48 protein-coding genes and 1 riboswitch (1 of these 49 cut by a window edge) are annotated in these 56,679 nt (G+C 73.1%); of the genes, 27 read left to right on the forward strand and 21 right to left on the reverse strand.

The annotated features are described in order from the left end of the window. Nucleotides 1-74: 74 nt before the first annotated feature. Together ACH4LD_RS20680 and ACH4LD_RS20685 are read left to right on the forward strand one after the other, a co-directional pair. The gene (locus ACH4LD_RS20680; protein ID WP_398054766.1) at nucleotides 75-1,598 is read left to right on the forward strand and encodes a DEAD/DEAH box helicase; all 1,524 of its coding nucleotides are present in this window, start codon (nucleotides 75-77) and stop codon (nucleotides 1,596-1,598) included. An 88-nt stretch (nucleotides 1,599-1,686) separates the two neighbouring features. Next, nucleotides 1,687-1,983, forward strand: a complete 297-nt coding sequence (locus ACH4LD_RS20685; protein ID WP_103817515.1) for an SCO5918 family protein — start codon at nucleotides 1,687-1,689, stop codon at nucleotides 1,981-1,983. Between the two features lie 287 nt (nucleotides 1,984-2,270). Here ACH4LD_RS20685 and ACH4LD_RS20690 read toward each other — a convergent pair whose 3' ends face one another. Beyond that, nucleotides 2,271-3,464, reverse strand: coding sequence for an NAD(P)/FAD-dependent oxidoreductase (locus tag ACH4LD_RS20690; protein ID WP_398054767.1), 1,194 nt, complete (start codon nucleotides 3,462-3,464; stop codon nucleotides 2,271-2,273). Between the two features lie 114 nt (nucleotides 3,465-3,578). Further along, nucleotides 3,579-4,523 (reverse strand): RNA polymerase sigma-70 factor, encoded by a 945-nt coding sequence (locus ACH4LD_RS20695; RefSeq protein WP_398054768.1) that lies wholly within the window; start codon nucleotides 4,521-4,523, stop codon nucleotides 3,579-3,581. 100 nt (nucleotides 4,524-4,623) lie between these two features. Between ACH4LD_RS20695 and ACH4LD_RS20700 the strand changes: the two genes are divergently transcribed. The 5 genes from ACH4LD_RS20700 (at nucleotide 4,624) to ACH4LD_RS20720 (ending at nucleotide 8,516) form a co-directional block, all read left to right on the forward strand. After that, on the forward strand, nucleotides 4,624-5,004 hold the full coding sequence (locus tag ACH4LD_RS20700) for a nuclear transport factor 2 family protein (RefSeq protein WP_132784739.1): 381 nt from the start codon (nucleotides 4,624-4,626) through the stop codon (nucleotides 5,002-5,004). Between the two features lie 209 nt (nucleotides 5,005-5,213). Continuing rightward, nucleotides 5,214-6,938: a cytochrome c oxidase subunit I gene (ctaD, locus tag ACH4LD_RS20705; protein ID WP_398054769.1), complete on the forward strand. Its 1,725-nt coding sequence runs from the start codon at nucleotides 5,214-5,216 to the stop codon at nucleotides 6,936-6,938. 26 nt (nucleotides 6,939-6,964) lie between these two features. Further along, the gene (locus ACH4LD_RS20710) at nucleotides 6,965-7,285 is read left to right on the forward strand and encodes a cytochrome C oxidase subunit I (protein ID WP_132784741.1); all 321 of its coding nucleotides are present in this window, start codon (nucleotides 6,965-6,967) and stop codon (nucleotides 7,283-7,285) included. A 95-nt stretch (nucleotides 7,286-7,380) separates the two neighbouring features. Continuing rightward, the gene (locus ACH4LD_RS20715) at nucleotides 7,381-7,791 is read left to right on the forward strand and encodes a hypothetical protein (RefSeq protein ID WP_398054770.1); all 411 of its coding nucleotides are present in this window, start codon (nucleotides 7,381-7,383) and stop codon (nucleotides 7,789-7,791) included. Beyond that, entirely contained in the window at nucleotides 7,788-8,516 is a 729-nt protein-coding gene (locus tag ACH4LD_RS20720; RefSeq protein WP_398054771.1) for a hypothetical protein, read from the forward strand. The genes ACH4LD_RS20715 and ACH4LD_RS20720 overlap by 4 nt, the downstream gene beginning before the upstream one ends. Here ACH4LD_RS20720 and ACH4LD_RS20725 read toward each other — a convergent pair. Continuing rightward, nucleotides 8,398-9,429 (reverse strand): L,D-transpeptidase, encoded by a 1,032-nt coding sequence (locus tag ACH4LD_RS20725; protein WP_398054772.1) that lies wholly within the window; start codon nucleotides 9,427-9,429, stop codon nucleotides 8,398-8,400. The genes ACH4LD_RS20720 and ACH4LD_RS20725 overlap by 119 nt on opposite strands. 189 nt (nucleotides 9,430-9,618) lie before the next feature. On the opposite strand from ACH4LD_RS20725, the gene ACH4LD_RS20730 reads away from it, so the two are divergent. Both ACH4LD_RS20730 and ACH4LD_RS20735 read left to right on the forward strand, forming a co-directional pair. Continuing rightward, a complete protein-coding gene (locus ACH4LD_RS20730) occupies nucleotides 9,619-10,137 on the forward strand; it encodes a SigE family RNA polymerase sigma factor (RefSeq protein ID WP_398054773.1) in 519 nt (172 codons plus the stop codon). After that, nucleotides 10,127-10,804, forward strand: a complete 678-nt coding sequence (locus tag ACH4LD_RS20735) for a L,D-transpeptidase (RefSeq protein ID WP_398054774.1) — start codon at nucleotides 10,127-10,129, stop codon at nucleotides 10,802-10,804. The genes ACH4LD_RS20730 and ACH4LD_RS20735 overlap by 11 nt, the downstream gene beginning before the upstream one ends. A 142-nt stretch (nucleotides 10,805-10,946) precedes the next feature. Here the strand turns inward: ACH4LD_RS20735 and ACH4LD_RS20740 are convergent, their stop codons facing one another. Next, on the reverse strand, nucleotides 10,947-11,966 hold the full coding sequence (locus tag ACH4LD_RS20740; protein ID WP_398054775.1) for an Lrp/AsnC family transcriptional regulator: 1,020 nt from the start codon (nucleotides 11,964-11,966) through the stop codon (nucleotides 10,947-10,949). Between the two features lie 276 nt (nucleotides 11,967-12,242). Between ACH4LD_RS20740 and ACH4LD_RS20745 the strand changes: the two genes are divergently transcribed. Further along, the gene (locus ACH4LD_RS20745) at nucleotides 12,243-13,724 is read left to right on the forward strand and encodes an MFS transporter (protein ID WP_398054776.1); all 1,482 of its coding nucleotides are present in this window, start codon (nucleotides 12,243-12,245) and stop codon (nucleotides 13,722-13,724) included. Between the two features lie 99 nt (nucleotides 13,725-13,823). On the opposite strand, the gene ACH4LD_RS20750 is transcribed toward ACH4LD_RS20745, so the two are convergent. From ACH4LD_RS20750 to ACH4LD_RS20760, 3 genes are all read right to left on the reverse strand, one after another. Next, complete coding sequence (locus ACH4LD_RS20750) at nucleotides 13,824-14,771, reverse strand: MIP/aquaporin family protein (RefSeq protein ID WP_398054777.1); 948 nt, start codon at nucleotides 14,769-14,771, stop codon at nucleotides 13,824-13,826. A 99-nt stretch (nucleotides 14,772-14,870) separates the two neighbouring features. Further along, nucleotides 14,871-15,536, reverse strand: coding sequence for an SDR family NAD(P)-dependent oxidoreductase (locus tag ACH4LD_RS20755; RefSeq protein ID WP_181140806.1), 666 nt, complete (start codon nucleotides 15,534-15,536; stop codon nucleotides 14,871-14,873). Between the two features lie 81 nt (nucleotides 15,537-15,617). Next, nucleotides 15,618-16,304: a DUF6445 family protein gene (locus ACH4LD_RS20760; protein ID WP_398054778.1), complete on the reverse strand. Its 687-nt coding sequence runs from the start codon at nucleotides 16,302-16,304 to the stop codon at nucleotides 15,618-15,620. A 225-nt stretch (nucleotides 16,305-16,529) separates the two neighbouring features. Between ACH4LD_RS20760 and ACH4LD_RS20765 the strand changes: the two genes are divergently transcribed. Continuing rightward, on the forward strand, nucleotides 16,530-17,303 hold the full coding sequence (locus ACH4LD_RS20765; protein WP_398054977.1) for a DUF4142 domain-containing protein: 774 nt from the start codon (nucleotides 16,530-16,532) through the stop codon (nucleotides 17,301-17,303). A gap of 173 nt (nucleotides 17,304-17,476) precedes the next feature. Here ACH4LD_RS20765 and ACH4LD_RS20770 read toward each other — a convergent pair whose 3' ends face one another. After that, on the reverse strand, nucleotides 17,477-19,135 hold the full coding sequence (locus ACH4LD_RS20770) for a glycoside hydrolase family 13 protein (RefSeq protein ID WP_398054779.1): 1,659 nt from the start codon (nucleotides 19,133-19,135) through the stop codon (nucleotides 17,477-17,479). Between the two features lie 79 nt (nucleotides 19,136-19,214). Beyond that, nucleotides 19,215-19,565, reverse strand: coding sequence for a metalloregulator ArsR/SmtB family transcription factor (locus ACH4LD_RS20775; RefSeq protein WP_030640383.1), 351 nt, complete (start codon nucleotides 19,563-19,565; stop codon nucleotides 19,215-19,217). A 79-nt stretch (nucleotides 19,566-19,644) separates the two neighbouring features. After that, nucleotides 19,645-19,827: riboswitch (cobalamin riboswitch) on the forward strand. A gap of 27 nt (nucleotides 19,828-19,854) precedes the next feature. On the opposite strand from ACH4LD_RS20775, the gene ACH4LD_RS20780 reads away from it, so the two are divergent. After that, nucleotides 19,855-20,937, forward strand: coding sequence for a HoxN/HupN/NixA family nickel/cobalt transporter (locus tag ACH4LD_RS20780; RefSeq protein ID WP_398054780.1), 1,083 nt, complete (start codon nucleotides 19,855-19,857; stop codon nucleotides 20,935-20,937). A gap of 2 nt (nucleotides 20,938-20,939) precedes the next feature. Here the strand turns inward: ACH4LD_RS20780 and ACH4LD_RS20785 are convergent, their stop codons facing one another. Further along, complete coding sequence (locus ACH4LD_RS20785) at nucleotides 20,940-21,902, reverse strand: nucleoside hydrolase (protein ID WP_398054781.1); 963 nt, start codon at nucleotides 21,900-21,902, stop codon at nucleotides 20,940-20,942. 48 nt (nucleotides 21,903-21,950) lie between these two features. Then, nucleotides 21,951-23,177, reverse strand: a complete 1,227-nt coding sequence (gene thrS, locus ACH4LD_RS20790) for a threonine--tRNA ligase (protein ID WP_398054782.1) — start codon at nucleotides 23,175-23,177, stop codon at nucleotides 21,951-21,953. A 299-nt stretch (nucleotides 23,178-23,476) separates the two neighbouring features. On the opposite strand from thrS, the gene ACH4LD_RS20795 reads away from it, so the two are divergent. Continuing rightward, on the forward strand, nucleotides 23,477-24,265 hold the full coding sequence (locus ACH4LD_RS20795) for a hypothetical protein (RefSeq protein WP_398054783.1): 789 nt from the start codon (nucleotides 23,477-23,479) through the stop codon (nucleotides 24,263-24,265). Nucleotides 24,266-24,269: 4 nt separating this feature from the next. On the opposite strand, the gene ACH4LD_RS20800 is transcribed toward ACH4LD_RS20795, so the two are convergent. Then, complete coding sequence (locus ACH4LD_RS20800) at nucleotides 24,270-25,613, reverse strand: helix-turn-helix domain-containing protein (RefSeq protein WP_398054784.1); 1,344 nt, start codon at nucleotides 25,611-25,613, stop codon at nucleotides 24,270-24,272. 115 nt (nucleotides 25,614-25,728) lie between these two features. Here ACH4LD_RS20800 and ACH4LD_RS20805 point away from each other — a divergent pair, with 115 nt between their 5' ends. Together ACH4LD_RS20805 and ACH4LD_RS20810 are read left to right on the forward strand one after the other, a co-directional pair. Next, nucleotides 25,729-25,923 (forward strand): hypothetical protein, encoded by a 195-nt coding sequence (locus ACH4LD_RS20805; RefSeq protein WP_398054989.1) that lies wholly within the window; start codon nucleotides 25,729-25,731, stop codon nucleotides 25,921-25,923. Nucleotides 25,924-26,213: 290 nt separating this feature from the next. Further along, nucleotides 26,214-28,187 carry an Ig-like domain repeat protein gene (locus tag ACH4LD_RS20810; protein WP_398054785.1) on the forward strand — a complete coding sequence of 658 codons (1,974 nt, stop codon included), beginning with the start codon at nucleotides 26,214-26,216 and terminating at the stop codon, nucleotides 28,185-28,187. A gap of 3 nt (nucleotides 28,188-28,190) precedes the next feature. Here the strand turns inward: ACH4LD_RS20810 and ACH4LD_RS20815 are convergent, their stop codons facing one another. Both ACH4LD_RS20815 and ACH4LD_RS20820 read right to left on the reverse strand, forming a co-directional pair. Further along, the gene (locus ACH4LD_RS20815; protein ID WP_132784755.1) at nucleotides 28,191-29,318 is read right to left on the reverse strand and encodes a hypothetical protein; all 1,128 of its coding nucleotides are present in this window, start codon (nucleotides 29,316-29,318) and stop codon (nucleotides 28,191-28,193) included. Nucleotides 29,319-29,745: 427 nt separating this feature from the next. Beyond that, nucleotides 29,746-30,939, reverse strand: a complete 1,194-nt coding sequence (locus ACH4LD_RS20820) for a PP2C family protein-serine/threonine phosphatase (protein WP_398054978.1) — start codon at nucleotides 30,937-30,939, stop codon at nucleotides 29,746-29,748. Between the two features lie 151 nt (nucleotides 30,940-31,090). On the opposite strand from ACH4LD_RS20820, the gene ACH4LD_RS20825 reads away from it, so the two are divergent. Both ACH4LD_RS20825 and ACH4LD_RS20830 read left to right on the forward strand, forming a co-directional pair. Beyond that, nucleotides 31,091-31,606 carry a hypothetical protein gene (locus ACH4LD_RS20825; protein ID WP_398054786.1) on the forward strand — a complete coding sequence of 172 codons (516 nt, stop codon included), beginning with the start codon at nucleotides 31,091-31,093 and terminating at the stop codon, nucleotides 31,604-31,606. A gap of 349 nt (nucleotides 31,607-31,955) precedes the next feature. Next, entirely contained in the window at nucleotides 31,956-32,864 is a 909-nt protein-coding gene (locus ACH4LD_RS20830; protein ID WP_398054787.1) for a hypothetical protein, read from the forward strand. 302 nt (nucleotides 32,865-33,166) lie between these two features. Here the strand turns inward: ACH4LD_RS20830 and ACH4LD_RS20835 are convergent, their stop codons facing one another. Beyond that, nucleotides 33,167-34,507 (reverse strand): PLP-dependent aminotransferase family protein, encoded by a 1,341-nt coding sequence (locus tag ACH4LD_RS20835; RefSeq protein ID WP_398054788.1) that lies wholly within the window; start codon nucleotides 34,505-34,507, stop codon nucleotides 33,167-33,169. 88 nt (nucleotides 34,508-34,595) lie between these two features. On the opposite strand from ACH4LD_RS20835, the gene ACH4LD_RS20840 reads away from it, so the two are divergent. From ACH4LD_RS20840 to metG, 5 genes are all read left to right on the forward strand, one after another. Then, complete coding sequence (locus ACH4LD_RS20840) at nucleotides 34,596-35,378, forward strand: alpha/beta fold hydrolase (protein ID WP_398054789.1); 783 nt, start codon at nucleotides 34,596-34,598, stop codon at nucleotides 35,376-35,378. 17 nt (nucleotides 35,379-35,395) lie between these two features. Continuing rightward, entirely contained in the window at nucleotides 35,396-36,364 is a 969-nt protein-coding gene (locus ACH4LD_RS20845) for an endonuclease/exonuclease/phosphatase family protein (RefSeq protein WP_398054790.1), read from the forward strand. Nucleotides 36,365-36,426: 62 nt separating this feature from the next. Next, nucleotides 36,427-38,370: an FUSC family protein gene (locus ACH4LD_RS20850; protein WP_398054791.1), complete on the forward strand. Its 1,944-nt coding sequence runs from the start codon at nucleotides 36,427-36,429 to the stop codon at nucleotides 38,368-38,370. 84 nt (nucleotides 38,371-38,454) lie between these two features. After that, nucleotides 38,455-39,996: a VWA domain-containing protein gene (locus ACH4LD_RS20855; RefSeq protein ID WP_398054792.1), complete on the forward strand. Its 1,542-nt coding sequence runs from the start codon at nucleotides 38,455-38,457 to the stop codon at nucleotides 39,994-39,996. A gap of 81 nt (nucleotides 39,997-40,077) precedes the next feature. Next, nucleotides 40,078-41,694: a methionine--tRNA ligase gene (metG, locus tag ACH4LD_RS20860; RefSeq protein ID WP_398054793.1), complete on the forward strand. Its 1,617-nt coding sequence runs from the start codon at nucleotides 40,078-40,080 to the stop codon at nucleotides 41,692-41,694. 134 nt (nucleotides 41,695-41,828) lie between these two features. On the opposite strand, the gene ACH4LD_RS20865 is transcribed toward metG, so the two are convergent. After that, entirely contained in the window at nucleotides 41,829-43,163 is a 1,335-nt protein-coding gene (locus ACH4LD_RS20865) for a polysaccharide lyase family 1 protein (protein WP_398054794.1), read from the reverse strand. A gap of 115 nt (nucleotides 43,164-43,278) precedes the next feature. On the opposite strand from ACH4LD_RS20865, the gene ACH4LD_RS20870 reads away from it, so the two are divergent. Then, the gene (locus tag ACH4LD_RS20870) at nucleotides 43,279-43,971 is read left to right on the forward strand and encodes a hypothetical protein (protein ID WP_398054795.1); all 693 of its coding nucleotides are present in this window, start codon (nucleotides 43,279-43,281) and stop codon (nucleotides 43,969-43,971) included. 162 nt (nucleotides 43,972-44,133) lie between these two features. Here ACH4LD_RS20870 and aspS read toward each other — a convergent pair whose 3' ends face one another. Continuing rightward, nucleotides 44,134-45,897 (reverse strand): aspartate--tRNA ligase, encoded by a 1,764-nt coding sequence (gene aspS, locus ACH4LD_RS20875; RefSeq protein ID WP_132784765.1) that lies wholly within the window; start codon nucleotides 45,895-45,897, stop codon nucleotides 44,134-44,136. 163 nt (nucleotides 45,898-46,060) lie between these two features. On the opposite strand from aspS, the gene ACH4LD_RS20880 reads away from it, so the two are divergent. Next, the gene (locus ACH4LD_RS20880; RefSeq protein ID WP_398054796.1) at nucleotides 46,061-48,211 is read left to right on the forward strand and encodes a SpoIIE family protein phosphatase; all 2,151 of its coding nucleotides are present in this window, start codon (nucleotides 46,061-46,063) and stop codon (nucleotides 48,209-48,211) included. Here the strand turns inward: ACH4LD_RS20880 and ACH4LD_RS20885 are convergent. From ACH4LD_RS20885 to ACH4LD_RS20895, 3 genes are all read right to left on the reverse strand, one after another. Then, complete coding sequence (locus tag ACH4LD_RS20885; RefSeq protein WP_398054797.1) at nucleotides 48,163-49,227, reverse strand: AI-2E family transporter; 1,065 nt, start codon at nucleotides 49,225-49,227, stop codon at nucleotides 48,163-48,165. The two genes, ACH4LD_RS20880 and ACH4LD_RS20885, sit on opposite strands and share 49 nt — an antisense overlap. Before the next feature lie 157 nt (nucleotides 49,228-49,384). Then, complete coding sequence (locus ACH4LD_RS20890; RefSeq protein WP_398054798.1) at nucleotides 49,385-50,356, reverse strand: pirin family protein; 972 nt, start codon at nucleotides 50,354-50,356, stop codon at nucleotides 49,385-49,387. A gap of 143 nt (nucleotides 50,357-50,499) precedes the next feature. Then, entirely contained in the window at nucleotides 50,500-50,982 is a 483-nt protein-coding gene (locus tag ACH4LD_RS20895) for an SseB family protein (protein WP_103813517.1), read from the reverse strand. 296 nt (nucleotides 50,983-51,278) lie between these two features. Between ACH4LD_RS20895 and ACH4LD_RS20900 the strand changes: the two genes are divergently transcribed. From ACH4LD_RS20900 to ACH4LD_RS20910, 3 genes are all read left to right on the forward strand, one after another. After that, the gene (locus ACH4LD_RS20900; RefSeq protein ID WP_398054979.1) at nucleotides 51,279-53,105 is read left to right on the forward strand and encodes an acyl-CoA dehydrogenase; all 1,827 of its coding nucleotides are present in this window, start codon (nucleotides 51,279-51,281) and stop codon (nucleotides 53,103-53,105) included. 96 nt (nucleotides 53,106-53,201) lie between these two features. Continuing rightward, nucleotides 53,202-54,551: a M18 family aminopeptidase gene (locus ACH4LD_RS20905; protein WP_398054799.1), complete on the forward strand. Its 1,350-nt coding sequence runs from the start codon at nucleotides 53,202-53,204 to the stop codon at nucleotides 54,549-54,551. A gap of 66 nt (nucleotides 54,552-54,617) precedes the next feature. Continuing rightward, on the forward strand, nucleotides 54,618-54,869 hold the full coding sequence (locus ACH4LD_RS20910) for a DUF6458 family protein (RefSeq protein ID WP_014673852.1): 252 nt from the start codon (nucleotides 54,618-54,620) through the stop codon (nucleotides 54,867-54,869). Between the two features lie 70 nt (nucleotides 54,870-54,939). Here the strand turns inward: ACH4LD_RS20910 and ACH4LD_RS20915 are convergent, their stop codons facing one another. Further along, on the reverse strand, nucleotides 54,940-56,679 hold the 3' portion of the coding sequence (locus tag ACH4LD_RS20915) for a thioredoxin-like domain-containing protein (protein WP_398054800.1). Its footprint extends 96 nt past the window's final position; the window shows 1,740 of its 1,836 coding nt (coding positions 97-1,836); the start codon falls outside the window, past its right edge; the stop codon is at nucleotides 54,940-54,942.

A 56,679-nucleotide genomic window follows, 5' to 3' on the forward strand; every position in this document is an offset into this window, starting at 1 on the left:
CTTGTGAATCCACGCGCGGCTCGTTCACCGCTGGGCGGAATTCCTCGATACGCCGCATCGAGGAAGGTTCCCTCATGAACCGCACCCGTCGCACCGGCGGCGACCCAGGCCGCTTCCGCGCGGACCGGACGTCCACCCGGACGGCCGGCGGCACGCGCGGCGGCCGCTCCCGTACGCAGGAGCAGGGCCGGCAGAGCCCCCGCCCGGGCACCGGACGCAGGAGCGGTGCGGGCGCGCGCTCCGGCACCCGCCGGCAGGAGTTCGCCCTGCCGGTCACCCTCACCGAACCGCTGCCGGCGGTCGAGACGTTCGCCGAGCTGGACATGCCCGCGCGCCTGCTGGCCGCGCTCGGCGCCGAAGGCGTCACCGCGCCCTTCCCGATCCAGGCGGCCACGCTGCCGAACGCGCTGGCCGGCCGGGACGTCCTGGGCCGGGGGCGCACCGGCTCGGGCAAGACGCTCGCCTTCGGTCTGCCGCTGCTGGCCCGTCTGGACGGACAGCGGGCCCAGCCCCGGCAGCCGCTCGCGCTCGTCCTCGTCCCCACCCGGGAACTGGCCCAGCAGGTCACCGACGCCCTCACCCCGTACGCCCGCGCCCTCAGGCTGCGGCTCGCCACGGTGGTGGGCGGCATGTCCATCGGCCGCCAGGCGAGCGCGCTGCGCGGCGGCGCCGAGGTCGTCGTCGCCACACCCGGCCGGCTGAAGGACCTCATCGACCGGGGCGACTGCCGGCTGGACCAGGTCGCCGTCACCGTTCTGGACGAGGCCGACCAGATGGCCGACATGGGCTTCATGCCGCAGGTGACCGCCCTGCTCGACCAGGTCGCCGACGGCGGCCAGCGGTTGCTGTTCTCGGCCACCCTGGACCGCAACATCGACCTGCTGGTACGGCGCTACCTCCACGATCCCGTCGTGCACTCGGTCGACCCGTCCGCGGGAGCCGTCAGCACCATGGAGCACCATCTGCTGCACGTGCACGACGACGACAAGCACACCGCCGCGACCGAGATCGCCGCCCGGGACGGGCGCGTGATCATGTTCCTGGACACCAAGCACGCGGCCGACCGGATGGCCAAGCACCTGCTGTCCGTCGGGGTGCGCGCCTCGGCCCTGCACGGCGGCAAGTCCCAGCCCCAGCGCAACCGCACCCTCGCCCAGTTCAAGGACGGCCACGTCACGGTCCTGGTGGCGACCAACGTCGCCGCCCGCGGCATCCACGTCGACGGCCTCGACCTCGTCGTCAACGTCGACCCGCCCGCGGACCACAAGGACTACCTGCACCGGGGCGGCCGTACCGCCCGGGCCGGCGAGTCCGGCACGGTCGTCACCCTGGTCCTGCCGCACCAGCGGCGAGCGATGGACCGCCTGATGGCCGACGCCGGCATCACCGCGCGCACCGTCCGGGTCCGCCCGGGCGAGGCCGAACTGCACCGCATCACCGGTGCCCGCACCCCCTCCGGCGTACCCGTCACGGTCACCGTGCCGGCCGCCGAACGGAGCGAGCGCACGGGGTCCGCCACCCGCGGTCGCCGGGGGCGCGCCGCCGGCCGGGGGGCGGCCGCCCGCACCCGTCGCTCCGCCCCCAGGAACAACTCGTAGTCCAGGTACCGGGATTCGCTCCCCTCGTCCGGGGCGAGCCTACGGTCGATCCCTCCGCTGTCCCTCCCCCAACCCTGTGGAGTCCGCCATGCGCTGTGTCATCGCCCGTTTCCCCTTCGACCTGATCAAGAGCGAGGTCGAGCAGTCGATGAGCGGCATCGCGCCCGAACCGGTCACCGGCGTGTCGGTGAGCATCGGCCGTCGCGTCTACCCCGTCATGCAGGTCGGGGAAGTGATCACCAAGCAGGACCGCCGCGACTTCACCTCGGGCGAGATGCGCCGGGCACTGACCCGGCTCGGCTTCACCTGCCACGACGCGCCCCCGGCCGCGTCGGCCACGCCCGCCCCGGCCACGCGCGCCGACGAGGACGCCTGGCGCTGGTGACCCTTCCGGGGCCGCCGGTCGTTCCGTCCGGCCCGCGGCCGCGGCGTCCCGGTTCTCGGGTGTGAGCGGCACGGGATGTGGCACCCGGACCCGGAGCGGGCCGGACCCGCGCACCGCGTCCCGTGCGGCACACGGTTCGGCCACGAGCCGCGTGCCGCATGAGGGCGCCACGGCCCGCGCCGCCCGGTTGTCGCCGCGAACCGCCGACGACAACCGGTGTGGTCCGCGCGGCCGGCGCCGGACGCCGTTCGCCCGCCGGCGGCGGAGCGCCGCACCGAACCCCGGGCTCAGGCCGGTGCGTTCGCCGGTGCCACCGCGTCCGCCCGCTGCCGCACCACGCGCCGCCGCGGGGCCGGCACCATGAGCGGGTTGGCGACGCCCCAGGCCGCGCCCTTGCAGACCACTTCCTTGTAGACGGCGGCGATCCGGCCGGTCAGGGCCGACCGCACCGCCCGGTCGTCGGCGGTGACGTACTGGATCAGGCCGTCCTTGCGGCCCAGCGAGATGCACTGGTTGAAGTAGCGCAGCGGCACCTTAGGGAGCTTGCCGCCGGTCAGGCGCGCCGCGATGGCGTCGGCGGCCTGCCAGGCGGTGGGGACGCCCGAGGCGCACGACATCCGCAGCGGCTTGTCGCCGGGGCCCATCGCCAGGGCCGCGTCGCCGACGGCGTACACGTCCGGGTGCGAGACCGAGCGCATGGACCGGTCGACCACGATCTGCCCGGTGCCGGTGACCTCCAGGCTCGTGGCCCGCGCGATCGGGTGGACGGCGAAGCCGGTGGTCCACACGGTGACCGCGGCCGGGACCGAGGCGCCGTCCGCGGTGGTGACGTGGTCGGCCGCCACGGCGGTGACGGTGGTGTGCTCGTGCACGGTGACGCCGAGCCCGGCGAAGACCTTGCGCACATGGGCGCGGCCCTTGTCCGAGAGCCAGTCGCCGAGGCCGCCGCGGGCGGCGAGGGCGACTTCGAGGTCCGGGCGGGCCTCGGCGATCTCGGCCGCCGCCTCCAGACCGGTGAGTCCGCCGCCGACCACGACCACCGGCTGCCCGGCCGCCAGCCCGGCCAGGCGCTCGCGCAGCCGCAGCGCCCCGGCACGGCCCGCGATCTCGTGGGCGTGCTCCGCCACGCCGGGGACACCCTGGTCGTTCCAGCCGCTGCCCAGGGCGTACACGAGGGTGTCGTACTCCAGTTCCCCGGCGCCGTCCGCGTCGGTGACGGCGACGGTCCTGCGGTCGACGTCGACGCCGGTGACCCGCGCGAGCCTCAGCTCCACGCCGGTGCCCGCGAACATCTCGCTGAACGGCCGGGGCTTGAGGTCCTGGCCGGTGGCGAGCTGGTGCAGCCGGACGCGCTCCACGAAGTCGGGCTCGGCGTTGACGAGGGTGATGGCGACGTCTTCGGGGCGCAGCCGCCTGGCGAGGCGTCCGGCGGTGATGGCTCCGGTGTATCCGGCTCCGAGGACGACGATGCGGTGCTGCATTTCCTGACTCCTGTCTTGAGCGGATTCGCCCCTTGAACCGGGCGGCCCGCCGTTTCCTGACAGGAACGCGGTGTGAAGCACCTCACATCGGGTCGGAGGGCGCGGAGCCCGGGGTCAGAAGGCGTGGAGCAGGGGTTCGCCGTGGTCGGTGGCCGCCCAGTGCCGGGTCGCGCGTTCGAGCTTGTCGGGGTTGGCCTGGCCGCGGAACGCCCGGATGCCGTCGGCGGTGACCTCCAGGCAGATGACGCCGATGACCCGCCCGTCGAGGACCGCCACGACGGCCGGCTCGCCGTTGGCGGTGGTGGCGTAGACCGCGGGCGAGCCGCCGACCAGGTTCTGCTTGGCCTTGCCGGGCTTGAACAGGCCCCGCATGAACTTCGCGACCGTGAGCGCGCCCTCGAAGGGCTTCGTGCGGGCCGGGACCTTGCCGCCGCCGTCACCGATCGAGACGACGTCCTGGGTGAGCAGCCGTACCAGCGGCTCGGTCCGGCCGCTGGTGGCGGCGGCGAGGAACTCCTCGACGATCCGCCGGGCGGCGGCCTCGTCGATCTCGGTACGGGCCCTGCCGTCCGCGACGTGCTTCTTGGCCCGGTGGAAGAGCTGCTGGCTCGCGGCCTCGCTGATGTCGAGGATCGCGGCGATCTCCCGGTGCGGGTAGTCGAAGGCCTCCCGCAGCACGTACACCGCCCGCTCGCCCGGGGACAGGCGCTCCAGCAGGGTGAGAACGGCGTACGACACCGACTCGCGCTGTTCCGCGGTGTCGGCCGGGCCCAGCATCGGGTCCCCGGCGAGCAGCGGCTCGGGCAGCCACTGGCCCACGTAGGTCTCGCGCCGCGCGCGGGCCGAGGTGAGCTGGTTGAGGCAGAGGTTGGTGAGGACCTTGGTCAGCCAGGCCTCGGGGACCTCGATGTGGTCGGAGCCGGCGGCCTGCCAGCGCAGGAACGTCTCCTGCACGGCGTCCTCGGCCTCGCTCGCGGAGCCGAGCAGGCGATAGGCGATGGCCTCCAGCCGGGGCCGGGCCGCCTCGAACCGCTCCACGTCGCTCAGGGTCAGGGCCATGCCAAGGATCCTAGCCGCCACGGCCCCCGCCGGGCCGGAGACCGCGGGTTCCCGCTGAGAGGCTGTCGGCGGGCCCCGGCGCGGCTGGTATGACTGCTGCATGCTGGAAGAAGCCGCGCAGTCAGCGATCGACATGTTCCTCTCGGCGTTCAACACCCGGGACGACGGCCAGGTGATCTCCCTGCTGTCCCAGGCCCTCACCTCCGACGTGGTGTTCTGGGGTCCGCTGGGCCGCAGCGAGGGAGTGGAGGCGGTCGAACGGTTCGTGCTGGACATCCGCCGCCACCCCGCCGGGGCCGGCACGATGGTCCGCTGTTCGGCGGTGGACATGCCGGGCGAGTGGGCCCGCTACCAGTGGGTCTTCACCACACCGGACGGCGGACCGCGGCTGGCCGGGACGGACGTGGTGCACCTGCGGCCCCGTACGAACCTCATCGACCAGGTGATCGTCTTCGCGGGGGACATCGAGCCCGCCCCCTGACGAGCCCCCGCTGACAGGTCGCCCTCGGAGCTCCCGGCGGGGCCGGGGCCCGTTGAGCCGGGTCCCGTTGGGCCGGTCGGGTGTATCCGTCATCCGAACGGCCGTACCTCGCACGCCCAGAGGCCCGGGGGCGGTCTCGCGTGGTGAGGATGGCGGGTGACCGACGTCCTGTCGTGGGCGGACGGCGAGCATCGGGAGACGGACGACCTGTGAGCATCCTCAACGAACCCCAGGGCGGTGGCGCCCCAGCCGAGGACTCGTACGAGAACGAGCTGCCGGTCCGGCGCAAGCAGCCCGGCAATGTCGTGGTGAAGTGGCTGACGACCACCGACCACAAGACGATCGGCACGCTGTATCTGACGACGTCGTTCGGGTTCTTCCTGGTCGGCGGGCTGATGGCGCTGATCATCCGGGCCGAACTGGCCCGTCCCGGGCTCCAGGTGATCTCGAACGAGCAGTACAACCAGCTGTTCACGATGCACGGCACCGTGATGCTGCTGATGTTCGCCACCCCGCTGTTCGCCGGCTTCACCAACTGGATCATGCCGCTCCAGATCGGCGCGCCCGACGTGGCGTTCCCCCGGCTGAACATGTTCGCCTACTGGCTGTACCTGTTCGGCTCGCTCATCGCGGTCGGTGGCTTCCTCACCCCGAACGGCGCGGCGGACTTCGGCTGGTTCGCCTACACCCCGCTGTCCGACGCGATCCGCACCCCCGGGATCGGCGGCAACGTGTGGATCATGGGCCTGGCGTTCTCCGGCTTCGGCACCATCCTCGGCGCGGTCAACTTCATCACCACGATCATCTGCATGCGCGCCCCGGGGATGACGATGTTCCGCATGCCGATCTTCACCTGGAACGTGCTGCTGACCGGCGTCCTGGTCCTGCTGGCCTTCCCGGTGCTGGCCGCCGCGCTGTTCGCGCTGGCCGCGGACCGCATCTTCGGCGCCCACGTGTACGACGCGGCCAACGGCGGCCCCCTGTTGTGGCAGCACCTCTTCTGGTTCTTCGGCCATCCCGAGGTGTACATCATCGCGCTGCCGTTCTTCGGGATCGTCACGGAGGTCATCCCGGTCTTCGCCCGCAAGCCGATCTTCGGCTACATGGGTCTCGTCGCCGCGACCATCGCCATCGCCGGTCTGTCGGTGACCGTGTGGGCCCACCACATGTACGTCACCGGCGGTGTGCTGCTGCCGTTCTTCTCCTTCATGACCTTCCTGATCGCCGTACCGACCGGTGTGAAGTTCTTCAACTGGATCGGCACGATGTGGAAGGGGAGTCTGTCCTTCGAGACACCGATGCTCTGGGCGGCCGGCTTCCTCGTGACCTTCCTCTTCGGTGGGCTGACGGGTGTCATCCTCGCGTCGCCGCCCATGGACTTCCACGTCTCGGACTCGTACTTCGTGGTGGCCCACTTCCACTACGTCGTCTTCGGCACGGTCGTCTTCGCGATGTTCGCCGGGTTCCACTTCTGGTGGCCGAAGTGGACCGGCAAGATGCTCGACGAGCGTCTCGGCAAGATCACCTTCTGGACGCTGTTCGTCGGCTTCCACGGCACCTTCCTGGTCCAGCACTGGCTGGGCGCCGAGGGCATGCCGCGCCGGTACGCCGACTACCTGGCCGCCGACGGCTTCACCGCGCTGAACACGGTGTCGACCATCAGCTCCTTCCTGCTCGGCCTGTCGATGCTGCCGTTCCTCTACAACGTCTGGAAGACGGCCAAGTTCGGCAAGCCGGTCGGCGTGGACGACCCGTGGGGCTACGGCCGCTCGCTGGAGTGGGCCACCACCTGCCCGCCGCCGCGGCACAACTTCCTCACCCTGCCGCGGATCCGCAGCGAATCCCCGGCGTTCGACCTGCACCACCCGGACATCGCGATGCGGGAGCAGGAGGGCCACACCGTCGCGATCCCGAGCGACCGGGGCCAGGGGTGAGCGGTCCGCCCCAGCAGGGGGCCGGGGTGAGCGGCGACCTCGGCAACGAGGTCGAGGGCTACCTGCTGTGGCAGGCCAGGGTCGCGGAGGCGGAGCAGCGCGCCCGGGAGTTCACCGGCTCCCTGGACTGGCTGACGACGGCGCAGCGTGAGGAGGTCGAGCGCCGGTACGTGGCCGACAGTCTGCTGCGGGCCCGGGGCGACCTCGAACGCGTCGCGGCCCGGTGCGTGTCGCTGCGGGCCGAGTACGAGCAGCGGTACGCCGAGCTGCGGCGGCGCTGCGTGGGCGTGGCGCTCGCGGTGTGCGCCGGTCTCACCGCCCTGTCCGCCCTGCTCCTCGCCCTCTGACCCGCGCCTGCCGGTTTGCCGGGGCACACGCGGGTCACCCGGGACCCGTGGTGTCCAGGGGGGCAGGGGGGACATGAGGTGACCGGAGGAAGCCGATGAGCGCGGTGACCGTCGCCCGGGCCCAGGGCCTGTTCCATCTCGTCGGCGGTGGGTGGCCCCTGCTGCACCTGCGCAGCTTCGAGTGGGTCTTCGGGCCGAAGACCGACGTCTGGCTCCAGCGGACGACGGCGGGGCTGCTCGCCACGACCGGCTGGAGCCTGCTGCGCACCGGTCCGGCCCCTGAGTCCCTCGGCCAGGCGCGCCGGGCGGGCATCGGGTCCGCCGTGACCCTGCTGGCCGTGGACCTCGTCTACGTACCTCTCGGCCGGATCCGCCCCACGTACCTGCTCGACGCGGCGATGCAGGCCGGCTGGCTGGCGGCCTGGTGGCGGTACGGGAGGCCGTGGTGCGGGCAGTCCGGCGGGAAGCCACGGGGCGGCGCCCGGTCCGCGTCCCGTCCGCGGTGACGGGTGACGCGGTGCCCGGCCGGCGGACGCGGACGCGGACGCGTTTCGAGGGATGGATCGTCGGGACCGGCACGACGTCCGGCACCCGTGTGGTGCTGGGCCACTGGACCCGGTCGCCGTTCGGACGGTTCAGCGACGTCATGGTCGAGCGGGCGGACGGGCGCCGGCTGCTGCTGGCGCCCTCCCGGCGGACCGCCGACTTCATCGCCGCGACCTACGCCTTCGACGACGTGGAGGTCACGCCCGTCGACGTACGGGTGGCGGGCCCGCACTGGCAGATCACGGCCGGCCCGCTGGACCTGCGCCTCACCACCGGCCGGCGCGGCCTCATGGGCCGGCTCCTGCGCGCCGTGCCCGCGCCGCTCGCCGCCCGGCCGGCCTGGACGGTGCTGACGTACCCGCCCGCGAGGCTGCTGCTCGGCGTGCGCACCCGGGGAAGCGCGGGCGGCGGACGGCGCGAGTGGTACGGCGCCCTCGACCTGCTCCCGGTCGTGTCGGCCACCACGGTGTACGACGGCCGGGACCAGGGCCCGCTGGCGCCGGTCGCGCCGCCCGTGCGGTTCGGGTTCGGTTCGACGCCCCGCGCGCCCAGCGCCGTACGGGTGGTCACGACCGTGGCGATCCCCCGGTCCTCCGGGCCCCGCCGTGGGCCAGCCACTCGGACCAGCCGAGGTTCCAGTCGCCGTAGCCGTTGCCGGCCTCGACGGTGTCCTTCGAGCCCGTGACACGGATGACGTCGCCGGGGATGACCCGCTGGTAGAAGTCTTCGGCGGTGCCGTCGGTGGCGAGGCCGACGCAGCCGTGGGTGACGTTGGACCGGCCGGCGTAGGTGTCGGCGTTCGGGTTCTGGTGGACGTAGGTGCCGGACGCGGTGACGTGCACGGCCCAGGCGTAGTAGCCGTGGTAGGCGTCGCCGAGGCCGACGGTCCGGGAGTCCATGTAGACCCGGGGCTGCTTGTCCATCACGACCATGGTCCCGTTCCAGGTGTCCAGGCCGGGCCGGCCGGCGGTGACAGGGATGCGCGTGGTGGGCCTGCCGTCCTCGGTGACGGTCATCGTGTGGCGGCGCACGTCGACGGTCGCGGTCAGGGAGCGGCCGACGCGGAAGTGCCGTACGGCGTGGGTGCCGACGCGCAGGGTGACGCGGGTGCCGGGCCTCCAGTAGGCGGGCGGGCGGTAGTCGACGCGCTGTCCGTCGAGCAGGTTGCGGTCCTTGACCCAGCTCCAGGCGCCGGTGACGGCGGGCTCGGTGCCGACGGTGAGCCAGTGCTCGACGGCCGCCCGCCGGGACCGCGGGACCGGCTCCGGGAAGGTCACGGATATCGGCATGCCGACGCCGACGGTGGCGCCCTCGCCGACGTTGACCCGGGCCCGGGCGAGCGCGGCCGGCTCGGGCACGGCGGGCGCGGTCCGGCTGGGCGCGGCCGTGGGCCGGTGCGCGTCCCGGGTGGCCGGACCGGTGGTGGCGGAGGTGGCGGCCGAGGAGGTGGTGGCCGCGCAGCCGGTGGCGGAGAGGACGAGCGCGCAGACGGCGGCGAGTGCGCCGAGGGCGGCACGCGGGCGGCCAAGCGAGCGGAGAGCGGCAGAGCGGCCGACCGGGTGGCCGTGCGCGCGGCCGGTCGCGTCGTGTGTGGACACGGAAGTTCCCCCTGGGATGTGTGCTGACACGGCCTCTACGCACCGCGAGGGGGGCCTGGTTGCACCCGGCTCCCGGAATTTCTGCGGCTCCGGAGCGCGGGGGCGGACGGCCCGCGCCGCGCCGTAGGATCGGCCTCCCCACGACGGGGACACGGGGACGACGGGGACTGACGGGGACACGGGGGGCCGATGACGGAGGAGGAGTTCGACGCGTTCTACGCGGCCGCCTTCCCTCGCCTGGTGGGGCAGTTGTACGCCTTCACCGGCGACCACGCGGAGGCCCAGGACGTGGTGCAGGAGGCCTTCGTCCGGGCCTGGGACCGGCGGACGTCCTTCGACGCGGCCGAGGCGCCGGAGGCGTGGATCCGCACGGTCGCCACCCGGCTGGCGGTCAGCCGCTTCCGGCGGGCCCGGCGCTGGCTGGAGCTCGTCCGCGAGGACGCGCCGCCGTCGCAGACCCCGGGCCCCGGTCCGGAACACGTCGCCCTGGTCGCCGCCCTGCGCCGACTGCCCCCGGCCCAGCGGCTGGCCGTGGTCCTGTTCCACGTGTGCGACCTGAGCGTGGACCAGATCGCCGCGGAGACCGGCTCGCCCGCCGGGACGGTCAAGGCCCGGCTGGCACGTGGCCGCGCCGCACTCGCCCGCCATCTGTCGCCCGAGGAGGCTGAGACCATGACCGGGACGAAGGAGGCCACGCATGCCTCATGACCCGTCGGGCCCGGCCGCGCCCGAGGAAGTCGCCGACCGGCTCACGCGGACGCTCGGCGAGGTGGCCGCCCGGGGCAGGCGCTCCGCCCCCGTCCCGGGAGCGGTCGTGCGCGGCCGGGCCGTGCGGCGCCGCCGTACCCGCCGGGCCGGGCTGGCGGCGGCGGGGCTCGTCGTCGCGGGCACGGCCGTCCTCGCCGGTACGACGCTGCTGGACGGCGCCGACCGGTCCGCGCCGCCGCCTGCCGCGACCGCGTCCACCCACGCTCCGGCACCGCCGCCGACCCCCGACGACGGCACCGTCCACGAGATCAGGATCGACCTGACCGCCCTTGAACTGCGCGCGGGCGGACGGACGTTCCCCCTCTCCGCGCCCGGCATGAACCAGCCGTTCCGCGACGACGCCGTCGGCCGGGTCACCGAACGCCTCCGGCACGCGCGGTTCAGCGCGTCACCGACGGGCGAGGTGGAACAGCACGACTGGGTGCTGGCCTTCCTCGGCCCCCGGCAGCAGCAGCACTACCTCTACGGCACCGACGGCACGGCCGACGTCCCCGGCCGCCGCCCCTCCACCCTGGGCCTGATCGCCCTGCGCTCCGCCGACGCCCGCTGGCTGTACGAGCACACGACCGTCGGCACCAAGGTCACGATCACGGGCAGCGGGACGTGAACGCACCGGCACCGGCACGACGATCGCCGCCTGATAGCCGGCGGCTGTCCGGCGACAGTTCTCCCGGCCCGTGCGCGGACAACACGGCGGAGGTGCGCGCCAGGCCCCGCGACACCGGGGTGATCCGAACGACAGGGCCTGACTAACCCGGTGCGGAGTGGATCAGGCGGCCGTGGGCGATGAGGGACGCGGCCTGTTTGAGGCGGCGGACGCGGATGCTCACCTCGTAGGCGTCGATGCCGGGCAGGGGCGCGAGGCGGGTGGTGAGGTAGCGGTACAAGTCCTCGGGGTCGCGGCTGATGACGGAGAGCATGAGGTTGTGCCGGCCGCTGATCGCGCCGGCGAAGGCGATCTCGGGGTGCCCGGCGAGTTCCCGGCCCACCGCGCGCAGCCGGGCCGGGGCGACCCGGAGCCAGAGCGTGGCGTTCAGGTGGTGGCCGAGCCGCTCCGGCAGCAGGTCGACGTCGTACATCAGCGTGCCCGAGGACTCCAGGGCGGCCAGCCGGCGAGCGACGCGGGCGACGCTCCACCCGGTGCGTTCGGCGAGCCGGGTGTGGGTGGTGCGGCCGTCCTCGGCGAGCGCCGCCAGCAGCGGGGCGTCCGCGTCGGTGGGCGTGAGGAGGGGCCCGGCCGGGGGTGGCGGGCGGTCGCCGGTGAGGCGCCGCCGCTCCTCGGGGGTCAGTCCGGGGCCGTAGCCGGTCCAGTCGGCGGTCCCGGCGGGGTCCGCGGGTTCCAGGAACGGGTGGATCAGCAGGTCGACGGTGATGTCCAGGACGGCGGCGGACCGGGGCAGCCGGCGCAGCAGGGCGTCGCCGCCGTGTCCGTCGGGGCCGGTGCCGAAGGGCGCGCGGATCGTGCAGATGATCTCCGAGCCGCCGGAGGCGAGGTTGGCGTAGGCGATGTCGGGGCGGCGGGCGAGGGACTCGGCGAGCGGCTCGACGCGGTCCGGGTGGCACCGGATACGGGCCACCCACTGCGCCCTGCCGTGCACGGCGGGGTCGACCAGGCCGACCACCCGCAGCACGCCGTCGCGGCGCAGGGCCTGGTAACGGCGGGCCACGCTCTGCTCGGAGACGCCCACCACCTCGCCGATCCGCCGGAACGGCGCCCGGGGCGCGCATTGCAGGGCGTGGAGGATCTTCGCGTCCACGGGAGCCAGCACGGGTGAATTCTCGCAGATGCGCCCGGTGTGCTGGAGGTTTCTGCGCGCCCGCCGGTACGGAGGCGGGGATTCGCGCCGCTCCTGCGGATCCTTTCAGCGGCCCCCGCGAAGGCCCCCGTCCGCATCCGACCACCCTCCGGAGACCCAGTGACCGCCCGCAACCCGGCACCCCCCGCATCCCCCGCGCCCCCGGCATCCCCAGAGCCCTCGGCGCCCCCGGAGCTCACGGAGATCCCGGCGCCTCCTGCGGCGGACCGGCGCACGGCCACGCTCGTCATGGCCTGCCTCGGCGTGTTCGTCGCCTACCTGCCCGTCACCACGGTCGCCGTCAGCCTGCCCGCGATCCAGCGGGCGCTGCACGCGAGCACCGCCCAGCTCTCCTGGGTGCAGGACGCGTTCGTGCTGCCGATGGCCGCGTTCATCCTCACCGCCGGCGTCTTCGGTGACGTCCACGGCCGCAAACGGGTCTTCCAGGCGGGCCTGGTCTGCTGTGCGGCGGGCGCGGCGGTCGCGCTGTGCGCGCGGGACATCCACACCCTGTGGACGGGCCAGGCGCTGGCCGGACTCGGCTCGGCGGCCCTGCTGCCCACCACCCTCGCCCTGATCAGCCACGCCGTGCCCGACCCGCGCGAGCGCGGCCGGTTCATCGGGCTGTGGGCGACGGCCCTGCTCGCCGCGCTGGCCACCGGCCCGCTGGTGGCGGGTCTGATCCTGGACCACGCCTCCTGGCGCTGGATCTACCTCACCCCGCTCCCCCTCGCCGTCCTGGCGTTCGCGACGGCCGCCCGGCTGCTGCCCGACTCCCGGGCCCCGCACGGCCGCAGACTGGACTGGCCCGGCCAGATCACCGCTGCGGTGGCGGTGACCGCGCTGGTCTACGGCGTGATCGAGGGCGGCGCGGGCTCCTTCGGCGAGGCGCGGGTGCTCGGCGCGCTGGCGGTGGGCGTCGCCGGTGTCGTCGCGTTCGTGTCCGCCGAGCGCCGCGGCGCGAGCCCCATGCTGGACCTGACGCTGTTCCGCAGCGCGGGTTTCACCGCGACCGCGCTGGTGGCCGCGATCACCTTCCTCGGCCTGATCGGCTTCTTCTTCGTCCTCAGCCTCTACTTCGGCCTGGTCCAGCAGCTAGGCACGCTGGCGGCGGCCGGCCGGATCGTTCTCGTCCCGCTGGCCGCCATCGTCGCGGGCGTCCAGGCGGGCCGGCTGCTGCACCGGATCTCCCCGCGCGTGATGATCACCACCGGTCTGCTGCTGACCGCCGCGGCCCTGCTGTCCCTGACCACGCTCGGCACCGGCACCTCCTACGCCTCCATCGCCTGGCGCCTGACGCTGCTGGGCCTGGGCATGGGCGCGGTCACCACGCCGATGACGGCGACCGCGGTGGCCTCGGTGCCGCACCGCCTGGCCGGCATGGCCTCGGCCGGCAACAACGCCTTCCGGCAACTGGGCGGCGCCCTCGGCCCGGCCGTCCTGGGCGCCCTGCTCACCTCCCGGGCGGTGCACGCGCTGCCCGGTCACCTGGCGGACGCGGGCGTCACCGGGGACACCCGCCGGACGGTCGTCGCCACCGTCGACGCGGGTGGCCCGGGCGCGGTGTCCGGGCTGCCGCTGGGCGCGGAGGCGGGGCGGGTGTACGACGCCCTCGCCGCGTCCCTGCTGGACGGCCTGCGCCTGTGCCTGCTGGTGTCCGCCGGCCTGGTCCTGCTGGCGGCCCTCTGCGCGGTGACGCTGCTGCGGGGACCGGAACGGTCCCGCGGATGACCTGACCGGCGTCGTCGACCAGGAGAACGACCCCGCCGGCGACGGACCGGGTGCGGCGCGGGGAGCCCGTGCCCGGATCCGGGCCGGCGCGCCTGGCGACTACTCCTCGTCGGTGGTCCGCACCGGGGTCGACCTGCCCGGCTCCGGCAGCTGGGCCAGCTCGGACCGCAGGAGCAGCACGTCGCCGATGAACAGGTCGTAGACCACGATCCCGATCACGGCGCCGACCAGCGGACCGACGATCGGGATCCACCAGTAGGCGCTGAACGAGCCGGACACGCTCCCCGGGAACGCGAGGCTGCCCCAGCCCGCCGCGTAGGTGAGCAGGCGCGGCCCGAAGTCACGGGCCGGGTTGATGGCGTAACCGGCGTTGGCGCCGTAGGACATGCCGATCGCGGCGACGACGAAGCCCACGACCAGCGGGGCGAGGTTGGCCTTCACGGCCTGGTTGCGCAGGTCGAGCACGGCCGCGATCAGCATGAGCAGGAAGGCCGTGCCGACGATCTGGTCGATCAGCGGCCCCCAGATGCCGCCGTGGAAGTACGGGGCCGGGAACGTCGCGAAGATCGAGAACGTGGCATTGGTGTGCCCGTTCACCTTCGGTCCCGTCACGGCGCTGTCGTAGGCGTCGATCGCGTTGTGGTAGACGAGGTAGACCAGCGCGGCGCCGGTGAGGGCGCCGACGACCTGCGCGAACCAGTACGGCAGCACCTTGACCCAGGGGAAGCCGCGGCGCACGGCCATGGCCAGGGTCACGGCCGGGTTGATGTGGGCGCCGCTGACGCCTCCGGCCACGTAGACGCCGAAGACGACGGCCAGCGCCCAGCCCCAGGTGATCAGGAGCCAGTCACCGGCCGCGAGGAAGATGGTGGTGGGGGTGGCCGCACGGCCCGAACCGGGCAGTGCCGCGACCGCCATCGCGACCACACCGCAGCCGAAGGCGATGAGGACGAACGTTCCGAGGAACTCCGCCAGGCACTCGCCGAGCAGCCCGCCCCGGCTTCTGAGCCGGGAGGGTTTGACGAGCGGAGGGATGTCGACAGCCATGGAGGCCCCCTTTGAAGAGAGCAAAGCGGCCAATAGCCCCATATTGGCTCACAACGTCACTCCCCGCAGGGTGACCGCTTCCGGCCGGTCAGCGGCCGGTCAGCCGCCGAGGTCGTCGGCGTAGTGCCGGAACCCGTGCCGCTCCCGGTGCAGGGTCCACAGCCTCTCCGCGAGCACATCCGGGTCCTTGCGCGCGTGACCCGCCGTGATGGCCCCGGGAATGATCAGCTGGGCCACATGGATGCCCTCGCCCGCCAGCCGGTCGTGCAGCAGGTGCCCGTACGCGCTCTCCGCCGCGAAGGCGATCGAGGTGCCGGCCCGCTCGGGATGCGGTACGGCGGCGCTCCCGCCGTTGACCAACAGGATCGTCCCGCGCCCGAGCCGTCGCATGCCCGGCAGCACCTGCTGCACGGCGGCCACCGGCCCGTACACGGAGAACTCGATCGGCCCGACCAGGTCCCGGTGCCGGGTCTCCAGCACGGGCCGCATGAAGTCGCGGTGCGGAACCGGGCTGTACTGGAGCACCTCGACGGTCCCGAGGGCGTCGGCCAGCTCGCCCAGCGCCGCGGCCAGCCGCTCGGGCCGGCGCACATCGGCGGCGAACCCGCGGGCGGTGACGCCCTCGGCCGCGAGCGCGTCGACGATCGCGTCCAGCCGCCCCCGGTCCCGGGCGACGAGCCCGACGGCGAACCCCTCCCGCCCGAACCGGCGCGCGACGGCGGTCCCGAGCCCCGGCCCGGCTCCCACGATGGCGACACTGCTCATACCGGTCATCCGTACCGCGGACGCGGCCTCCTCACACCGCCCGCGGCCGCACGCCGGGGCGGGCGGTGCCGGCCTCACCGGTCAGGCCATCCAGAAGAACACCGCCGTCATCCGCTTCTCCTCCAGCGTCCGGCCGGAGTAACCGGTCGCGCTGTGCACCAGGTTGGCGTGGTAGAGCAGCAGGCGGTTGTACCGGTGCGGGACGCGGACGTCCTCCTCGAAGTGGTCCGCCGGGACGTACCGCGTCCCCAGCGCCTCGACCAGGTTGGTGTGCGGGGCCTGGACGATGTTGCCGCCGAGCCGGCCGCCCGGCAGCGACTGGCGGTAGAAGGCGGTCCCGCAGTCCTTGGACACCCCGGGGTTGAGGTAGAGCACGGCCGCGTACCGGCACAGCGCGCGGGAGTCGGTGTGCGGGCGGGGCTCGCTCTCGCCCTCGCCGACCACCTGGACGCAGTTGTGGTTGAGGGTGCCGCCGCCCGGCGCCCGCTGCACCCACAGCTCCTCCGCCCCGGTCGCCTTCTTCACCAGCCGCTCGATCCGGGCGAGTTCACCCGGTTCCAGGCCGGGCATGGCGCGCAGGCCGGGCCAGGTCTCGGAGGTGTACGGATATCCCTCGACCCAGTCGTCCTTGGCCAGGCACCGCTGCCGTACGGCGTCGACGTCCGGCAGGACGTCGTCCAGCACCCAGTAGTCGCGGCCCTTGGTGGGCTTGCGGTAGGGCAGGACGGGCAGTGCGGCGGGGGGCCGGGGCGGTGACGGTGGGGGCATGCGGCGAATCTAGGGGCGGCCCCGGTCTGCCTTCTCCCGAGGAGTGGTCAACCTTGGGCCGGGGAGCGGTCAACCTTCCGCCATCCGCACCCGGAAGATTCTTTACTCGCGAGGGCTGAGACGAACCGCCCCCGTGTCCGTACTGCTGTGCGTCCGAACCATGGGCGGGACCCACAGGCAGGAGGAACGGTGCGCTTTTCGCGGAACGCGACGGGAACTCTCTTCGTGGGCGGTGCGATGGCCCTGACCCTCGCGGCCCTCGCCTACCCGGGCATGCTCGGGCTGAGCACCGTCTCCAGCTCACAGTCGCGGATCATCGCGCAGACACAGTGGGGGCCGCTGACCGAGGCCGACCGGGACTTCGTGGTCAAGGTGCGGGCGGCCGGCCTGTGGGAGTACCCGCTCGGGCAGATCGGGCTCCAGAAGGGCTCCAGCAAGGGGGTCAAGACGGCCAGCGAGCACCTGATCGACGGGCACGCCGCGCTGGACGCCTCCTGCCGCAAGATCGGCCCGATGCTGAACATCACGCTGCCCAACGTGGCGAGTCCGCAACAGGTCGGCTTCGTCAACCAGTTGAAGGGCGAGAGCGGCAAGCAGTTCGACACCGACTTCGCCAACATCCTGCGGATGACGCACGGCTCCATCTTCAACACGATCGCGAAGATCCGCTCCACCACCAAGAACTCGCTGGTGCGGGCCCTCGCCGACCAGGCCAACGACACCGTTCTGGACCACATCACGGTGATGGAGAAGACCGGTCTGGTCGACTTCGACCAGACCATCTTCAACCAGACCACCCCGCCGAAGCTGCCCTCCTCCGACCTGACGCCCCCGGCCCCGCCGGCGGGCCAGCCGGAGGTGGTGCTCACCCCGCCGCCGACCGCCACGTCCACCCCGCTGGACCTCGGCGGCCTCGGCGGCGGCGCGGGCGGCGGCGGCGCGGGCGGTCCCGGCACGGGCGGCGGCCTCACCCCCAGCCCCGCTCCGTCGGCCGGCTAGGTCCTGTCGTCAAACTCCCGTCGTCCGCCCGGAGGGCGGGCCGTGCGGCGTCAGGTGCGTGCTCTCGCCGTGCCGGCCACAGGCCCTCGTACCGGGCGTACTCGGGTCTGGGGCCGGTGCGGCGAGAGTGCGTGCATGGCGTCGCGCGGCAGACGGGAGTTCGACGACAGGGCCTAGGCCAGCCACACCGTGGTGTCCGGCGGCAGGACCCTGCCCTCCGGCAGCGGGGCGCTGCTCAGCAGGACCTCGCCCGGCGGCAGCGGTACCGGCTCGGTGCCGAGGTTGGTGACGTTCCGCCAGGTCTCGGTGCGGCCGAAGTCCAGGACGTCCGCGGGCGCGTCCGGCGTCCAGGTCAGCGTCTCGCCCTGGAGGAGCTTGCGGCGCAGCCGCAGGGCCGAGCGGTACAGCTCCAGCGTGGAGCCCTCGGTGCCGGCCTGCGCCTCCACGGCGTAGGCCGCGAACGTCGCCGGCTGCGGCAGCCAGCCGGGCCCGGGCCCGAAGCCGTACGACGGTCCGGTCGTCGTCCACGGCAGCGGCACCCGGCAGCCGTCGCGGCCCTTGCGGACATGGCCGGTCTGCTCCCAGATCGGGTCCTGGAGCACCTCGGTGGGCAGGTCGGCGACCTCGGGCAGGCCGAGTTCCTCCCCCTGGTAGAGGTACGCCGAACCGGGCAGCGCCAGCATCAGCAGGGTCGCCGCCCGGGCCCGGCGCAGTCCGGCCGCCGTGTCGATCGCGGGCGCGGTGCCGCCGGACAGCAGCCAGGCGGCCGGGTCCGTGCCGGCCGGCAGCACGAGCCGGGAGGCGTGGCGTACGACGTCGTGGTTGGACAGCACCCAGGTCGCGGAGGCCCCGGCGGCCCGGGCCGTGACCAGCGAGGCGGCGATGACGTCCCGCAGCTCCTCGGCGTCCCAGCGCGCCTCCAGGTACTCGAAGTTGAAGGCCTGGCCGAGTTCGTCCGGGCGGGCGTACAGGGCGCGGCGGGCGCCGGGCACCCAGGCCTCGGCGACGGCGGTGCGCGGCGGGCTGTAGGCGTCGAAGATCTTGCGCCAGTCGCGGTAGATCTCGTGGACCTCGTCCCGGTCCCAGTACGGGTGACTGCCCGGCGGCACCAGCGGCAGGGCCTGCTCGCCGGTCGCGCCGATGCCGCCGATGTCCCGCAGCGGATCGGTGAGGTCCTTGGCCAGGCCGTGGGCGACGTCCACGCGGAAGCCGTCCACGCCCCGGTCGGACCAGAACCGCAGGGTGGTGCGGAAGTCGGCGCGGACCTCCTCGTCGTCCCAGTTGAGGTCGGGCTGTTCGGGGGCGAACAGGTGCAGGTACCACTCCCCGTCGGGCACCCGCCGCCAGGCGCTGCCGCCGAACACCGACTGCCAGTCGGTGGGCGGCAGTTCCCCGTGCGCACCGCGTCCCGGCCGGAAGACGTACCGTTCCCGGGCGGCGGAGCCGGGCCCGGCGCGCAGCGCCTCCTGGAACCAGCGGTGCAGGTGGGAGGTGTGGTTGGGGACGATGTCCACGACGACCTTGAGCCCGAGCCGGTGGGCCTCACCCACCAGGGCGTCGAAGTCGTCCAGGGTGCCGAGGCGCTCGTCGACCCCGCGCGGGTCGATGACGTCGTAGCCGCCGTCGGCGAGTTCGGAGGGGTAGAAGGGGCTCAGCCACAGGGCGTCCACGCCGAGGCCGGCGAGATGGCCCAGCCGCTCGGTGATGCCCCGCAGGTCGCCGAGACCGTCACCGTCGGCGTCGGCGAAGCTGCGCGGATAGACCTGGTAGACGACGGCCTGCCGCCACCAGTCGGGGTTCCTGGACGAGAGGTCCGGCGAGAGGTTGGCCATACGGGCTCCCAGGGACGGACGACAGTACGGAATCTGTATCTGTCCACATTGCCCGGAAAGGGAACCTTGCGCGGGCCGTTCAGCCCACGCAGTGCTCCAACAGCCCCCGGACGTCCGCGTCCACCACCCGGTACCGCACCACGCGCCCCTCCTTCTCCCCCGCCACGACCCCGGCCGCCCGCAGCAGCCGCAGGGCCTGGGAGACGGCGGGGTCGTTCATCCCCGTGGCGATGGCGAGGTCCGACACGGCGAGCGGCCCGGTCCGGTGCAGCGCGACCAGCAGCGCCAGCCGGTTGGCGTCGGCGAGCAGCGAGAAACGGTCGGCCCAGGTGCGCAGGCGCCCCGCCTCACCGATGGCGGCGATCGCCTCGCACACCCGGTGCCCGTCGATGGAACGACGGTCGGCTCGGTCGGCAGGCACGAGATGCATGGGGCCAGTCTGGCAGGCCCTCACTGTGATCTTCGATACCTGCGCAGATACGCAGCTATGCAGGAAACCGCGTACCCCTCTACGGTGGGCGGGCCGTGGTGTTCGGGAAGTCGATGGAAGGTCGACGCGGCCCTCGCCACTGTGATCGGGGAGTTCCCGTTCCGTCCGGCACCGCCGGGCCACTGGTCGCAGACCGGGAAGGCAGGAACGGCGGACGTACGACCCGTAAGCCAGGAGACCGGCCACGGCAGCTCACGAAGTGATCCACGAGGTGCTGGAGCGTGAACCCATGGCCGATGCCGTTTCTTTCCGCTGGCGACGCGAGGACACCGTCAAGACGGTGGGACTGCTGGCGGTGATCGTCGCCCTGCACGTCGTCGCGTTCGGGATCCTCTACGTCCTCGTCGCGCCCGAGCACTACAAGGTGGGGACCGATGTCTTCGGGGTCGGGCTGGGCATCACCGCCTACACGCTCGGCATGCGGCACGCCTTCGACGCCGACCACATCGCGGCGATCGACAACACCACCCGCAAGCTGATGGCCGACGGCAAGCGGCCGGTGTCGGTGGGGTTCTGGTTCGCGCTGGGCCACTCCAGCGTGGTGGTGCTGCTGGCGCTGCTGATCGCGGGCGGCACCTCGCTGGCCGGGAAGGTCATGAACGAGGGCTCCACCACCCACCAGGTGCTCGGCTTCCTCGGTACGACGGTCTCCGGCACGTTCCTGTACCTCATCGCCGCGCTGAACCTGGTCGCCCTGCTGGGCATCCTGAAGGTCTTCCGGGCGATGCGCGCCGGCGCGTTCGACGAGAAGGAGCTGGAAGCGCACCTGGACTCGCGGGGGTTCATGAACCGGGTCCTCGGCCGGCTGACGAAGTCCGTCTCCCGGCCGGGGCAGATGTACCCGCTCGGCTTCCTCTTCGGCCTGGGCTTCGACACGGCCACCGAGGTGACGCTGATGGTGATGGCGGGCTCGGGCGCGGCGGCGGGACTGCCCTGGTACGCGATCCTCTGCCTGCCCCTGCTCTTCGCCGCCGGGATGAGCCTGTTCGACACCCTCGACGGCACGTTCATGAACTTCGCCTACCAGTGGGCGTTCTCCAACCCGGTCCGCAAGGTCTTCTACAACCTCGCCATCACCGGCCTGTCCATCGCGGTCGCCTTCTTCATCGGCACCATCGAGCTGGTCGGCGTCCTGCACGAGAAGTTCGGCCTGCACGACGACGTCACCGGCTGGATCGCCGGCCTCGACCTGGACAACGTCGGCTACCTCATCGTCGGCCTGTTCGTGCTGGTGTGGGCGGCGGCGCTGGCGTACTGGAAGGTCGCCCGGGTGGAGGAGCGCTGGGCGGTCTCCCCGTCCGCCGCCGAGTAGCCCTAGCGCGCGACCGTCTCCAGGTACAGCTTCACGTACCGGTCGGCGTTCACCTCCAACGCCACGTCGATCAGGGCGCGTTCGTGGCCGCCCTCGTAGATCTCGGACTCGCCGAGGCGGGTGCGACGGTCGACGACGGTCTGGCCCCGGGTGGGGCCGGGGGCGAGGGAGACCTCGACCGGGAGCAGGCTGGTGGTGATGCCCTGCGGATCGGCGACCGCGCACACCGCGCCCGCGTCGCCGAGGCCGCCCGCCTCCTCCGCCTGAGGCGGCTCGCCCTGGTGGGCCGGCCGGTGGGCGAGCAGCTCACCGGCCAGCCGGGTGCCGGGCTCGCTGCTGGCGCGCAGCCGGTGGACCTCAGCGCTGTCCACGACGACCTGCTGGAAGACGTCCAGGCCGTACATCGTGATCGGCACCCCGGCGGTCAGCAGGACCGCCGCCGCCTCGGGGTCGTGCCAGACGTTGAACTCCGCGACGGGCGTGGCGTTCCCGGTCGCCACCGCCCCGCCCATGAACACGATCCGCTCGATGTTCCGGGTCACCTCGGGGTGGGTGCGCAGCAGCAGGGCGATGTTGGTGAGCGGGGCGGTCGGGATCAGCGTCACCGGGCGCGGGGAGGCCAGGATCTCCCGGCGCAGGAGGGTGACGGCGTCGATGTCCACCGGGACCCGGGTGGGCGCGGGCAGGCCCAGGTCGCCCATGCCGTCGGCGCCGTGCACCGGGGCCGGGCGGGCCGGCTCCAGCAGCGGGCGCTCGGCGCCCCGGGCCACCGGGATGGCGGGGGCGCCCGCCTGCTCCAGCACGGTGAGGGTGTTGCGGACCACCCCGTCCACGTCGGTGTTCCCGGCCACGCAGGTCACCGCCCGGAGGTCGAGTCCCGGGTGGCGCACGGCGAACAGCAGGGCCAGGGCGTCGTCGACGCCGGTGTCGCAGTCGATGATCACGGGGATGGGCTGACCGTCCACGGCGGACTCCTTCCGTCGTGCCGACCTTAGATCAGTCCCGGCCCGGGATCAGTCCCAGAGCCGGGTCCCCCGCCCCGCCACCCGTGCGGCGACGCGCCGCAGGAGTTCGGCGGTGGGCAGGGGACCGGGACGGCGGCCGTCCCGCAGGCGTACGGCGGCCAGCCCGGCCTCCGCCTCCCGGGTACCGATCACCGCCAGGTACGGCACCAGCCGGGCCGCGCGGACGCGGGCGCCCAGGGTGCCCTCCCCGGGCCCGGCCAGTTCGGCGCGCAGGCCCAGGGCGGTCGCCTCGCGGACCAGTGCCGCCGCCGGTCCGGTCTGCTCCTCGGCCACCGGCAGCACGGTCAGCTGGACCGGGGCCAACCAGGCCGGGAACGCGCCGCGGTGGGTCTCGACGAGGTGGGCCACGGCCCGCTCCACGCTGCCGATGACGCTGCGGTGCACCATCACCGGCCGGTGTCTCGCGCCGTCGGCGCCGGTGTAGCGCAGGCCGAAGCGGGCGGGCTGGTGGAAGTCGATCTGCACGGTGGACAGGGTGGACTCGCGGCCCGCCGGGTCCGCGATCTGCACGTCGATCTTCGGGCCGTAGAACGCGGCCTCGCCCTCCGCCTCCTCGTACGCCACCCCGGCCTCGGCGAGGACCTCCCGCAGCAGCCCGGTCGCCCGGCGCCACAGCTCCGGGTCGGCGACGTACTTGCCGCCCGCGCCGGGCAGCGAGAGCCGGTGGCGCACGGCCCGGATGCCGAGGTCGGCATGGGCGCGGGCGATCAGCTCCAGGGCGGCACGGGCCTCGGCCACCGCCTGGTCCGGGGTGCAGAAGACGTGCGCGTCGTTGAGGTGGATGGCGCGGACCCGGGTCAGGCCGCCGAGCACCCCGGACAGCTCCGCGCGGTGCATGGCGCCCAGTTCGGCGAGGCGCAGCGGGAGTTCGCGGTGGCTGCGGGGGCGGGAACGGTAGATCAGGGCGTGGTGGGGGCAGAGGCTGGGCCGCAGGACGACCTCCTCGGCGCCGAGCCGCATCGGCGGGTACATGTCGTCGCGGTAGTGGTCCCAGTGCCCGGAGATCTCGTACAGCTCCCGTTTGCCGAGCGCGGGCGAGTACACGTGCCGGTAGCCGGCCCGGCGTTCGGCGTCCCGGACGTACTCCTCCAGGGTGTGCCGGACGACGGCCCCGGCGGGCAGCCAGTAGGGCAGGCCGGCGCCCATCAGGGGGTCGGTGTCGAAGAGGCCGAGTGCACGGCCGAGGCGGCGGTGGTCGGGCAGTTCGTCGTTCATCCGGGGTCTCCTCGGTGCGGGAGGCGCGGGTCCCGGTGCGCGGCGAAGCCCCGGGGCGTGCGCCCCGGGGCTTCGGTGCTGGTCAGGTGTCAGCGCGCCGGGACGGTCTCCGGCGTCGTCGTGCTCGACGGGCACAGGTGGGCGCGCTGCATGGACGGCACCGTACCGGCCCCGCGGGGAGCGTGCCACGGATTTCCCGCCGCCCCCTCACCCGTACGGCCCGGAGCGCTGGTGCGCAGGTCAGGGCGGTGGTGCCGTGAGACCAGGCACCCCGGCCGCAGGCAGCCCAGGAGGCACCGATGTCCCCCGAGATACCCCACCTCCCCCGTGCCGTCGTCCGATGCCTGATCGGCGCCGGGCTGCTGACCGCCGGCGGCTGCGCGGCCCTCGGCCTGAACCCCCCGGCGAGCGCGCCCCACCCGCTGCCCACCCTCGACCGGCCGGCCCCGACGCCCAGGACGTCCGCGCCGACGAACGGTTCCTCGCTCAGCGACGAGCAGGCCCAGGCCGCGCTGATCACCCAGACCGACCTCGGCGATCCCTGGATCCCCACGCGCGGCGCGGCCACCTGGCACGACGGGCTGCTGAAGGCGCACACCACGGCCGGGGAGTGCCAGCGGCTGCTGGACGCCCTGTACAGCGACGAACTGCTCGGCGGACCGGCCCGCATCGCCGTCGGCCTGGACGACGCCGGCACCGACGCCCAGCTCCGCTACCAGATCGGGGCCCGCCGCCCGGCGGACGTCGACGCCGTGCTGGCCTGGCTGCGGACCCTGCCGGCGCGGTGCGCGCGGTTCACGGCCACCACCGAGCTGGGGCTCGTGGAGGACGTACGGGTCGTGGACGCCCCGCTGCCCGAGGTCGGCGACGCCCGCCAGGGGCTGCGCGTCACCCTCGCCGGTACGACGCCCGACGAACAGGAGTTCCTGCTCACCCTGGACGTGGCCGCCGTCCGGGTCGGCGAGGACGCCTTCGCGCTGACCAACGGCAGCCTGGGTGACGTGTCGAACGGCGCTACCCAGGCGGCCGTGCAGATCGGCGCCCTGCGCCTGGCCGACATCCGCAAGCTGGGCCGGGCGCAGGTGTGAGGCCTCACAGCGGCGGCTGGGCGGGGGCCGGGCCGAGGGTGGTGGTGCCGGGGGCGGTGCGGTGGCCGAGGCCGGTGCGGTAGGCGTCCAGGGCGGCCTCCACGCGGCCCGTACGGCGCAGCAGGTCACCGAGGAGGCGGCACAGGTCGGCGAGGTCGCCCGCGGCGCCCGCGCGTTCCAGGAGGCTGAGGGCGCGGACGTAGTGCTCCTCGGCGGCCTCGGTGTCCCGGGCGTCCTCGGCGATGATGCCGAGGAGGCGGTGCGCGCCGGCGGCGTGGACGGCGCCGCGTTCGGAGGAGAAGTCGCCGAGGACGCCCTCCAGCAGTTCGGCGGCCTCCCCGGACTTGCCCCGGCGGTGCAGGACGTCGGCGAGTTCGACGGCGGCCTGGCTGCGGTACAGGGCGGCCCGGGTCCGGGACAGCATGGCGTACGCCTGCCGCAGTTCGCTCTCGGCACGCTCCAGTTCGCCGTTCTGGGCGCAGACGTAGCCGCGCATCCAGTGGCAGTTGGCCAGCTCGGTGCGCAGGCTCAGCCGGCGGTACAGCTCGGCGGCCTTGGCCAGGGAGGCGTCGGCCTCGGCGGCCCGGCCCTCGGCGAGCAGGGTGCGGGCCACCGAGCGGTGCATCCGGGCGATCAGCGCGGGGTCGCCGGCCTGCGGGGCGAGCGCGAGGGCGAACTCGGCGGCCTGGGCGGCGCGGGCGTGGGCGCCCATGTCCATGTAGGGGCCGATGATGCTCGCGTAGAGCAGCAGGAGCGCGTCGGGGTCGTGCAGTCCGCCCCGGTTCAGTTCGTCGAGGGCGGTCTCCAGCAGGTAGACCGCGTAGCGGAGTTCACCGGCGAGGTAGTGGGCGACGGCCCGGCCGCGCAGGGCGGGTACCCGGACGGGCAGGGCCTCGTCGGCCAGCCGCTCCTCGGCTTGCTCGAAGTACTCGCGCGCCTCGGTCAGCCGCCCGGTCTCCAGGGCGCATTCCCCGAGCCCCAGCAGGGCGGCGGCGTGCTCGTGCCCGAGCGCGTGGGCCTCGGCCTCCGCACGCAGCACGGCGTACTGGGCGGCGGCCTCCTCGGCCCGTCCGTCGGCGAGGACCCGCTGGGCCTCGGTGAGCCGCAGCCGCAGGCCGGTGGCGAGGTGGGCGGGCCGTCCGACGGCCAGTTCCTCGAAGGCGACCCCGAGCCGGTCCGCGATGTGCCGCAACGCGTCGTCGGAGGCGCGCACCCGCCCGGCCTCCAGGGTGGAGATGTAGGCGGGTGTGTACGCGGGCTCCGCCAACTGTCGCTGGGTGAGCCCCCGTTGATTGCGCAGCCGTTGTACCCGCCGCCCGATGACCTCCGGGTCGTCCCGCTCCCGCATGCCGCCTGCTCCCCCCAACTGGCCTGACACCCCTTGCCGTTGCGCTCCGGCAGCCCCTAGGTTAAACGGCGAATTAAACATGCTTAACACGCCGCTGTTGTGTTGCGAGGTCGCCGTGCCCGGACGTACATCCGCACCCTACGCACCGCCCCACTCCCGCACCCGCCCGATCGGCCGAACCTCCACCGCACGAGCGATCACCGCGGCCGTCATCGCCGCCGCGGCCCTCCTGCTCGCGGCGAACGCCGGCCCGGCCCGCGCGGCCGGCACCACCCCGGCGCCCGCGACCGCCCAGCAGGCGGATCGCTGACGACCACGGGCGCACGGGCCGCCGCGACGGCGCGTCGGGGCACGCACCGCCGGCGTCGTCGCGTGGTCGCGCCGGCGTGAGCCGACAGCCCTCCGCGAGCACCGCCCGGCCGCCGCGCCACCCCCGGGCGCGGCGGCTGCCCCGCGCGCGCTTTTGTCAGTGGCATGACCTAGTCTTTCCACACTCGCCGCACGAGGCACACACGGTTCATGCACAGGGGGCGGACGCATCGCCCTGCCCGCGCGGCGCCCATGTCTTTCTTTCATTCGTTCCGGGGGGTTCGAATCAGCGTGCGCAAGCGCTCTCTCACAGCTGCCACCACCCTGGCGGTCCTCTTCAGCTCGGCGGCCCTCGCCGTCACCCCGGCGTTCGCCGACTCCACCCAGACCCTGCCCGTCAGGACGACCGGTGACATCGTCGTCGACGCCGTTCACCAGCAGGTCTTCGTCAGCGACCCGCTGAACGGCAAGATCGTCGTCACCGACTACGCCGGCCGGGTCTTCAAGCAGCTCACCACCAACCTGTCCGGCGTCTCGGGTCTGGAGCTGTCCGCCGACTCCGGCACGCTCTACGCGGCCGTGCAGGACCTCGACTCCATCGCCGTCTTCGACACCGCCACCGACACCGAGACCGCCCGCTACTCGGTCGGCGACAAGCCGCTCAGCGTCGCCCTCGCGGGCGGCAAGCTGTGGTTCGGCTACGGCGGCGCCGCCGCGGGCAACATCGGCTCCGTCGACCTGACCGCCGAGGACCACACGGTCACCCTCGGCCAGGACAACGGCTGGTACTCGGCCCCGCTGCTGGACGCCGCGCCCGGCTCCAGCACCCTCGTCGCCGGTGCGATCGGGCAGAGCCCGGTCGAACTCGCCTCCTACGACGTCGCGTCGGGCACCGCCACCAAGCTGGCCGGCACCCGTGAGGCGGGCAGCAACCTCGGCGACCTCCAGGTCACCCCCGACGGCAAGGACGTCGTGGTGGCCAGCGGCGCGCCGTACTACCAGCAGGTGTTCCGGACCTCCGACCTCAACGAGGACGGCAAGTACGTCACGGACGCGTACCCCAACTCCGTCGCCATCGCGCCGAACGGCACGGTCGCGGCCGGCATCGACGGCTCCTACGAGCCGGACGTCTACATCTTCAAGCCCGGCACGAGCGAGGCGGTCCGCACCTACGACTTCCCCAACACCGGCAACACCAGCGGCTCCGACCTGCTGGCCCGGGGCGGCCTGGCCTGGGCCCCGGACGGCTCCCGGCTGTTCGCGGTGACCAGCAACAGCCAGGGCGTGTTCTCCCTGCGCGTCCTGAACGCGCCCACCAAGGCGGTCTCCACCGTCACCGTGGACGCGCCGGCCACCGCCACCCGTGCCAAGAAGCTCACCGTCAAGGGCAAGGTCGCCTCCAAGGTGGCCGTCCCCGCCGGCACCAAGCTGACCGTGACCCGCACCGACCTGGAGTCGCCGAAGGGCAAGGCGCTCGCGGCGGCGGTCACCAAGGCCGACGGCACGTTCTCCTTCACCGACACCCCGCCCTCCGGCGGCAAGGTGAAGTACACGGTGGCCTATGCCGGCGACGCCGCCCACGCGGCGGACTCCGGCTCGGACTCCGTGGAGGTCTCCCGCGCCAAGCCGACGCTGACGATCAACAACAACGGCAAGGTGTACTCGTACGGCAAGGACGTCAAGTTCACCGCCCACCTGGGCAAGACGTACAAGAACCGCACGGTGGAGATCTGGGCCGACCCGTTCGGCGGCGACAAGCCGAACAAGCTCGTGAAGTCCGGCAAGGTCAACTCCGACGGCAACCTGTCGGTCACGCTGGACCTGAAGCGGGACACCAAGGTCACCGCGAAGTTCGCGGGCGACTCCCGCTACAAGCCGGCGTCCGCCGCCAGCACCGTCGGCGCCCGGGTCAGCGTCTCCACCTCGGTCAGCAGCCACTACAAGGCGAAGTCGGCGTGGGGCCACACGTACTACTTCTTCCACAAGACCAAGGACCCGCTGATCACGACGAAGATGTCGTACTACCCGGGCCGGGCGCAGAAGTTCGAGTTCGAGGTGTACTACCAGGGCCGCTGGTACCCGGGTGACCCCGCGTACTTCAAGCTGGGCTCCGACGGCGTCTCCAAGGTCCGCATCACCGGCGACCACGGCGAGGACGTCGGCTGGCGGTTCCGGGTGCGCTCGTCGTACATCAACAGCTCGTCCGGTGACATCGTGAACTCCACGACGCACGGCGCCTGGAAGTACTTCACCTTCACCAAGTAAGGGTCACTGGGCGGCCTGGAGCCGGCCGAGCTCCCGCTGGACGCTCTCCAGCGCGCCGCGCCGGCGTCCCGGCACCCTCAGCCGCACCTCCGCGAGCGCGGGCCCGAGTTCACGGGCCCGCGCCGTGTCCTTGATACGGGTCCACTGGTGGTGGGCGCGGTCCACGGCCGCCTCCACGGCGGGCGCGTCCACCGCCTGCCCGGCGGCCAGCCGCGTCCCGGCCACCGTCAGCCAGGCCCGGCAACTGCGCACCGGGTCCCCCGCGAACATCGCCAGATCGGCCCGCACCTCGCTCCAGTGCAGCGCCTGCTCGGAAGCGGCGCCGTACCCCCGTACCGCCTCCGCCTCGTACCGGGCGGCCATGGCGTCGGCCTCGGCGTGCCGGCCGGCGCGCACGGCGTCACTGATGGCGGCGTGCGGGTCCTCGGGGCGGGGGGAGGGGAGCGGCGCGGTGAACGTGGTGAACGCGGTGGGGGAGGAGGGCGACGCGGGCACGGCGTAGCCCCCCGCGTCGGCCAGCAGCAGATCACCCTTCGTCTCCTGCGGGATCCGGCCCACCGCCTGCTGGTGCAGGACGTCCAGCGGGGGCCGGTGGCCGCTGCGCAGCAGCGTCGCCACCGTCTTCATGTACGCCGGCTCCGCCGGGCCCCGCCGTCCCGCCGCCGGGGCGACACGGCCGTACACGGCGGTGTTCCGGCCCGAGTCGAGGCCGCGCTCGGTGACGTGCCGCCACGCCTCGGCGTCCGCGTGCAGGTCCACGACGAGCGCGGTGTCCCTGGCGGAGCGCAGGCGCAGTTCCTCGCGGATCCAGTGCCAGGGCAGCGCGGTGTAGCGGACCGTGGCCGGCGTGGTGCGGGCCAGGGCGAGATGGGGCTGGTGCTGTCGGCGGTCCAGTTGCAGCTGGCCGGTGACGTACACGGTGAGCGGACCGGGGGAGGCCGCGGCCGCCCGCAGCCGGGTGAGGACGGCCTGCGGCTCCAGCGGGTCGGCGAGCTCGATGACGTTCGCGGTGCCGGTGCCGGACAGGACGGCGGGGGCGACCGCGGCCAGTACCGGCAGCACACCGGCCGCGTCCACCAGGCGCCCCCGGCCCAGCGGCGCGGCCGCGAGCAGCAGCACGGTTCCGGGCATCGTGCCTCCCCCAAGTCACCCTGTGGACCCCGCGACCCCCGCGTACCCGGGGCCCCATGGATCCGTTCTCCAGCCAGCACCGTAACCGCTGCGCCTGCAAACCGACGCGTCCCCCCGGCGAACATCCCGCTTCGGTGTTTCCACCGCCCCCCTCCGGAACCCCCCGCTCCGCAGCCCCTCGGCACCCTTCACACCCCCTGCGCCCCGCGCGCTGCGCCCTGCGCCCCGCCGCAAACCCCGCCGCCCGAAGCTCCCCCATGCACCGCAAGCCCCGGCACCCGAAGCTCCCCCACGCGCCGCAAGCCCCGGGCCCGCCGGTCCCGGCGCCCGACGAGCCTCCGGGCCCTGCGCCCCAGGTGGCCAAGGCGCCCCCGACGCCCCGCAGGCGCGCGCAGCCGAGGTTCCCCGCCACGCGGGGCGCCCGTCGTCACTCGCCCCCCGCACCCTCCGACGCGTCCACCCCCACCACGCCCCCTTCGCCCCCCGCGCCCGTCGCCCCCGCATCCCCGCTCAGCCGCCGGACCGCGAAGATCGTCGTGTCGTCCTCCAGGCAGCCGCCGCTGTGGCGCAGCACGCCGTCACGGACCCGGCGGACCAGGCGGCGGGGCTCGGTGCGGCGGGGGTCCGCGCGGACCGCGCGGGAGACCTCGCGGGCCAGCTCGTAGAACTCGCCGGGTTCGTCGCGGGCCTCGGTCACCCCGTCGGTGACCAGCAGCAGCGTCTCGTCGGCGGCCAGCCGCACCCGGTGCACGGGCGGCGGGCCGCCCGCGAGGTCGCCGAGGCCGAGCGGCAGCCCGTCGCCACTGGGCAGCTCCCGGACCCCGCGCGGGCCGACGGCGAGCGGGGGTTCGTGGCCGAAGTTCGTGACGTCGATCGCGTCCGTGGTGCCCTCGGGGAAGGCGATGAGCACGGCGGTGGCGAAGCGGTCGCCGTCGTCCCGGCCGAGCGCGGCGGTGTGGGCGCGCTGCCGCCGCATCCGGGTCTCCAGGCGCTCGGCGACGGTCCGGAGGTCCTTCTCGTGGTAGCCGGCCTCACGGAACGTACCGAGCAGCGCCGCCGCGGCCTCCACCGCGCCCAGCCCCTTGCCCTGCACGTCACCGACGAGCACCCGGGTGCCGTGCGGACCGGGCTGGATGTCGTAGAAGTCGCCGCCCACCCGGGCGTCGACGTCGGCGGCCAGATACACGCCCGCGTGCTCCAGCCCGGCCCAGCACGGCGGCAGCGGACGCAGCACGGTGCGCCGGGTGGTCTCGGCGATGTCCCGCATGTGCCCGGCGTGCCGCTCCTGACGCACGCGCACGACCGCGGCCAGGGTGGCCAGGGCGCCGCCGAGGGCGACGAGGAGGAAGTCGCCGAATCCGGCCTGGTACTGGTCGGGCCAGGCGTTGTCCACGAGGACGTACGTCACCACGGACAGCACACCGTAGGCGGCCGTCGTCCACACCCCGCAGATCGCGGCGGCGATGCCCGGGACCAGCACGATCCAGGTGATGATCCGGAACTTCTCGCCGGTGTTGAAGTCCAGCAGGATGATGCCGACGAGCAGCAGCAGGGGCGGCAGCCACGCGACGCCCGCCCCGCGGATCCGCAGCAGCGGGCGGCGCCGCCGCCCGTACTCCATCTCCGTCACGGCGGCCGGCCCTCCATGTCCTTCAGCGAACCACGGGGGAGAACGGCGCGCATCCGGGCACCCGTCACCCTCCTGGCCGACTTGCCAGGTCGTGCGCCCCGGTGTGCCCTGGACACGGGGGCGAGGAGAGAGGAGTGCCCTCATGGCTCAAGCGGCACCCGCGTCCGGCGGAATGTCCCGGCCCGGCCGCACGCCCGTGGCGGAGCGGCGGTCGTCCGACGTGGTCCGGCGCTCACCCGACGTCTTCGACGCGCGCACCCACGCGATGGGCCGGCTGGTCGTCCCGGTGGTGCTGGGGCTGATCTACGGCTACTGGGTGGCGGCCAACGACCGCGTCGGCGGCCCGATCACCGGCTCGAACCTGCTGCTCGGCTTCCTCAGCGCGCTGGTGTTCGCTGTGCTGTGCGCGGCCCTGCTGATCCTGGCGCCCCGGATGCCCCGGGAGGTGCACGCGCTGCTGTGGACGGCGTTCGTCGGCTGCGCGTTCGGCTTCCTCTACAACCAGCGCGGCAGCTTCATCCCCACCCAGAGCGGCAGCCAGGGCGGCGACGTGCCGCGGGCGGTGCTGATGTCACTGCTGGTGTCGGCGGCCACCTTCGCCGCGTTCTTCTACCACTACTACACGCGGGAGGACGCGTTCGGACGCCGGATCCGCTGAGGAAGCGTCCGCCGCCGAGCCGGGTGCCGGATCCGCTGAGGGCGCGGGGACGCCGGGCCGGGTGCCGGATCCGCTGAGGGCGCCGGGACGCCGGGCCGGGTGCCGGGTCCGCCGGCGGATCGAACCGGGTGCCGGGTCCGGCGGCGAGGCCGTGTCCCGGGCGGGTGCGCGAGGGCCCCGGCCGGTCGGCCGGGGCCCACGCACTCCCCTGTCTCCCCAGTGGCCCGCATCAGCCACTTCCTTCTCCCCAGCACCAGGAAACACCCGTTCGGGTGAAGCCTCCACCGGAGAGCCCCCGAACGCAGTCCTCCCGCTCGCGCCCCGGCCCCGCCGGCCCTTGCCTGGAAGCGTGCCCCCACGCATCAGGAGCGCCCTGTCGGCCGTACTGATCACCCTGTCCTGCCTCCTCGTGCCGTTCGGCGCGCTGGCGGCCTGGGCGGCGTACGGGCTCACCGACACGGGCCGGTACGTCACCACGATGGCGCCGCTCGCCGCCGACCCGGCCGTGCGGGAAGCCGTCGTGGACACGGTCGGCGACGGCATCCTGCGCGCGGTGGACGAGCACCTGGACATGCGCCCGGTACACGGCTCGGTCCGGCCGTTCGTGCACGACGCGGTGCGCTCCTTCACCCAGACCCGCGCCTTCCGGCTGGCCTGGGACACCGGCAACCGGATCACCCACGACGCCGTCCTGCGCGCCCTGCGCGGGGAGGACGAGCGCGCCGTCACCGTCGACCTGGCTCCCGTCACCGCCCAGGTCAAACTCCAGCTCACCCGTGACCACGTGCCGCTCGCCGCGCACATCCCGGTGGAGCACACCGAGGTGCCCGTGCTCCCGGCGGACCGGCTGCCCACGCTGCGGAAGGGGTACCGCGTGCTGGAAGTCGCCGGCTTCTGGCTGCCGGTGGCGGCCGTGGTCTTCGCCGTCGGCGGGATCGCGCTCGCCGTCCACCGACGCCGGGCCGTCACGGCGACCGCCCTGGGCACGGCCCTGGGCGGTGCCCTGCTGGTCATCGCCCTGGCCGTCGGCCGTGGCCTGACCCTGGCCGGCCTGCCCGCCGGTGTCCCCCACCCGGCGGCGGGCGCCGTCTACGACGCCCTGACCGGCACCCTGCGCACGACCGCCTGGCTGCTGCTGGGCCTCGGCCTGACGGTCGCCCTCGCCGTCCGGCTCACCCGCCGCCTCCGACTGCCCCGCCGCACGCCCCGTCGGCAAGCACCGCCGGCGCCCGCCCCACCGCCCCGGGCCCGGACCTGACCCCACCCGGCAACCACCCCGGTCCCACGCGCCACCACGTCAAACCTCCGCCCGCCCCCGGCCCCCTCACCATCCGGCTCACCACCCCGCGCCACGACGGCAAGCACCGCCCACGCCCGCCCCAACCGCTCCCCCCACACACGCACACACCGACCCGAGCCCCACCTGACCCCACCCGCCGACCGCCCGTGGCCCGCGCCCGCCCGACACCTCGCGCACAACCCCGGACGACTGCCGGCCCCCGGCCCACCACTGACCGGCCCGCGCACATCCGTCGAACCCCCGCCGGCCCCGCCGCACCCTCACACTCCGGCCGCCCCGCCCCGCGCGACCTCGGCGAGTGTCTCCAGTGCCCGTCCCAGCCGCCCCTCCGAAACCGACCCGAGGCCGACCCTGACCGCGTCCGGTGTCCGGTTCGGGTCGACGCCGAAGGCCGTGCCCGGGGTGACGGCGATGCCGTGTGACCGTGCCGCCGCCGTGAAGGTGTCCGCCCGCCAGGGCGCGGGCAGCTCCCACCAGGCGAAGTAGGCGGCCGGGTCGGACCGTACGGTGAACCCGGCCAGTTTCTCGGCGACCAGCCGCTGCCGGCGCCGCGCGTCCTGCCGTTTGGCGGCCACCAGCCGGTCCACGGTGCCGTCGCCGAGCCAGCGCACGGCCGCCTCCAGCGCGAAGGAGCCCGCGCTCCACCCGCCGGAGCGGACGGCCCGCGCCACCGCCTCCACGCGGTCCTCCGGTACGACGGCGAAGCCGACGGTGAGTCCGGGAGCGACCCGCTTGGACAGGCTGTCGACGAGGTGGACCAGACCGGGCGCGAGCGCGGCGAGCGGGGGCGTGCCGCCGGTGTCCAGAAAGGCCCAGATCCGGTCCTCCACCACCGGTGTCCCCAGCCTGTGGACACAGTCGGCCAGCTCCCGCAGCCGCCCGGCGCCGATCGTGCGCGAGGTCGGGTTGTGCAGGGCCGGCTGGAGGTAGAGCGCGGACAGCGGCGCGCCGCGGTGGGCGGCGGCCACCGCCTCCGGCAGCGGCCCCTCCGCGTCCGTGGCGAGCGGCACGAGGACCAGCCCGAGGCGCGCCGCGATCTCCTTGACCAGCGGGTACGTCAACGGCTCCACCCCGACCCGGCCGCCGGGCCGGACCAGCGCGGCGAGGGTGGCGGCGATGGCCTGGCGGGCGTTGCCGGTGAACAGGATCCGCTCCGGCCCGGCCCGCAGCCCGCTGCCGGCGAGCAGGGCGGCGACCGCCTCCCGGGCCGCCGGGGTGCCCGCCGCCGGGGCCGGCCGCAGCGCCTGGCCGAGCGCGTCCGGCCGCAGCAGCGAGGTCAGGGCCGGCGCCAGCAGTCCGGCCTGGCCGGGCACGGAGGGGTAGTTCAGCTCCAGGTTGACCAGCGGGGCGCCGGCCGCCTCGGTCAGGGCGATCCCGGGCTGCCCGTCCGGCGCGGTCGCCCGCACGAACGTGCCGCGTCCGACCTCGCCCACCACCAGTCCCCGGCGCACGAGTTCGGCGTACACCCGCCCGGCCGTCGACGGCGCGATGCCACGGCGGCGCGCGAACACCCGCTGGGGCGGCAGCCGTTGGCCGGGCCGCAGCCGTCCGCCGGTGATGTCGGCGGCGATCCGGTCGGCGATGCGCCGGTAGTCGTCCACAACTCCCCCTGTTCCCGCGCCCGTTGGATTGCACCGAGGGCAAAGATCTTATTGCACCGAGTGACGACGGCACCCTAGGGTCGTTGCCATGCCCTCCTTCCTCGCATTCGAGGACAAAGACCCCGGAATCTCCTCCCGGGTCCCCCTCGTCCTCGTCCACGGCCACCCCTTCGACCGCACGATGTGGCAGCCGCAACTCACCGAGTTCGCCGCGACCCGCCGGGTGATCGCCCCCGACCTGCGCGGCTACGGCGCCTCCCCCGTCACCCCCGGCAAGGTCCCGCTCGCCCGCCACGCCCAGGACATCGCGGACCTCCTGGACCACCTGGGCGTGGACACCTTCGTCCTCGCCGGCCTGTCCATGGGCGGCCAGATCGCCATGGAGTGCGCCGCCCGCCTCGGCGACCGCATCCGGGGCCTCGTCCTCGCCGACACCTTCCCCGAGGCCGAGACCCCCGAGGGCCGGCGGGGACGCGAGGCCATGGCCGGCCGGCTGCTCGCCGAGGGCATGCGCGGCTACGCCGACGAGGTGCTGGAGAAGATGGTCGCCCCCTACGCCGACCCCGAGGTCAAGGCCCATGTGCACCGCATGATGACGGCCACCTCCCCGGAGGGCGCCGCCGCCGCGCTGCGCGGCCGGGCCGAACGCCCCGACTACCGCGCCCTGCTGACGACGCTGCCCGTACCCGCCCTCGTCCTCGTCGGCGCCGACGACACCTACACCCCGGTGGCCGGCGCCGAGGCGATGCACTCGTCCCTCCCCGACTCCGTCCTGCACGTCATCGAGGGCGCCGCCCACCTGCCCAACCTGGAACGCCCCGCGGAGTTCAACCGCGCGCTGGCGCAATTCCTGGCGCGGCTGGACGGCTGAAACGTAGGCTCGCTCGCGTGACCCAGCGCTCCGGCCGCGGGCCCGGCACCTGGTGCGCCGGGCTGCTGCTCGCCGGAGTGAGCGTGGTCGTCGGCTGCCGGGTCGCCGACACCGACGGCATCACCCCCGTACCGCAACTGCTCGCCTTCCTTCCCTGGCTGCTCGCACCCACCGGCTTGGCGCTGTTGTGCGCGCTGGCCGCCCGCTGGTGGCCGGGCCTGGTCTGGGGGGTCGCCGTCCTCGGCCTGCTCGCCTGGTACCTGGAGCCGTACGGCAAGACCGCCGAACCCGGCGGGCCGCCCCTCGCCCGGCTCCGCGTGCTCACCGCGAACGTCGAGTCCGGCCGTGGCACGCCCGCCCTGGTCCCGCTCCTGCGCGACCGGCGACCGGACGTCGTCTTCGTCCAGGAGTGCTCCTCCGGCTGCCGGGCCACCCTGGAAGGGGACTTCGCGAGCGTCTACCCGCACCGCCGGGCCGTCGAGGAGGACGGCTCCAAGGGCTCCCTCATCCTGAGCCGCTTCCCGCTCGGCCCCGCCGCGGGCGTCCGCGGCACGCTGGGCATGCCCGGCGCCGTGGCCGACGTACGCGGACACGCCGTACGCCTCCAGCTCGTCCACACCGTGCCGCCGCTGCCGGACCAGGTGGGCCCGTGGCGCCGCGAACTCGCCCGGCTCCGCGCCTTCGCCGCCGCCCACGACGACGGCCCCCTGATCCTCGCCGGGGACTTCAACGCCTCCCAGGACCACGCGGCCTTCCGGCGCGTCCTCGACACCGGCCTCAGCGACGCCGCCCGCCTCGCCGGCCACGACCGCGCCCCGAGCTGGCCCGCCCGCACCGCCTCCGTCATCGGCGTCCAGCTCGACCACGTGCTGGTGTCCCGGGACTTCACCGCGAGCGGCGCCCGCTTCCCGCGCGTGTCCGGCACCGACCACCGCGCCCTCGTCGTGGACCTCACCCTGCACGGGCGGGACCGAACAGTGCGCTGACAGGCCCGAACCCTGCACGGGCGGGCCTGACCCGGATGGATCAACCCGGTGATAATGGGCGCATGTCCCGAGAGTTCCCCATCAGCCTCACCCCTCCCGACTGGCTGGTGCGGAACCTCAAACCCCAGCAGGCCCCCGTCAACGGGGCCGCCGTGGCCCGCGCCGCCCTCGCCATGGCCCTCCCGCTGGCGCTCGGCCTCGCCGCCGGCCGCCCGGCCTACGGCGCCCTCGCCTCCATGGGCGCCCTGTCCGGCGTCATCGGCGACACCGCCGACGCCTACCGCATGCGCGTCCTCAACATCGCCGTACCGCAGCTCTTCGGCGCGGTCGGCGTGACCCTGGGTACCCTGGTCTACGGGCACGGCTGGTACGCGGTGGCCGCGGTCACCGGCGTGGCCCTGGTCTCCGGCATGATCTCCACGATCGGCGCGGTCGCCTCGGTCTCCGGCCTGCTCCTGCTGCTGAACTGCGTGGTGGGCGCGGGGCTCCCGCTCCCTTCCCCCTGGTGGCTCGCCCCGACCCTGCTGACCGGCGGCGGCCTCCTCGTCCTCGGCCTCGGGCTGCTGGCCTGGCCGCTGCGCGCGGGCGTGCCCGAACGGGCCGCGGTCGCCGCCACCTACCGCACGGTCGCCACCCTCCTCGCCACCGCCGGCACCGACCGCACCGAGGAGTACGAGGAGGCCCGCCGCACCGTCACCCACTCCCTCAACGAGTCGTACGACCTGATCCTGGCCCGGCGCGCCCGCCACCACGGCCGCAGCCCGGACCTCACCCGCCTCCTCGCCCAGCTCAACGCGATCACCCCGGTGATCGAGGCGGCTCCCGCGGCCCACCTGGCGGCCCGCCCGCTCCCCCCGGAGATCCCGGACGCCTTCCACCACCTGGCCGACGCCGTCGCCACCGGGACGAACACCCTCCCACCCCTGAACCTCCCCGTCCCCACCACGGAGACGGCCCGGGCGGTGGACCACGCCCTGCGCCACACCGCCGAGGTCGTCACCGCCCCCGACGTGGACCCCCGGGGCATCGACGACCGCCTGGGCCGGCCGGCCGCCCTCGGCATCCGCACCGCCCGCGCGGCCCGCAACGTCGTCCTGTCCGCCAACTCCTGGCGCTACGGCGTACGGCTCGCCGTCTGCATCGGCATCGCGCAGGCCCTGGTCTCCCTGATCCCCGTACCGCGCTCCTACTGGGTCGCCCTGACCATCACCTTCGTCCTCAAGCCCGACTTCGGCTCGGTCTTCTCCCGCGCGCTGCTGCGCGCCCTCGGCACGGTGGCCGGTCTGCTGATCGCGGCGGTGGTGCTGGCCGAGGTCCCGCTCGGCTGGTGGGACGTCCCCGTCCTCTTCCTCCTGGCCCCCCTGATCCCTGCCCTCACCCCCCGGGGCTACGGCTACCAGACCGCCGCCATCACCCCGGTGATCCTCATCCTGTCCGACGTCCTCAACCACCAGGGCACGGCGCTCCTGCTGCCCCGGCTGGCCGACTCCCTCCTGGGCTGCGCCGTCGCCCTGACCGCCGGTTACCTCCTGTGGCCCGAGAGCTGGCACACCCGGGTCGGCGACCGCCTCGCCGACGCGGTGGCCGACACGGCGGCGTACGTCGAGGCCGCCTTCGGCCCGCACGCCGACCCGTCCGCCCGGGCCCGCATGCGCCGCCGCCTCTACCGCGACCTGTCCGTCATCCGGACGGAATTCCAGCGGGCCCTGACCGAACCACCGCCGACCGGCCGGCGCGCCGCCGCGTGGTGGCCGCTGGTCGTCGCCGTGGAACGGATCGTGGACGCCACGACGGCCGCCCGTGTCCGCGTCCGCCACGGGGCGGCGGCACCCTCCTCGGCCGAGGTCGCCCAGGTCACCCTGCAACTGCGGGAACTGTCGGAGGGCGTACGGAACGCGGAGACCCTCATCGCCGTCCGCACCGACCTGACCGGCCCGGCGGGCAGCGTGCTGGAACCCCTGCGTCAGGAGGTCGCCGCGGCCCGCTCGATCGCGTCCCCGCGCTGAGCGCTCCCGTAATCCGGGGCCGCTAACCTTACGTGTCCGTCCTGGCCAGGGATTGACGGCTACACCTCACGAAGGGTTGCGCACATGGGCATTCTCACTCTCCTGCGGAACGCATTCGGCCGCTCACGCAAAGCACGAGCCACCGAGCCGGAGGGTGCGACCGAGACCCCCGCGCACACCCCCTCGGTCCCGGAACCCCGCCCCACCCCCACCGAGGAACAGGAACCGGCGGCAGCGGCCGAGGAACAGGAACCGGTGCCGGCCGCCGAGGAACACGACTTGGTGGCAGCGGCCTTCGACAAGGTGAAGACCGCCCCGGCCCAGCCGACGGAAAACCCCGAGGAACCGGCTCCGGCCAAGACCGAGAAGAAGCCCGAGGAACCGACTCCGGCCAGCACAGAGAAGCCGTCCCCGCCGAAGGCCGAGGAGGAGAAGGCCGGGGACCCCGCCCCCACCCGGACCGAGGACGCGGCTGAGGAGAAGGCCGCGCCGTCGGCTCCGACGGAGGCCGAACCCAAGGCCGAGGAGACGACCGAGGCCGAGTCCGAGCCGGAGACCACCGAGGAGCCCGAGCCGGAACCGGAAGCGGAACAGACGACCGGGTCTGCTGCCGAGGCAGAAGCGGAACCGGAGGTTGCGGCTCAGGCAGAGGCGGACGTGGAAGAGGTGGTAGCGGAGACCGACGAAGCCGCCGCGCCGCCCACCGCCCCGCAGGCCGCCGACGGCGAGGACGCCCCACAGGGGCCACCGGCAGCCGACGACGAAAGCCGCACGGGTGGTGCGGGTGGGAACACGGACGCCGAAGGCGAAGCCGAGGCGGACACGGCACCGGCGCCGCAGGCAACCCGCGAAGCCGAGGCGGACACGCCCCCGGCGCCGCAGGCAAACCGCGAAGCCGAGGCGGACACGGCACCGGCGCCGCAGGCAACCCGCGAAGCCGACGCGGGTGACCAGGCCAAGCCCGCCAACACGCTCGCCAAGATCAGGTCCCGCACCCCCTCCCTCACCACCGCCTACAAGGCCGCCACGACCACCCTCAAGAAGACCGGCCTCACCGGCACCCGCGCCAAGGTCTACCTCGTCCTCGACCGCTCCGCGAGCATGCGGCCGTACTACAAGGACGGCTCCGCCCAGGCCCTCGCCGACCAGACCCTCGCCCTCGCCGCCCACCTCGACCCCGAGGCCACGGTCCACGTCGTCTTCTTCTCCACGGAGGTCGACGGCACCACCGACCTCACCCTCACCCCGGACCACGAGACGAAGATCGACGACGTCCACGCCGACCTCGGCCGCATGGGCCGTACCAGCTACCACGCCGCCGTACAGGCCGTCGTGGCGCACTACGAGAAGAACGCCACCCCCGGCACCCCCGCTCTGGTCGTGTTCCAGACCGACGGCGCCCCGGACGCCAAGACCCCCGCCACCCAGTCCCTCACCGAGACGGCGACCAGCCACCCCGCCGTCTTCTTCTCCTTCGTCGCCTTCGGTGACCACGACAACAAGGCCTTCGACTACCTCCGCAAGCTGAAGACCGGCAACACGTCCTTCTTCCACGCGGGCCCGGCCCCGCGCGAGCTCACCGACACGGAGCTCTACGAGGGCGTACTGGCCACCTGGCGCCCGTGATCCCACCCGGGGGGTGGACACCCGTCCACCCCCCGAAACGCATGTGAGTCGATCTTCGGCGGGCCAGTAGGATTTCGACTTATGGCGGCCACTGGATCCGAGAAGCAGGGTGACAAGGCGTACTACGTCTCCACCCCCATCTACTACGTCAACGACGCTCCTCACCTGGGCCACGCCTACACGACCGTCGCAGGCGACGTGCTCACCCGCTGGCACCGTCAGCGCGGCGAGAAGGTGTGGTACCTCACCGGCACGGACGAGCACGGTCAGAAGATCATGCGCACGGCCGAGGCGAACGGGGTCACGCCCCAGCAGTGGGCGGACAAGCTCGTCACCGAGGCCTGGAAGCCTCTCTGGGAGCACCTGGAGATCGCGAACGACGACTTCATCCGCACCACGCAGAAGCGGCACACCGACCGCGTCCAGGAATTCGTCCAGGACCTGTACGACAAGGGCGAGATCTACAAGGGCGGCTACGAGGGCCCGTACTGCGTCGGCTGCGAGGAGTACAAGCTCCCCGGTGAACTGCTCGACGGCGAGGGCGAGTACGCGGGCCAGAAGCTGTGCCCGATCCACAAGAAGCCGGTGGAGATCCTCAGCGAGGAGAACTACTTCTTCAAGCTGAGCGAGTACACCGACAGGCTCCTCGCCCACTACGAGGCCAACCCGGACTTCATCCAGCCCGAGTCGGCGCGCAACGAGGTCGTGAACTTCGTGCGCCAGGGCCTTCAGGACCTCTCCATCTCCCGCTCGACCTTCGACTGGGGCATCCCGATCCCCTGGGACGACAAGCACGTGATCTACGTGTGGGTCGACGCGCTGCTGAACTACGCCACGGCGGTCGGCTACAACGAGAACCAGGAGAAGTTCGAGGCCACGTTCCCCGCCGACGTCCACCTGGTCGGCAAGGACATCCTCCGCTTCCACGCGGTGATCTGGCCCGCCATGCTGATGGCCCAGGGTCTCCCGCTCCCCGGCAAGATCGCGGCCAACGGCTGGCTGATGGTCGGCGGCGAGAAGATGTCGAAGTCGAACCTGACCGGCATCAAGCCGCAGGACCTCACCTCGCACTTCGGCGTGGACGCCTACCGCTGGTACTTCCTGCGGGCCATCGCCTTCGGTCAGGACGGCTCCTTCTCCTGGGAGGACTTCTCCGCCCGGTACACCTCCGAGCTGGCCAACGACTTCGGCAACCTCGCCTCCCGCGTGGCCGCCATGGTCGGCAAGTACTTCGGCGGCACGCTGCCGGAGTCGGCCGCCGACGGGGAGGCGGAGAAGGCGATCCACGACGGTCTGGCCAAGGCCGTGGCCGAGGCGGACCGCCGTATCGGCGAGGAGCTGGACTTCCAGGGCGGCATCCTCGCCGTCTTCGACTTCGTCAAGCAGGTCAACGGCTACATCACGGAGCAGGAGCCGTGGAAGGTGGCCAAGGACGAGTCCGAGGAGGGCAGGGCCCGCCTCGCGACGATCCTCTACACGGCCGCGGAAGCCCTCCGCGCGGTGGCCGTGCTGCTGAACCCGGTCATGCCGGAGACCTCCCAGAAGCTCTGGGACTCCCTGGGCGCGGAGGCCGGGCTCGGCGCCCTGGCCGGGCAGCGGATCCAGGACGCGGGCGAGTGGGGCAGGCTGCCGGCGGGTTCCACGATCACCAAGGGCGCGGTCCTCTTCCCGCGCCTGGAGGAGAAGCCGACCGCCTGAACCATGGTGTGAACGGAAGGGCCCGGGAAGCGCACGCTTCCCGGACCCGTACGTCACGAAGTCCCCCCACGACATCAGACCCCGCAGTCACCGGCACCCGACCGCCCGCTCCCCGCCCCGACCCGTGCGGGACCTCACTTCAGCACGCCCGCCCCGGTCGTGCTCGCCAGTTCCGTCGGCAGGTTCTTCGCCGACGTCTCCAGACCCGCCGTGAGCGTCGGCGTCCAGTTCACCGTCGTCTTGATCTTCTTCGAGTTCGCGGCGTTGTACGCGGCGACCAGGTCGGTGACCGTGCCGTTGACCAGGTTGCCGCTGCCCGCGACCGAGCCGGTGCCGTCACCGCTGAGCAGCCTGGCGACCTTGCCGCCGGACGGCACCGTCCAGTAGTTGGCCTCCGCGACGACCTGCGCCTTGGCACGGGAGTTGATGCTGTACAGGGGCGCGTAGCCGTCGACGGTCGTCGTGTCGTACACGTTGTTGTAGATGTGGACCTGGCCGATGCGGGTCAGCGGGGCGCGCTGGACGATGCCCTTCCACACGTTGTGGTGGAGGGAGACGCGCAGCTTGCCGGTGCTGTCCGTGTCACTGGAGCCGATCAGCATCGTCTTGTCGTGGTCGGTGAACCGGTTGCGCTCGACGGTCACCAGGTCGGAGCCCTTGGTGATGTCCAGGGCGCCGTCGTGGATCTGGTACTCACGGCCGAAGTACGTCGGGTTCGCCTTGTCGAAGTGGGGCGCGTCGGTGAACGTGTTGTGGTCCGCCCAGACGTGGGTCGCGCCGCGCAGGGTGACCGCGTCGTAGTTCGAGTTCCAGTTGCCGTCGTCGCCGTCGGTCGGGTCCCACTGCGGGAAGCAGTCCTCGGTGGCGGAGAAGGTCAGGTTGCGGACGATGACGTTGTCCACGTTCTGGATCTGGAGCATGCCGCCGGTGATCCCGGCGTCGCTGCCGGGCACGCCCACGATGGTGGTGTTGGCCGGCACCTTGAAGACGATGTTCTTCGCCTGCTCGGCCTGGGCGGCGGCGCGGGCCTTCTCCTGGGTGCCGGAGGGCAGCTTGGAGCGGCCGTAGGTGGCGGGGTCGTAGGCCTTGAGGTAGGCGGAGAGCGAGTAGCCGGTGCCGGACGCGCAGGTCAGCTTCTTGCCGCTGTCGTCGGTGTTGGCGTCGATGGTGCCCTCGACCTTGATGATGCGGGGCGTGGTGTCGGACGCCGAGCCCAGCGCCTTCACGAGCTGGGCGCGGGTGGACACGGTGAAGGTGTGCGCGGAGTCGGCCTTCGCGCCGCCGGTGGTCCCCGTGCCGGAGGCGGCCCAGCCGTCCTTGGCGGCGAGGGTCTGGTGGTAGAGGTCGACGGCGTCGGCGTTCGCGCTCATCGCGAACACCCCGGCGCCGGTGCCCGCGGCGAGGACGGCGGCCGACACGGCGAGGGCGCGCCGCTTGCGGAGGGACCGGCGGTGGGAGGGAGCTGCCACGGAAGAGTCCTTAGGGGTCTGTCGTACGTTCCTTACGCCCCCTCAGTGGCCGCCGCCGCGGGGAAAGTTGCCGCTCGATCGCGCATGAGCGGCGGGAAACCGGAAAGATCTTCGTGTGGACATCCCCGAACCCCATCGCCGGCTCCTCGCGGACGTCGTCGCCGCGGGCGGCCCGTACGGTCTGGTCCTGGCCGGCGGCTACGCCCTCCAGGCGCACGGACTGCTCCGCCGCCCGCACGCCAACCTGGACTTCGCCACCGAGAGCGCCGAGGCCATGGAGCACATCGCCGCTGCCGTCGGCGCGGCCCTGGAGGCGCGGGGACGGCGGGTGCGGGCCGGCGCGATCACCGCGCGCACCGCACAGCTGACGGTCACGGACCCGCCGACCGGCGAGCCGTGCGCGCTCGCGCTGCACAAGGAGGCGTTCTGGCAGCCGCCGGAACTGACCGGGTACGGCCCGGCGCTCTCCCTGGCGGACGCCGTCGGCACGAAGATCCGCGCCCTGTACGACCGGGGCGCCGCTGTCGATCTCATCGACGCGCAGGCCGCGGCGGCCCGGTTCTCCCTGCCCGCCTTGGAGGAACTGGGCCGCCGGCACGCCCATGACCCGTTCGACCTGCCGACCCTCCAGTCCCGGCTGACGGGCACGGACTTCTACTCCGACCGGGACTTCCTCCGCCACGGCCTGGACGAGGCCGCCGTCGCCGCCCTGCGCGCCTGGGCCCAGCACTGGTCCGACGACATCGCCGAGCGGCTGCTGGAGGAGGGCGCGTCCCCGGACACCGAGGCCGACGAGCAGGGCGAGTGAGCCGGATCGGCCGCCGTCGTGCGTCTGGTCCGGGGCCAGGCCCAGGGTGAGCCGGGGTGGGGACGGAGGCCGTCACCGGGCCCGGAGACGGCTGTGCGCGCCGGTCGTCCGGAGCGGGTCAGGACGGATCGGCGCGCACGGCCGGACGTGGTGCCCGGCTGCCTACTTGGGCTGCGGCTTCCGGATGGTCAGGTGCAGCTCGCGCAGGCGGGACTCGTCCAGCTCGGTCGGGGCGCCCATCATCAGGTCCTGGGCGTTGCCGTTGAGCGGGAAGGCGATCGTCTCGCGGATGTTGGGCTCGTCCGCGAGAAGCATGACGATCCGGTCCACACCCGGGGCGATGCCACCGTGCGGCGGGGCGCCGAAGCGGAACGCGCGCAGCATGCCCGCGAACTTCTCCTCGACGGTCTCCCGGTCGTAGCCGGCGATCTCGAAGGCCTTGAGCATGATCTCCGGGTCGTGGTTCCGGATCGCGCCGGAGGACAGCTCGACGCCGTTGCAGACGATGTCGTACTGCCAGCCCAGGATGTCCAGCGGGTCCTGCGTCTGGAGGGCCTCCAGGCCGCCCTGCGGCATCGAGAAGGGGTTGTGGGAGAAGTCGATCCCGCCGGTCTCCTCGTCCTTCTCGTACATCGGGAAGTCGACGATCCAGCAGAAGCGGAACACGCCTTCCTCGAAGTGGCCCGCGCGCTTGGCCGCCTCCACGCGGACCGCGCCCATGATCTTCGAGACCTCGTCGTACTCGCCCGCGCCGAAGAAGACGGCGTGGCCGGGGGCCAGGGAGAGGCGCTTGGTGAGCTCGGCGACGTTCGCCTCGGTGAGGAACTTCGCGATCGGACCGGAGAGCGAGCCGTCCTCGGCCACGCGCACCCAGGCCAGGCCCTTGGCGCCCTGCTCGACGGCGTACTCACCGAGCTGGTCGAAGAACTTGCGGGGCTGCGCGGAGACGTCCGGAACCGGCAGCGCGCGCACGTGCTTGCCCGCGAAGGCCTTGAACTCCGAGCCCTCGAAGACGTCGGTGATGTCCACCAGCTCCAGCTTGGCGCGCAGGTCCGGCTTGTCCGAGCCGTACTTCAGCATCGCCTCGCGGAACGGGATGCGCGGGAACGGGGAGGTGACGTGACGGCCGCCTCCGAACTCCTCGAACAGCTCCGTCATGAGCTTCTCGATCGGCTGGAAGACGTCCTCCTGCTCGACGAAGCTCATCTCCACGTCGAGCTGGTAGAACTCGCCGGGCGAGCGGTCGGCGCGGGCGTCCTCGTCGCGGAAGCAGGGCGCGATCTGGAAGTAGCGGTCGAAGCCGGAGATCATCAGCAGCTGCTTGAACTGCTGCGGGGCCTGCGGCAGCGCGTAGAACTTGCCCGGGTGCACCCGGGAGGGGACCACGTAGTCGCGGGCGCCCTCGGGGGAGGTGGCGGACAGGATCGGCGTCGCCATCTCGTTGAAGCCCATCGCCGCCATCTTCTGGCGGATCGCGGAGATCACGGCCGTACGCAGCATGATGTTGCGGTGCATGCGCTCGCGGCGCAGGTCCAGGAAGCGGTACTCCAGGCGCCGCTCCTCGTTGACCCCGTCCTCGGTGTTGATGGTGAAGGGCAGGGGCTGCGCCGCGCCGAGCAGCTCGACCTCGGTGACCTCGACCTCGATCTCACCGGTGGGCAGGTCGGGGTTCACGTTCTCGGTTCCACGTGAAACAACGCGGCCGTCGACACGGACCGAGGACTCCTTGGAGATCGTGTCCAGGGCCTCGTACGCCGGGGTGCCCGGGCGCGCGACGAGCTGCGTGATGCCGTAGTGGTCACGGAGATCGATGAAGAGGATGCCGCCCAGGTCGCGCCGATTGTGCAGCCAGCCACTCAGCCGGACGTCGGTGCCGACGTCAGAGGCGCGGAGCTGGCCGCAGGTGTGGGACCTGTACCGATGCATCGTCGTTCATCCAGTCTTTGCGGATCGGGTGTCGCCAGGCGGGTACGGCCTAGGCCATCCCAAGGGTACCGGGCACCCCAAGATCGGCTCCCCACCATTACCGTCCGTACCGCTCGCCCGCCTACGGTGGCAGGCTTCGCTCACCTCTCCATAAAGTGGGGCAATGCGTACAGGTGAGCCGTTGCCGTCCGTGGAGGACGTCCTCGCCGCCCTCGCGACCGGGCTCTGGCACTGGGACACGGACACCGGGCTGGTCACCGTGGACGCCGAGGCGGCGCGGCTGCTCGGCCTGCCGGCGGAGCCGGCCACCCTCACGGAGGCGCAGACCCGGGCCCGCTTCCATCCCGTCGACTGGAACGAGATCACCGGTGTGGTGCGGCTGGCCGTCGCCGAGGGCACCCTCGCCGAGGTGCGCATCCGGATCATGGACGGGGACGGCAACATCGTGCGGGTCGTCCGCAGCCGGTCGAAGCCGTCCTTCGACCCCGAGCGGCACACGTACGAGCTGATCGGCACCCTCCAGGAGGTGACCGAGCCGACCCCGGGCACGGCGGCCGGCCGCAGCGCGGTCACCGGGGACTGGCGGCGCTCCCGGGAGGCGTTCCTGCTGGACGCGGGCCGGGCGCTCGCCGAGGCCCGGTCCACGGCGGAGGTGCTGCGGGTCGCGGGCGCCCTGTCGATGCCGGGGTTCTCGCCGGACGGGCTCGTGGTGTTCGGCGTCGAGGGCGACCGGCTGACGATCACCGGGCAGCACGGGCACACCCCCGCCGACATGGGCCCCTTCTCGAACATGCCGCTGGCCACCGACTATCCGGCGGCCGAGGTCGTGCGCACGGGCCGCGCGGTGTACCTGTCCTCGCCCGAGGCCTACCGGGACCGCTACCCGGCGACCTGGCCGCTCGCCCGGCACTTCGGGCGCCGCTCCTGGGCGTTCCTGCCGCTGACGGCAGGCGGGCGCACGATGGGTGCCTGGATGGCCGCCTTCACCTATCCGGTGGCGTTCACCCCGGACGAGCGCGCGGTCCTGACGACGGTCGCCCGGATGCTCGCCCAGGCGCTGTCCCGGGCCGGTGCCGCCGAGTCCGCGCGGGAGCTGACGGAGGGCCTCCAGCGCTCCATGCTGCCCTCGCTCGGCCCCGAGATCCCCGGGATGCGGGTGGCCGCCCGGTACATCCCGACCGGCGGCGGACTCCAGGTCGGCGGCGACTGGTACGACATGATCCCGCTGCCCTCCGGCCGCTTCGCCCTGGTCATCGGGGACGTCCAGGGCCATGACGTGCGCGCGGCCGGTCTGATGGGCCAGCTGCGGATCGCGCTGCGCGCCTACGCCTCCGAGGGGCACCGTCCGGACGCGGTCCTCTCCCGCGCCTCCCGCTTCCTGCACGGCCTCACCGATGACGCCGGGGAGGACGCGCTGACCGACCTCCGCTTCGCGACCTGCCTGTACGTGGAGGCCGACCCGCCGACCGGCCGGCTGGAGATCGCCCGCGCCGGGCACCCGGACCCGGTGATCCGGATGGCCGACGGCACGGTGATGACGCGGCCGACGGCGGGCGGGCTGCCGCTGGGCCTCGACCCGGACGCCGACTACCCGACCACCCGGTTCACGCTCGAACCCGGCGAGACGCTGATGCTGTGCACCGACGGCCTGATCGAGACCGGCGGGCACGACATGGAGAGCGGCTGGCGCCGGCTGCGGGCGATCCTGGAGGACCACGAGGGCGACCTGGAGTCCCTGGCCGACGCGCTGGTGCAGGGCGTGCACGGGCCGTCCTCGCACCACACCACCGGCCCGCTGGCCGACCGCCGCGAGGACGACATCGCGCTGCTGCTGCTGGGCCGGCCGGGGGAGGGCCGCGGGCGCGGCGACACCGTCGCGGTACGGCCGACGGTGCGGCGCACGCTGCTGTCGGTGGCGCAGGACGAACCTGAGCGGATCGCCGAGGCCCGCCAGCATCTGCGCGGGCTGCTGCACGACTGGGCGTCGGCCGAGCAGGTGGACTCGGCGGTGCTGCTGGTCTCGGAGATGGTCACCAACGTGCTGGTGCACACGGACGCCGACGCGCTGCTGCTCGCCGAGGTCATGGGAGAGGGCCCCGGACGGCGGCTGCGGGTGGAGGTCTTCGACACCGGTGACGACCTCCCGCACAAGCGCCGCCCCGGCGAACTGGCCTCCTCCGGGCGGGGCCTGATGCTGATCGAACTCCTCGCGGACGGCTGGGGGGTGGACCCGCGGGGCGAGGGCAAGAGCATCTGGTTCGAGCTCTACGAACCAGGGGGCTCGGGGGCCGGTGCGTCGGAGGAGGTGGCCTGACGCCCCCGCAGCTCCTGGACGGCCCCGAAGGCCGCCGCGGTCAGCGGGACGGCGAGGAGCATGCCGAGGATGCCCGCGACGGAGGCGCCCGCGGTGATGGCCAGCATCACCACGGCCGGGTGCATCTGCACGGTCCGGCTCTGGATCACCGGTTGCAGCACGTGTCCCTCCAGCACCTGCACCGCGAGCACCACCCCGAGCACCCACAGCGCGATGACGAAGCCCCGGTCGGCGAGGGCGACCAGCACGGCCACCGCGCCGGAGAGGAAGGCGCCGAGGTAGGGGATGTAGGCGCCGACGAAGACGAGCGCGCCGAGCCCGATCGCACCGGGCACCCGGAGGATCAGCAGGCCGACGGTGATGCACAGGGCGTCGATGAGCGCGATGAAGGTCGTGCCGCGCATGAACCCCTCCACCGCGGCGAACGACCGCCGGGCGATGGCCTCCAGGAGCTCGGCGCTGCCGCCGGGCGCGAGCGAGCGCAGGCCGGCCACGGCGCGGTGGGAGTCGCGCAGGAAGAAGAAGACGAGCAGCAGGGCGAGCACGGCCATGGCGATGGACTCGGCGACGACGCTGACGCCACTGATGACGTTGGACGCGGCGGTGCTGCCGAACTTGCCCAGCCATTGCCGGGCGTTGGCGGCGAGGTCGTCCAGACTCGTCCCCGCGGCACCGAAGTGCCGTGCGACCCCCTTGGCCGCGGTCCGCAGCGAGGCGAGGATCTCCGCGCCGGTGTCGACGAGCGCGGCGACGACGATGTACACGGCGCCGCCGACGACGGCCACCACGGCGACGCAGGTGAGCCCGGCCGCCACCGACGCCTGCACCCCCGCCCGCACCAGCTGCCGGTACAACGGCCCGAGCAGCGCGGTCCCGAGCAGGGCGAGCAGCACCGGCGTGACAGCCGTACGGAACTCCGCGCACAGCCGCACCCCGACCCACCCGACCCCGGCGGCGAGCAGCAGCACGACACACCAGGCGGCGAACCGGCGGACGGCGACAGGGAGGAACTGCACGCCTCCAGCGGATCACGCGCCGCCGGTACTGTCCTGCGAGCGGGTCCGGGCGGGTGAGGAAACGCCGACCCCGGCCGACGTACGGCCGGGGTCCTGATGGGGGAGTCGGCGGCGCCCGGCGGGTCGTCCGCGGGCCGGCGCCGTCACCGGGGAGCGGTCAGATGCCGCCCTCGGACATCCCGTGGACCGCCGGGACGCTGCCGAGCCGGCCCTTCTGGAAGTCCTCGAAGGCCTGCATCAGTTCTTCCTTGGTGTTCATGACGAACGGGCCGTAGTGGGCCATCGGCTCCCGGATGGGCTGTCCGCCGAGGAGGACGACCTCCAGGTCCGGCGTGTGCGAGTCCTGCTTCTCGTCCGCGCGGACGGTGAGCGAGGAGCCGGCGCCGAAGACGGCCGTCTGGCCCAGGTGGATCGGGCGGCGCTCCGCACCGACGCTGCCGCGGCCCGCGAGGACGTACGCCAGCCCGTTGAAGTCCTCCCGCCAGGGCAGGGTGATCTCCGCGCCGGGGGCGAGGGTGGCGTGGATCATCGTGATCGGGGTGTGGGTGATGCCGGGGCCCTGGTGGCCGTCCAGCTCGCCGGCGATGACACGCAGCAGCGCGCCGCCGTCGGGGGTGGTGAGGAGCTGGACGTTGCCGCCGCGGATGTCCTGGTAGCGCGGGGTCATCATCTTGTCCTTGGCAGGGAGGTTCACCCACAGCTGGAGCCCGTGGAAGAGGCCGCCGGACACGACGAGGGACTCCGGCGGGGCCTCGATGTGCAGCAGGCCGGAGCCCGCGGTCATCCACTGGGTGTCGCCGTTGGTGATGGTGCCGCCGCCACCGTTGCTGTCCTGGTGGTCGAAGACGCCGTCGATGATGTAGGTGACGGTCTCGAAGCCGCGGTGCGGGTGCCAGGGGGTGCCCTTGGGCTCGCCCGGCGCGTACTCCACCTCGCCCATCTGGTCCATCATGATGAACGGGTCGAGGTGGCGGTAGTTGATCCCCGCGAACGCCCGGCGCACCGGGAAGCCCTCGCCCTCGTAACCGCTCGGAGCGGTCGTGACGGTGAGCACGCGGCGTGCCACGGCGTCGGCGGGAGCGGTCACACGGGGCAGCGTCAACGGGTTCTCGACGGTCACTGCAGGCATGGTGGGTACCTCCTTGGTACGCCCACTTTAGTTGAGCGTTGAACTTCTTGCCACCCAGAACAGAGAAAACCCGGAGGGCATTCCCTCCGGGCTTCCGGGTGCGCGGGCGCGCGGATCGACCGACGTCCGCGCGGCGACGGCGTCTAGCCGTACATGCGGCGCATCGCGAAGTCGACCATCTGCTCGACCGCCTTCGCGTCGAAGACCATCCGGTGCTCGCCCTCCATGTCCAGGACGAAGCCGTAGCCGGTCGGCAGCAGGTCGATCACCTCGGCGCCGGTGATGACGAAGTACTTGGACTCCTTGCCGGCGTACCGGCGCAGCTCCTTCAGCGAGGTGAACATCGGGATCACCGGCTGCTGGGTGTTGTGCAGCGCCAGGAAGCCCGGCGTGTCACCGCGCGGGCAGTACACCTTCGACGTGGCGAAGATCTGCTGGAAGTCCTCGGCGGACATCTGGCCGGTCGTGAAGGCGCGCACCGCGTCCGCGAGCGAGGGCGGCGACGGCTCGGGGTACAGCGGCGGCTGCTGCCCGTATCCGCCGACACCGCCCGGCATCTGCTGCTGCGACGAGGCGTACTGCTGCTGGGCAGCGCCCCCGTCCATGGGCTGGCCGTATCCGTACATGGGGAGAAGCGTACCGAGCCGCCCCTCCGCCGGAACGGCCTACGGAGCCAAAACCTCACGGGGCCGGGAGGTCCGGGGATACCTTGATCACGCAACGCGCCCTGGACGGAGACACGCGTTCACCCGGGCGGCCGAAGCGTACAGGGTCGCCCGCGGCGCACTTGAGACGCGTCACAGATGACCGGTTCGGGGTTGCTTCTTATTACCGGCGGGTAGCATCATCGGAGCTACTTGTTGGTACGTGAACTAGGTGCGAGGAGCAAGTGCCTCGCCGATCCCTCAACGGAGCCGTCGCCATGGGGCACTACAAGTCGAATCTCCGCGACATCGAGTTCAACCTCTTCGAAGTACTGGGGCGCGACAAGGTGTACGGCACCGGCCCGTTCGAGGAGATGGACGTCGAGACCGCCAAGAGCGTCCTGGAGGAGCTGACCCGCCTCTCCGAGAACGAGCTGGCCGAGTCCTTCGCCGACGCCGACCGCAACCCGCCCGTCTTCGACCCGGAGACCAACACCGCGCCCGTCCCGGCGTCCTTCAAGAAGAGCTACCAGGCCTTCATGGACTCCGAGTACTGGCGGCTCGGCCTGCCCGAGGAGATCGGCGGCACCACCTCGCCGCGCTCCCTGATCTGGGCCTACGCCGAGCTGATCCTGGGCGCCAACCCGGCCGTGTGGATGTACTCCTCCGGCCCCGCGTTCGCCGGCATCCTCTTCGAGGAGGGCAACGAGGTCCAGAAGCACATCGCCAAGATCGCCGTCGAGAAGCAGTGGGGCTCCACGATGGTCCTCACCGAGCCGGACGCCGGCTCGGACGTGGGCGCCGGCCGCACCAAGGCCGTGCAGCAGGAGGACGGCTCCTGGCACATCGAGGGCGTGAAGCGCTTCATCACCTCCGGTGAGCACGACATGTCGGAGAACATCCTCCACTACGTGCTCGCGCGTCCCGAGGGCGCCGGCCCCGGCACCAAGGGCCTGTCCCTCTTCCTCGTCCCGAAGTACCTCTTCGACTTCGAGACCGGCGAGCTGGGCGAGCGCAACGGCGTCTACGCCACCAACGTCGAGCACAAGATGGGCCTGAAGGCCTCCAACACGTGCGAGATGACCTTCGGCGACAAGCACCCCGCCAAGGGCTGGCTGATCGGCGACAAGCACGACGGCATCCGCCAGATGTTCCGCATCATCGAGTTCGCCCGCATGATGGTCGGCACGAAGGCGATCTCCACGCTCTCCACCGGCTACCTGAACGCGCTGGAGTACGCCAAGGAGCGCGTCCAGGGCCCGGACCTGGCCAACTTCATGGACAAGACCGCGCCCAAGGTCACCATCACCCACCACCCCGACGTGCGCCGCTCGCTGATGACGCAGAAGGCGTACGCGGAGGGCATGCGCGCCCTGGTGATGTACACCGCCTCGGTCCAGGACGCCATCCAGATCAAGGAGGCGAACGGCGAGGACGCCTCCACCGAGCACGCCCTGAACGACCTGCTCCTGCCGATCGTCAAGGGTTACGGCTCCGAGAAGGCCTACGAGCTGCTCGCCCAGTCGCTGCAGACCTTCGGCGGCTCCGGCTTCCTCCAGGAGTACCCGATCGAGCAGTACATCCGGGACTCCAAGATCGACACCCTGTACGAGGGCACCACGGCGATCCAGGGCCAGGACTTCTTCTTCCGGAAGATCGTCCGCAACCAGGGCGCCGCGCTGAACTCCCTCGCCGAGGACATCAAGAAGTTCCTGGCGCTCGGCACCGGCGGCGAGGAGCTGTCCGGCGCCCGCGAGCACCTGGCCAAGGCGGCCGTGGAGCTGGAGGCGATCGTCGGCCTGATGCTGACCGACCTCGCCGCCACCGAGCAGGACACCAAGAACATCTACAAGGTCGGCCTGAACACCACCCGCCTGCTCATGGCCTCCGGTGACGTCGTCGTCGGCTACCTGCTGCTGAAGGGCGCCGCGATCGCCGCCGAGAAGCTGGCCACGGCCTCGGCGAAGGACAATGCGTTCTACACGGGCAAGATCGCCGCGGCGAAGTTCTTCGCGGCGAACGTCCTGCCGGGCGTCACCCTCGCCCGCAAGGTCGCCTCGGGCGTCGAGCTGGACCTGATGGAGCTGGACGAAGCGGCGTTCTGACCGGCCCGTCCGGACCTTCCGGACGACCCCGTCGATTCCTCGCACGGGCCCGCTCCTTACCGGGAGCGGGCCCGTGCACGTCGTTAAGGTGAATCCATGAGCGCACCATCCAGCCCGTCACCCGCCGCCGCCCCTCCAGGGAGCGCTTCGCGCGCTCCTCTCCCCTTCGACCGCGGCCACACCGACGACCTGATGTCCTTCCTCGCGGCGAGCCCGACGCCGTACCACGCCGTGGCGAACACCGCCGAACGGCTGGAGAAGGCCGGCTTCCGGCAGGTCGCGGAGACGGACGCCTGGGACGGGACGTACGGCGGCAAGTACGTGCTGCGCGGCGGCGCGATCGTGGCCTGGTACGTGCCCGAGGGCGCCGAGCCGCACACCCCCTTCCACATCATCGGCGCGCACACCGACTCCCCGAACCTCCGGGTCAAGCCGCGCCCGGACAGCGGGGCGCACGGCTGGCGCCAGGTCGCCGTCGAGATCTACGGCGGCCCGCTGCTGAACTCCTGGCTGGACCGGGACCTCGGCCTGGCCGGCCGGCTGAGCCTGCGCGACGGCTCCTCGGTCCTGGTCGACGTGGACCGGCCGCTGTTGCGGGTGCCGCAGCTCGCCATCCACCTGGACCGCTCCGTCAGCTCGGAGGGGCTCAAGCTCGACAAGCAGCGGCACCTCCAGCCGGTGTGGGGCCTCGGCAACGAGGTGCTGGACGGTGAACTCATCGCCTTCCTGGAGCAGGAGGCCGGGCTGACGGCGGGCTCGGTGACCGGCTGGGACCTGATGACGTATCCGGTGGAGCCGCCCGCCTACCTCGGCCGGGACCGCGAGCTGGTCGCCGGCCCGCGGATGGACAACCTGCTGTCCGTGCACGCCGGTGTCGCCGCCCTCGTCGCCGCGGCGACCTCCGGCGCCGCGCTCACCCGCATCCCGGTGCTGGCCGCCTTCGACCACGAGGAGAACGGCTCCCAGTCGGACACCGGCGCGGACGGCCCGCTGCTCGGCACCGTCCTGGAGCGCTCCGTCCTCGCGCGCGGCGGGTCGTTCGAGGACCGGGCCCGCGCCTTCGCCGGGACGGTCTGCCTGTCCTCCGACACGGGTCACGCCGTGCACCCCAACTACGCCGAGCGGCACGACCCGACGCACCACCCGCGGGTCAACGGCGGCCCGATCCTCAAGGTCAACGTCAACAACCGCTACGCCACGGACGGTTCGGGCCGCGCGGTGTTCGCCGCGGCCTGCGAGAAGGCGAACGTCCCCTTCCAGAGCTTCGTCTCCAACAACTCCATGCCGTGCGGCACCACCATCGGCCCGATCACCGCGGCCCGCCACGGCATCCGCACGGTCGACATCGGCGTGGCGATCCTCTCCATGCACAGCGTCCGTGAACTGTGCGGCGCCGACGACCCGTTCCTCCTGGCGAACGCGCTGACCGCCTTCCTGGAGGGCTAGTCGGGGCCTCGCCGGGTACCCGGAGGGCACCGGAGATTCCGGAACCAGAAGGGGAGGCGAGGTCTCATGGGTCTCGGCGGATGCATCATCCTCATCGCCGTGGGGGCCATTCTGACGTTCGCGACCGACTGGCACATGCAGGGCGTCAACCTCACCGTCGTCGGCCTGATCCTGATGGCCGTGGGCCTGATCGGCGTGGCGACGTTCAGCGGAATAGCCCGTCGCCGCCGCGTGGTGGTCCCGCCGACGACCCCGGTGGTGGAGGAAGAACCCCGCCACCACCGCGTCGACGGCTACTCCGACGGCTACGGCGTCTGACGGCTGAACCCACCTGCGCCTGAAGGTGGGTTCAGCCGTTCCCCGGCAAGGTGCCCGCCGACCGCGCCGCTCAGCCCTGCCCGGGGGCGGTGTCGTCCATCCCCGCCAGCACCAGCGGCAGGCGGTCCGCCCCGCCCGCCGTGAGGCGGACCGGGACGCCCCAGTCCTGCTGGTGGACGTGGCAGGCCGGGTATGCGTTGGCCGGGTCGTCGTCGCAGGACGCCGCCATCGCGGAGACGTGCAGGACGCCCTCCGTGACGTCCGGGTTCAGTTCCAGTTCACGGGACAGGTCGGTGTCCGCTCCCTCGCCCTTGAGCAGCAGCTCCGGCGGGGTGGCGGAGACCAGCAGCCGGGTCGAGGGGCCGTAGCGCGTGTCGAGCTTCTGGCCGGCCGGGGCCTGGAAGATCACGTCCAGGCGCAGCCCGCCGGGGGCGACCTCGGTCGCGGCGCGCTGGGTGCGGTGGGCGACCGACTCCACCCGCACCGCCTCCTCCGGCAGCCGCAGCCGGGTCAGCCGGTGCCGGGCCGACTCCACGACCACGATGTCCTCACCGACCAGGACGGCGTCGCTGGGCTCGCGCAGATCGGTGGCGAGCGTGGTGACCTCGCCGGACGCCGGGTCGTAGCGGCGCAGGGCGTGGTTGTAGGTGTCGGCGACGGCGACCGAGCCGTCCGGCAGGGCGGTGACGCCCAGCGGGTGCTGGAGCAGGGCCTGGCCGGCGGCGCCGTCCCGGTGGCCGAAGTCGAACAGACCGGTGCCGACGGCGGTGTGCACCTGCCCGTCGAGGTCGACCCAGCGCAGCGCGCTCGTCTCGGAGTCGGCGAGCCAGAGCCGGTCGGCGGTGGCCGCGAGGCCGGAGGGCTGCGCGAACCAGGCCTCGGCCGCGGGCCCGTCCACCAGGCCCTCGTTGGTGGTGCCGGCCGCCACGGCGACCGTGCCGTCGGCCGGGTCGTACGTCCACAGCTGGTGGACGCCCGCCATCGCGATCCACACCCTGCCGCCGAAGACCGCCACGTCCCACGGCGAGGAGAGATCGACCTCGCGGGCCGGGCCGGAGGTCGCCGAGCCCTGCCACCACTGCTTGCCGGTGCCCGCCAGGGTGGTCACCTCGCCCGTGGCCGGGTCCAGGCGGCGCAGGGCGTGGTTGACGGTGTCGGCGACCACCACCGAGCCGTCGTCGAGGAGGGCGAGGCCCTGCGGCTCGTTGAAGGACGCCTCCCCCGGACCGCCGTCGGCGAATCCGCGCGTACCGGAGCCGATGCGCCGTACGACGGTCTCGGCGTCCTCGGCCAGCTCCACCAGCTGGTGCCGGGTGGTGTCGCTGACCAGGAAGGTGCCGGACGGCAGCAGCAGGGCCTTGCCCGGGAAGCGCAGCACCGTCGGCTCCGGTTCCGGTGCGACGTACGGCCCGTCACCGCGGCGCAGGGTGCCCTTGGCCCCGTGCTCCGCCTCCAGCTCGGTCACCAGCCGCTCGATGGCGTGCACATGCCCCTCGCCCGCGTGCTGCGCGACGACGTACCCCTCGGGGTCGATCACCACGAGCGTCGGCCAGGCGCGCACCGCGTACTGCTTCCAGGTGGCCAGCTCGGGGTCGTCCAGGACCGGGTGGGCCACGCCGTAGCGCTCCACGGCGTCCACGACCGCCTGGTGCTCCGCCTCGTGCACGAACTTCGGCGAGTGCACCCCGATCACCACGAGGGTGTCCCGGTGCTTCTCCTCCAGCTCGCGCAGCTCGTCCAGGACGTGCAGGCAGTTGATGCAGCAGAAGGTCCAGAAGTCCAGGACGACTATGCGTCCGCGCAGGTCGGC

The sequence above is a fragment of the Streptomyces sp. NPDC017676 genome, assembly GCF_044329325.1.
GTDB lineage: Bacteria > Actinomycetota > Actinomycetes > Streptomycetales > Streptomycetaceae > Streptomyces.

Excerpts from the sequence above, each read along its gene's own strand:
- ACH4LD_RS20680 (WP_398054766.1), top strand. The coding sequence starts at position 75 with ATGAACCGCACCCGTCGCACCGGCGGCGACCCAGGCCGCTTCCGCGCG.
- ACH4LD_RS20685 (WP_103817515.1), top strand. The coding sequence starts at position 1,687 with ATGCGCTGTGTCATCGCCCGTTTCCCCTTCGACCTGATCAAGAGCGAG.
- ACH4LD_RS20690 (WP_398054767.1), bottom strand. The coding sequence starts at position 3,464 with ATGCAGCACCGCATCGTCGTCCTCGGAGCCGGATACACCGGAGCCATC.
- ACH4LD_RS20695 (WP_398054768.1), bottom strand. The coding sequence starts at position 4,523 with ATGGCCCTGACCCTGAGCGACGTGGAGCGGTTCGAGGCGGCCCGGCCC.
- ACH4LD_RS20700 (WP_132784739.1), top strand. The coding sequence starts at position 4,624 with ATGCTGGAAGAAGCCGCGCAGTCAGCGATCGACATGTTCCTCTCGGCG.
- ACH4LD_RS20715 (WP_398054770.1), top strand. The coding sequence starts at position 7,381 with ATGAGCGCGGTGACCGTCGCCCGGGCCCAGGGCCTGTTCCATCTCGTC.
- ACH4LD_RS20730 (WP_398054773.1), top strand. The coding sequence starts at position 9,619 with ATGACGGAGGAGGAGTTCGACGCGTTCTACGCGGCCGCCTTCCCTCGC.
- ACH4LD_RS20735 (WP_398054774.1), top strand. The coding sequence starts at position 10,127 with ATGCCTCATGACCCGTCGGGCCCGGCCGCGCCCGAGGAAGTCGCCGAC.
- ACH4LD_RS20745 (WP_398054776.1), top strand. The coding sequence starts at position 12,243 with ATGGCCTGCCTCGGCGTGTTCGTCGCCTACCTGCCCGTCACCACGGTC.
- ACH4LD_RS20750 (WP_398054777.1), bottom strand. The coding sequence starts at position 14,771 with ATGGCTGTCGACATCCCTCCGCTCGTCAAACCCTCCCGGCTCAGAAGC.
- ACH4LD_RS20755 (WP_181140806.1), bottom strand. The coding sequence starts at position 15,536 with ATGAGCAGTGTCGCCATCGTGGGAGCCGGGCCGGGGCTCGGGACCGCC.
- ACH4LD_RS20760 (WP_398054778.1), bottom strand. The coding sequence starts at position 16,304 with ATGCCCCCACCGTCACCGCCCCGGCCCCCCGCCGCACTGCCCGTCCTG.
- ACH4LD_RS20770 (WP_398054779.1), bottom strand. The coding sequence starts at position 19,135 with ATGGCCAACCTCTCGCCGGACCTCTCGTCCAGGAACCCCGACTGGTGG.
- ACH4LD_RS20775 (WP_030640383.1), bottom strand. The coding sequence starts at position 19,565 with ATGCATCTCGTGCCTGCCGACCGAGCCGACCGTCGTTCCATCGACGGG.
- ACH4LD_RS20780 (WP_398054780.1), top strand. The coding sequence starts at position 19,855 with ATGGCCGATGCCGTTTCTTTCCGCTGGCGACGCGAGGACACCGTCAAG.
- thrS (WP_398054782.1), bottom strand. The coding sequence starts at position 23,177 with ATGAACGACGAACTGCCCGACCACCGCCGCCTCGGCCGTGCACTCGGC.
- ACH4LD_RS20795 (WP_398054783.1), top strand. The coding sequence starts at position 23,477 with ATGTCCCCCGAGATACCCCACCTCCCCCGTGCCGTCGTCCGATGCCTG.
- ACH4LD_RS20800 (WP_398054784.1), bottom strand. The coding sequence starts at position 25,613 with ATGCGGGAGCGGGACGACCCGGAGGTCATCGGGCGGCGGGTACAACGG.
- ACH4LD_RS20815 (WP_132784755.1), bottom strand. The coding sequence starts at position 29,318 with ATGCCCGGAACCGTGCTGCTGCTCGCGGCCGCGCCGCTGGGCCGGGGG.
- ACH4LD_RS20820 (WP_398054978.1), bottom strand. The coding sequence starts at position 30,939 with ATGGAGTACGGGCGGCGGCGCCGCCCGCTGCTGCGGATCCGCGGGGCG.
- ACH4LD_RS20825 (WP_398054786.1), top strand. The coding sequence starts at position 31,091 with ATGGCTCAAGCGGCACCCGCGTCCGGCGGAATGTCCCGGCCCGGCCGC.
- ACH4LD_RS20840 (WP_398054789.1), top strand. The coding sequence starts at position 34,596 with ATGCCCTCCTTCCTCGCATTCGAGGACAAAGACCCCGGAATCTCCTCC.
- ACH4LD_RS20850 (WP_398054791.1), top strand. The coding sequence starts at position 36,427 with ATGTCCCGAGAGTTCCCCATCAGCCTCACCCCTCCCGACTGGCTGGTG.
- ACH4LD_RS20855 (WP_398054792.1), top strand. The coding sequence starts at position 38,455 with ATGGGCATTCTCACTCTCCTGCGGAACGCATTCGGCCGCTCACGCAAA.
- metG (WP_398054793.1), top strand. The coding sequence starts at position 40,078 with ATGGCGGCCACTGGATCCGAGAAGCAGGGTGACAAGGCGTACTACGTC.
- aspS (WP_132784765.1), bottom strand. The coding sequence starts at position 45,897 with ATGCATCGGTACAGGTCCCACACCTGCGGCCAGCTCCGCGCCTCTGAC.
- ACH4LD_RS20880 (WP_398054796.1), top strand. The coding sequence starts at position 46,061 with ATGCGTACAGGTGAGCCGTTGCCGTCCGTGGAGGACGTCCTCGCCGCC.
- ACH4LD_RS20890 (WP_398054798.1), bottom strand. The coding sequence starts at position 50,356 with ATGCCTGCAGTGACCGTCGAGAACCCGTTGACGCTGCCCCGTGTGACC.
- ACH4LD_RS20895 (WP_103813517.1), bottom strand. The coding sequence starts at position 50,982 with ATGTACGGATACGGCCAGCCCATGGACGGGGGCGCTGCCCAGCAGCAG.
- ACH4LD_RS20900 (WP_398054979.1), top strand. The coding sequence starts at position 51,279 with ATGGGGCACTACAAGTCGAATCTCCGCGACATCGAGTTCAACCTCTTC.
- ACH4LD_RS20905 (WP_398054799.1), top strand. The coding sequence starts at position 53,202 with ATGAGCGCACCATCCAGCCCGTCACCCGCCGCCGCCCCTCCAGGGAGC.
- ACH4LD_RS20910 (WP_014673852.1), top strand. The coding sequence starts at position 54,618 with ATGGGTCTCGGCGGATGCATCATCCTCATCGCCGTGGGGGCCATTCTG.